This is a genomic window from Martelella sp. FLE1502, from assembly GCF_053484255.1.
This window is the reverse complement of the sequence record NZ_JBAKFQ010000006.1, coordinates 1-57,121: the sequence shown is the minus strand read 5'-3', so window position 1 is coordinate 57,121 and position 57,121 is coordinate 1. Positions and strand designations below refer to the sequence as shown.

Annotated in this window: 51 protein-coding genes and 1 pseudogene (1 of these 52 cut by a window edge); 20 read left to right on the top strand and 32 right to left on the bottom strand. The window is 63.1% G+C overall.

The features are described 5' to 3' along the window. Nucleotides 1–1,541, top strand: the 3' portion of a protein-coding gene (locus V6767_RS07320) for an FGGY-family carbohydrate kinase (protein WP_448472857.1). 34 nt of this gene lie to the left of the window's left edge; the window shows 1,541 of its 1,575 coding nt (coding positions 35–1,575); the start codon falls outside the window, past its left edge; the stop codon is at nucleotides 1,539–1,541. A 139-nt stretch (nucleotides 1,542–1,680) separates the two neighbouring features. Then, entirely contained in the window at nucleotides 1,681–3,081 is a 1,401-nt protein-coding gene (ahcY, locus tag V6767_RS07315; protein ID WP_448472856.1) for an adenosylhomocysteinase, read from the top strand. Between the two features lie 226 nt (nucleotides 3,082–3,307). Here the strand turns inward: ahcY and V6767_RS07310 are convergent, their stop codons facing one another. Then, nucleotides 3,308–3,949 (bottom strand): L,D-transpeptidase, encoded by a 642-nt coding sequence (locus V6767_RS07310; protein ID WP_448472855.1) that lies wholly within the window; start codon nucleotides 3,947–3,949, stop codon nucleotides 3,308–3,310. Nucleotides 3,950–4,111: 162 nt separating this feature from the next. On the opposite strand from V6767_RS07310, the gene V6767_RS07305 reads away from it, so the two are divergent. After that, a complete protein-coding gene (locus V6767_RS07305) occupies nucleotides 4,112–4,615 on the top strand; it encodes an MmcB family DNA repair protein (protein WP_448472854.1) in 504 nt (167 codons plus the stop codon). On the opposite strand, the gene V6767_RS07300 is transcribed toward V6767_RS07305, so the two are convergent. The 11 genes from V6767_RS07300 to gyrB form a co-directional block, all read right to left on the bottom strand. Next, entirely contained in the window at nucleotides 4,612–5,955 is a 1,344-nt protein-coding gene (locus V6767_RS07300) for a bifunctional folylpolyglutamate synthase/dihydrofolate synthase (RefSeq protein ID WP_448472853.1), read from the bottom strand. The two genes, V6767_RS07305 and V6767_RS07300, sit on opposite strands and share 4 nt — an antisense overlap. Nucleotides 5,956–6,078: 123 nt before the next feature. Continuing rightward, a complete protein-coding gene (accD, locus tag V6767_RS07295; protein ID WP_448472852.1) occupies nucleotides 6,079–7,026 on the bottom strand; it encodes an acetyl-CoA carboxylase, carboxyltransferase subunit beta in 948 nt (315 codons plus the stop codon). Nucleotides 7,027–7,068: 42 nt separating this feature from the next. Continuing rightward, on the bottom strand, nucleotides 7,069–7,908 hold the full coding sequence (gene trpA, locus V6767_RS07290) for a tryptophan synthase subunit alpha (RefSeq protein WP_448472851.1): 840 nt from the start codon (nucleotides 7,906–7,908) through the stop codon (nucleotides 7,069–7,071). A 10-nt stretch (nucleotides 7,909–7,918) separates the two neighbouring features. Next, a complete protein-coding gene (locus tag V6767_RS07285; RefSeq protein WP_448472850.1) occupies nucleotides 7,919–8,275 on the bottom strand; it encodes a hypothetical protein in 357 nt (118 codons plus the stop codon). Beyond that, a complete protein-coding gene (locus V6767_RS07280) occupies nucleotides 8,268–8,570 on the bottom strand; it encodes a hypothetical protein (RefSeq protein WP_448472849.1) in 303 nt (100 codons plus the stop codon). The genes V6767_RS07285 and V6767_RS07280 overlap by 8 nt, the downstream gene beginning before the upstream one ends. Nucleotides 8,571–8,634: 64 nt before the next feature. After that, entirely contained in the window at nucleotides 8,635–8,916 is a 282-nt protein-coding gene (locus V6767_RS07275; RefSeq protein ID WP_448472848.1) for a hypothetical protein, read from the bottom strand. Nucleotides 8,917–8,920: 4 nt separating this feature from the next. Then, nucleotides 8,921–10,141: a tryptophan synthase subunit beta gene (trpB, locus tag V6767_RS07270; protein ID WP_448472847.1), complete on the bottom strand. Its 1,221-nt coding sequence runs from the start codon at nucleotides 10,139–10,141 to the stop codon at nucleotides 8,921–8,923. Between the two features lie 12 nt (nucleotides 10,142–10,153). Further along, on the bottom strand, nucleotides 10,154–10,810 hold the full coding sequence (locus tag V6767_RS07265; RefSeq protein WP_448472846.1) for a phosphoribosylanthranilate isomerase: 657 nt from the start codon (nucleotides 10,808–10,810) through the stop codon (nucleotides 10,154–10,156). A gap of 38 nt (nucleotides 10,811–10,848) precedes the next feature. After that, the gene (locus V6767_RS07260; RefSeq protein ID WP_448472845.1) at nucleotides 10,849–11,574 is read right to left on the bottom strand and encodes a M48 family metallopeptidase; all 726 of its coding nucleotides are present in this window, start codon (nucleotides 11,572–11,574) and stop codon (nucleotides 10,849–10,851) included. Nucleotides 11,575–11,708: 134 nt separating this feature from the next. Beyond that, nucleotides 11,709–12,125: a DUF2852 domain-containing protein gene (locus V6767_RS07255; RefSeq protein WP_448430034.1), complete on the bottom strand. Its 417-nt coding sequence runs from the start codon at nucleotides 12,123–12,125 to the stop codon at nucleotides 11,709–11,711. A 430-nt stretch (nucleotides 12,126–12,555) separates the two neighbouring features. Beyond that, nucleotides 12,556–14,991, bottom strand: coding sequence for a DNA topoisomerase (ATP-hydrolyzing) subunit B (gene gyrB, locus V6767_RS07250; protein WP_448463676.1), 2,436 nt, complete (start codon nucleotides 14,989–14,991; stop codon nucleotides 12,556–12,558). A 470-nt stretch (nucleotides 14,992–15,461) separates the two neighbouring features. On the opposite strand from gyrB, the gene osmF reads away from it, so the two are divergent. The 4 genes from osmF to V6767_RS07230 all read left to right on the top strand — a co-directional run bounded on the left by osmF (nucleotide 15,462) and on the right by V6767_RS07230 (nucleotide 19,476). Beyond that, nucleotides 15,462–16,379 carry a glycine betaine ABC transporter substrate-binding protein OsmF gene (gene osmF, locus V6767_RS07245; RefSeq protein ID WP_448472844.1) on the top strand — a complete coding sequence of 306 codons (918 nt, stop codon included), beginning with the start codon at nucleotides 15,462–15,464 and terminating at the stop codon, nucleotides 16,377–16,379. A 234-nt stretch (nucleotides 16,380–16,613) separates the two neighbouring features. Then, a complete protein-coding gene (locus V6767_RS07240) occupies nucleotides 16,614–17,804 on the top strand; it encodes an ABC transporter permease (protein WP_448472843.1) in 1,191 nt (396 codons plus the stop codon). Beyond that, entirely contained in the window at nucleotides 17,801–18,739 is a 939-nt protein-coding gene (locus V6767_RS07235) for an ABC transporter ATP-binding protein (RefSeq protein ID WP_448472842.1), read from the top strand. The genes V6767_RS07240 and V6767_RS07235 overlap by 4 nt, the downstream gene beginning before the upstream one ends. An 8-nt stretch (nucleotides 18,740–18,747) precedes the next feature. Next, nucleotides 18,748–19,476 carry an ABC transporter permease gene (locus V6767_RS07230; protein WP_448472982.1) on the top strand — a complete coding sequence of 243 codons (729 nt, stop codon included), beginning with the start codon at nucleotides 18,748–18,750 and terminating at the stop codon, nucleotides 19,474–19,476. 246 nt (nucleotides 19,477–19,722) lie between these two features. On the opposite strand, the gene V6767_RS07225 is transcribed toward V6767_RS07230, so the two are convergent. After that, on the bottom strand, nucleotides 19,723–20,499 hold the full coding sequence (locus V6767_RS07225; RefSeq protein WP_448472841.1) for a pyrroline-5-carboxylate reductase: 777 nt from the start codon (nucleotides 20,497–20,499) through the stop codon (nucleotides 19,723–19,725). A 255-nt stretch (nucleotides 20,500–20,754) separates the two neighbouring features. On the opposite strand from V6767_RS07225, the gene V6767_RS07220 reads away from it, so the two are divergent. Then, complete coding sequence (locus V6767_RS07220; RefSeq protein WP_448472840.1) at nucleotides 20,755–22,335, top strand: GMC family oxidoreductase; 1,581 nt, start codon at nucleotides 20,755–20,757, stop codon at nucleotides 22,333–22,335. Between the two features lie 276 nt (nucleotides 22,336–22,611). After that, complete coding sequence (locus tag V6767_RS07215; protein ID WP_448472839.1) at nucleotides 22,612–23,613, top strand: LacI family DNA-binding transcriptional regulator; 1,002 nt, start codon at nucleotides 22,612–22,614, stop codon at nucleotides 23,611–23,613. A gap of 259 nt (nucleotides 23,614–23,872) precedes the next feature. Here V6767_RS07215 and ispG read toward each other — a convergent pair whose 3' ends face one another. From ispG to V6767_RS07195, 4 genes are all read right to left on the bottom strand, one after another. Continuing rightward, entirely contained in the window at nucleotides 23,873–25,129 is a 1,257-nt protein-coding gene (gene ispG, locus V6767_RS07210; RefSeq protein WP_448472838.1) for a flavodoxin-dependent (E)-4-hydroxy-3-methylbut-2-enyl-diphosphate synthase, read from the bottom strand. A 53-nt stretch (nucleotides 25,130–25,182) separates the two neighbouring features. Continuing rightward, entirely contained in the window at nucleotides 25,183–26,361 is a 1,179-nt protein-coding gene (locus tag V6767_RS07205) for an MFS transporter (protein ID WP_448472837.1), read from the bottom strand. Further along, entirely contained in the window at nucleotides 26,358–27,143 is a 786-nt protein-coding gene (locus V6767_RS07200) for a DeoR/GlpR family DNA-binding transcription regulator (protein ID WP_448472836.1), read from the bottom strand. The genes V6767_RS07205 and V6767_RS07200 overlap by 4 nt, the downstream gene beginning before the upstream one ends. Before the next feature lie 225 nt (nucleotides 27,144–27,368). Next, entirely contained in the window at nucleotides 27,369–27,851 is a 483-nt protein-coding gene (locus V6767_RS07195; RefSeq protein WP_448472835.1) for a MarR family winged helix-turn-helix transcriptional regulator, read from the bottom strand. Between the two features lie 78 nt (nucleotides 27,852–27,929). Here V6767_RS07195 and V6767_RS07190 point away from each other — a divergent pair, with 78 nt between their 5' ends. Beyond that, entirely contained in the window at nucleotides 27,930–28,811 is an 882-nt protein-coding gene (locus tag V6767_RS07190) for an EamA family transporter (protein WP_448472834.1), read from the top strand. A 205-nt stretch (nucleotides 28,812–29,016) separates the two neighbouring features. Here V6767_RS07190 and pyc read toward each other — a convergent pair whose 3' ends face one another. From pyc to V6767_RS07175, 3 genes are all read right to left on the bottom strand, one after another. After that, nucleotides 29,017–32,478 (bottom strand): pyruvate carboxylase, encoded by a 3,462-nt coding sequence (pyc, locus tag V6767_RS07185; protein WP_448472833.1) that lies wholly within the window; start codon nucleotides 32,476–32,478, stop codon nucleotides 29,017–29,019. A 159-nt stretch (nucleotides 32,479–32,637) separates the two neighbouring features. After that, nucleotides 32,638–33,906, bottom strand: coding sequence for an MFS transporter (locus V6767_RS07180; protein WP_448472832.1), 1,269 nt, complete (start codon nucleotides 33,904–33,906; stop codon nucleotides 32,638–32,640). A gap of 76 nt (nucleotides 33,907–33,982) precedes the next feature. Beyond that, complete coding sequence (locus tag V6767_RS07175; RefSeq protein WP_448472831.1) at nucleotides 33,983–34,522, bottom strand: gluconokinase; 540 nt, start codon at nucleotides 34,520–34,522, stop codon at nucleotides 33,983–33,985. Between the two features lie 191 nt (nucleotides 34,523–34,713). Here V6767_RS07175 and V6767_RS07170 point away from each other — a divergent pair, with 191 nt between their 5' ends. Next, nucleotides 34,714–35,289: an ActR/PrrA/RegA family redox response regulator transcription factor gene (locus V6767_RS07170; protein ID WP_448472830.1), complete on the top strand. Its 576-nt coding sequence runs from the start codon at nucleotides 34,714–34,716 to the stop codon at nucleotides 35,287–35,289. 27 nt (nucleotides 35,290–35,316) lie between these two features. Here V6767_RS07170 and V6767_RS07165 read toward each other — a convergent pair whose 3' ends face one another. After that, the gene (locus tag V6767_RS07165) at nucleotides 35,317–36,447 is read right to left on the bottom strand and encodes an NADH:flavin oxidoreductase (protein WP_448472829.1); all 1,131 of its coding nucleotides are present in this window, start codon (nucleotides 36,445–36,447) and stop codon (nucleotides 35,317–35,319) included. Nucleotides 36,448–36,557: 110 nt separating this feature from the next. On the opposite strand from V6767_RS07165, the gene V6767_RS07160 reads away from it, so the two are divergent. Further along, nucleotides 36,558–36,932, top strand: a complete 375-nt coding sequence (locus tag V6767_RS07160; protein ID WP_330166030.1) for a winged helix-turn-helix transcriptional regulator — start codon at nucleotides 36,558–36,560, stop codon at nucleotides 36,930–36,932. Nucleotides 36,933–37,022: 90 nt separating this feature from the next. Here the strand turns inward: V6767_RS07160 and V6767_RS07155 are convergent, their stop codons facing one another. Beyond that, nucleotides 37,023–37,718 carry a DUF1013 domain-containing protein gene (locus tag V6767_RS07155; RefSeq protein WP_448472828.1) on the bottom strand — a complete coding sequence of 232 codons (696 nt, stop codon included), beginning with the start codon at nucleotides 37,716–37,718 and terminating at the stop codon, nucleotides 37,023–37,025. Between the two features lie 302 nt (nucleotides 37,719–38,020). Between V6767_RS07155 and acs the strand changes: the two genes are divergently transcribed. After that, on the top strand, nucleotides 38,021–39,979 hold the full coding sequence (gene acs, locus V6767_RS07150) for an acetate--CoA ligase (protein ID WP_448472827.1): 1,959 nt from the start codon (nucleotides 38,021–38,023) through the stop codon (nucleotides 39,977–39,979). 82 nt (nucleotides 39,980–40,061) lie between these two features. Here the strand turns inward: acs and V6767_RS07145 are convergent, their stop codons facing one another. The 10 genes from V6767_RS07145 to V6767_RS07100 form a co-directional block, all read right to left on the bottom strand. Beyond that, nucleotides 40,062–40,814 (bottom strand): 3-ketoacyl-ACP reductase, encoded by a 753-nt coding sequence (locus V6767_RS07145; protein WP_448472826.1) that lies wholly within the window; start codon nucleotides 40,812–40,814, stop codon nucleotides 40,062–40,064. Then, nucleotides 40,811–42,295 (bottom strand): GMC oxidoreductase, encoded by a 1,485-nt coding sequence (locus V6767_RS07140; protein WP_448472825.1) that lies wholly within the window; start codon nucleotides 42,293–42,295, stop codon nucleotides 40,811–40,813. Before V6767_RS07140 ends, V6767_RS07145 begins: the two co-directional genes overlap by 4 nt. Before the next feature lie 2 nt (nucleotides 42,296–42,297). Beyond that, the gene (locus tag V6767_RS07135) at nucleotides 42,298–43,407 is read right to left on the bottom strand and encodes an ABC transporter ATP-binding protein (protein WP_448472824.1); all 1,110 of its coding nucleotides are present in this window, start codon (nucleotides 43,405–43,407) and stop codon (nucleotides 42,298–42,300) included. Nucleotides 43,408–43,412: 5 nt separating this feature from the next. Then, on the bottom strand, nucleotides 43,413–44,294 hold the full coding sequence (locus V6767_RS07130; RefSeq protein WP_018065269.1) for a carbohydrate ABC transporter permease: 882 nt from the start codon (nucleotides 44,292–44,294) through the stop codon (nucleotides 43,413–43,415). After that, on the bottom strand, nucleotides 44,291–45,193 hold the full coding sequence (locus tag V6767_RS07125) for a carbohydrate ABC transporter permease (protein WP_230721490.1): 903 nt from the start codon (nucleotides 45,191–45,193) through the stop codon (nucleotides 44,291–44,293). The genes V6767_RS07130 and V6767_RS07125 overlap by 4 nt, the downstream gene beginning before the upstream one ends. A 274-nt stretch (nucleotides 45,194–45,467) precedes the next feature. Then, entirely contained in the window at nucleotides 45,468–46,724 is a 1,257-nt protein-coding gene (locus V6767_RS07120; protein WP_448472823.1) for an ABC transporter substrate-binding protein, read from the bottom strand. A 99-nt stretch (nucleotides 46,725–46,823) separates the two neighbouring features. Beyond that, nucleotides 46,824–48,341: an aldehyde dehydrogenase family protein gene (locus V6767_RS07115; RefSeq protein ID WP_448472822.1), complete on the bottom strand. Its 1,518-nt coding sequence runs from the start codon at nucleotides 48,339–48,341 to the stop codon at nucleotides 46,824–46,826. Nucleotides 48,342–48,343: 2 nt separating this feature from the next. Next, complete coding sequence (locus tag V6767_RS07110; protein WP_448472821.1) at nucleotides 48,344–49,111, bottom strand: enoyl-CoA hydratase/isomerase family protein; 768 nt, start codon at nucleotides 49,109–49,111, stop codon at nucleotides 48,344–48,346. Nucleotides 49,112–49,352: 241 nt separating this feature from the next. Further along, nucleotides 49,353–50,927 carry an acyl CoA:acetate/3-ketoacid CoA transferase gene (locus V6767_RS07105; protein ID WP_448472820.1) on the bottom strand — a complete coding sequence of 525 codons (1,575 nt, stop codon included), beginning with the start codon at nucleotides 50,925–50,927 and terminating at the stop codon, nucleotides 49,353–49,355. A gap of 2 nt (nucleotides 50,928–50,929) precedes the next feature. Then, nucleotides 50,930–51,931: a Gfo/Idh/MocA family protein gene (locus V6767_RS07100; RefSeq protein ID WP_448472819.1), complete on the bottom strand. Its 1,002-nt coding sequence runs from the start codon at nucleotides 51,929–51,931 to the stop codon at nucleotides 50,930–50,932. Between the two features lie 337 nt (nucleotides 51,932–52,268). Here V6767_RS07100 and V6767_RS07095 point away from each other — a divergent pair, with 337 nt between their 5' ends. From V6767_RS07095 to V6767_RS07065, 7 genes and pseudogenes are all read left to right on the top strand, one after another. After that, nucleotides 52,269–53,012: a glycosyltransferase family 2 protein gene (locus V6767_RS07095; protein ID WP_448472818.1), complete on the top strand. Its 744-nt coding sequence runs from the start codon at nucleotides 52,269–52,271 to the stop codon at nucleotides 53,010–53,012. After that, nucleotides 53,012–53,638 carry a phosphodiesterase gene (locus tag V6767_RS07090; RefSeq protein WP_448472817.1) on the top strand — a complete coding sequence of 209 codons (627 nt, stop codon included), beginning with the start codon at nucleotides 53,012–53,014 and terminating at the stop codon, nucleotides 53,636–53,638. Before V6767_RS07095 ends, V6767_RS07090 begins: the two co-directional genes overlap by 1 nt. Nucleotides 53,639–53,640: 2 nt before the next feature. Continuing rightward, a complete protein-coding gene (locus V6767_RS07085; RefSeq protein WP_448430113.1) occupies nucleotides 53,641–54,291 on the top strand; it encodes an HAD family hydrolase in 651 nt (216 codons plus the stop codon). Beyond that, nucleotides 54,288–55,028, top strand: coding sequence for a glycosyltransferase family 2 protein (locus V6767_RS07080; RefSeq protein WP_448472816.1), 741 nt, complete (start codon nucleotides 54,288–54,290; stop codon nucleotides 55,026–55,028). Before V6767_RS07085 ends, V6767_RS07080 begins: the two co-directional genes overlap by 4 nt. Beyond that, nucleotides 55,025–55,363 carry a hypothetical protein gene (locus V6767_RS07075; protein ID WP_448472815.1) on the top strand — a complete coding sequence of 113 codons (339 nt, stop codon included), beginning with the start codon at nucleotides 55,025–55,027 and terminating at the stop codon, nucleotides 55,361–55,363. Before V6767_RS07080 ends, V6767_RS07075 begins: the two co-directional genes overlap by 4 nt. A gap of 154 nt (nucleotides 55,364–55,517) precedes the next feature. Then, entirely contained in the window at nucleotides 55,518–56,510 is a 993-nt protein-coding gene (locus V6767_RS07070; RefSeq protein ID WP_448472814.1) for a WavE lipopolysaccharide synthesis family protein, read from the top strand. A gap of 291 nt (nucleotides 56,511–56,801) precedes the next feature. Then, nucleotides 56,802–57,121, top strand: a pseudogene (locus tag V6767_RS07065) (transposase); the annotation flags it as partial.

The window sequence follows — 57,121 nt, the reverse complement described above, 5'->3', positions numbered from 1 at the left end:
CGGCAAGCGTCAGGGCCGCCGTGTTCGACGCTGCCGGCGCGATGCTTGCCCGCGCGGCCACTCCGCTGCGCCTGAAGCGCCCGGCGCCTCGGCGCGGCGAATATTCTTCCGAAGACATCTGGCAGGCCACGGCGGAGGCCGTGAAGGCGGCCCGCGCGGCAGCCGATATCGCGCCGGAGCGGATCGCGGGCCTTGCCTTTGGCGCCACCTGCTCGCTTGTGCTTCGGGACCGGAACGGCAACCCGCTTGTGCTTTCCGAGGACGAGACCGGCGCATTCGACACCATTGCCTGGTTCGATCACCGCGCCGCTGCCGAAGCGGCTGAGCTCAGCGGTTTCGACCATGAGGCCGTGCTTCATTCCGGCGGTTCGGTCTCGCCGGAAATGCAGGTGCCGAAGCTCGCATGGCTGAAGCGCAACCGGCCGGAGCTGTGGGACCGGGCCGGCGGCATCTTCGATCTCGCCGACTATCTCACCTTCCGCGCCACCGGCAGCGATCGTCGCTCGCTCTCCACGCTTTCGGCCAAATGGTTCTATCGCGGCGACCACGTCCTTCCCTGGCCGCTCGGTCTTCTGGAAAAGGCCGATCTCACCGATCTGCGCGACAAGGCGGCAATCCCGGACGTCATTCTGGTGCCGGGCGATGCCGCGGGCCGGCTGACGGCGGCGGCGGCGCGTGATCTCGGTCTGGATGGCGAAGTGGTGGTCGCAGCCGGCCTGATCGACGCCTATGCCGGCGCGCTCGGCGCGCTGCCGCCGCCGGACCTGAAAACCGATGGCGAGCTGGCACTCATTGGCGGCACGTCGAGCTGCATCGTCGGCTATGAAAGCCGGCCCGTCTTCGCGCCAAGCCTTTGGGGACCCTATTTTTCCGCGCTCTATCCCGCGCGTTGGTTGTTCGAGGCGGGCCAGTCGGCCACCGGTGGCCTGCTCAACCACCTGCTGGAGGTCCACAGCGCGGGCGGCACCGCCACCGAGGAACAGCACGGAAGGGTGATTGCCCGGATCGAGGAAATGCTGCAAAAGCGCGGCCCGGGCTTTGCCGACGGGCTCGATATCCTGCCGGATTTTCACGGCAGCCGCTCTCCCTTTGCCGACGCCTCGATGACCGGCATGGTGGCGGGGCTGACGCTCGACGGCAGTTTCGACGGGCTCTGCCGGCTCTATTGGCGCGCTTCGGTGGCGATCGCCCTGTCGCTCCGCCAAATCCTTGCCCTTTTGTCCGATAACAGCATCGCCGCAACGCGCCTGCATCTCGCCGGCGGCCACCGGCGCAACCCGCTGCTCACCCGACTTTACGCCGATGCCACCGGCCTGCCGGTTCTGGTCTCGCCAACCGAGGACGTCGTCCTGCTGGGTTCTGCCATCCACGCCGCAACCGCCGCCGGCCTCGCCCCCGATCTCGGAGCGGCCGCGCGCGCCATGCAGGCGAGGCCGGCGGAAATCGCACCCGATCCCACGCTGGCGGATTACTATGCCCGCCAGTATCGCCGGCTGGAAATCCTGCAGGCTTGTCGCGACGAGCTCAAGGCCCTCGCATAAACGGCGACAGAAAGACATAAACAAACCTTTATGTCTTTCTTGCCAGCTTTCGCCAAGGCTGATAGGTACGGAACAGATGAACAGGCAAATTGCGGGTGCCGGTTGCGCTCGTCCTGCCGAACTGTTTCCGGAGTTTCAGATGAGCACCACAAACGACTATCTCGTCGCCGATATCGCGCTGGCCGATTATGGCCGCAAGGAAATCGACATTGCCGAAACCGAAATGCCGGGCCTGATGGCCGCGCGCGCCGAATTCGGCGACAGCCAGCCGCTGAAGGGCGCGCGCATTTCCGGCTCGCTGCACATGACGATCCAGACCGCCGTGCTGATCGAGACGCTGACGGCGCTCGGCGCCGAGGTCCGCTGGGCCTCCTGCAATATCTTCTCGACCCAGGACCATGCCGCCGCCGCGATCGCCGCCGCCGGCATTCCGGTCTATGCCGTCAAGGGCGAGACGCTTGCCGAGTACTGGTCCTATACCGACCAGATCTTCCAGTGGGCCGATGGCGGCCAGTCGAACATGATCCTCGATGATGGCGGCGACGCCACCATGTATATCCTGATCGGCGCGCGCGCCGAGGCCGGCGAGGACGTGCTGTCCAAGCCAGGCTCCGAGGAAGAGGAAGTGCTGTTCGCGCAGATCAGGAAGCGCATGGAAGCCTCGCCCGGCTTCTTCACCAAACAGCGCGAGGCGCTTCTCGGCGTTACCGAGGAAACCACCACCGGCGTCAACCGGCTCTACCAGCTTGCCAAGAAAGGCCAGCTTCCCTTCCCGGCGATCAACGTCAACGACTCGGTCACCAAGTCGAAATTCGACAACAAGTATGGCTGCAAGGAATCGCTGGTTGATGGTATCCGCCGCGCCACCGACGTGATGATGGCCGGCAAGGTCGCTGTCGTCTGCGGCTATGGCGATGTCGGCAAAGGCTCCGCCGCCTCGCTTTCGGGCGCCGGCGCACGGGTGAAGGTGACGGAAGCCGACCCGATCTGCGCCTTGCAGGCGGCGATGGACGGCTATGAGGTCGTGCTTCTGGAAGACGTGGTCGCGAGTGCCGATATCTTCGTCACCACCACCGGCAACAAGGACATCATCCGCATCGAGCATATGCGCGAGATGAAGGATATGGCGATCATCGGCAATATCGGCCATTTCGATAACGAGATCCAGATTTCCTCGCTGCGCAACTACACCTGGACCAATGTGAAGCCCCAGGTCGACATGATTTCCTTCCCCGATGGCAAGCGCATTCTGCTGCTTTCGGAAGGCCGTCTGCTGAACCTCGGCAACGCCACCGGCCACCCTTCCTTCGTGATGTCGGCGTCGTTCACCAACCAGGTGCTGGCCCAGATGGAAATCTTCCAGAACCACGACAAGTACGAGAACACGGTCCACGTCCTGCCGAAGCATCTCGACGAAAAGGTCGCGCGCCTCCATCTCGACAAGCTCGGCGCCAAGCTGACGGTGCTTTCGGAAGAACAGGCCGCCTATATCGGCGTCACCCCGGAAGGCCCGTTCAAGCCGGAACATTATCGTTACTGAGGCCATTTGCGGGACCACCGTCAGACGGCGGCTTGCGAACGTCACAAAAAAGGAAAGGCGGCCCCGCTTGGGAGCCGCCTTTTTTTAATCAGAATCTCGATTTTCTCGGGTCACCCTCGGGTCGAGCCCGAGCATGACTCATGAGAGCGTGGCGTAGCGCGAAGGACACGAGAGCGTCGGGAATGTGGCGCCGAGCGCGTTTGCCGTCGGCGCCCTTCCAGCCCACTCAGCCTTCGAGCACAACAACCTTGGTGCGCTTGTCGGGGTCGACGCGGGCGTAGAGGTCGATGATGTCCTGGTTGATCATGCGGATGCAGCCCGACGACACGGCCTGGCCGATCGAGGTCCAGTCCGGGTTGCCGTGGATGCGGAACAGCGTGTCATTGCCGTTCCTGTAAAGATAAAGCGCGCGGGCGCCGAGCGGGTTCATGATGCCGGCATCCATGCCGCCGGCATATTCCTTCAGCTCCGGCTGGCGCTTGATCATGGCCTGCGGCGGATACCAGGTCGGCCATTCGGCGCGGCGGCCGATATAGGCCTCGCCCGACCAGCGGAAACCGTCGCGGCCGACGCCGATGCCGTAGCGCACGGCCTTGCCGTCTTCCAGCACCAGATAAAGCAGCCGCTCCTTGGTATCGACGATGATCGTGCCAGGGGCTTCATCCGTTTCGTAATTGATGATCTGGCGGCGATACTTGTCGTCGACCTGCGTGATCGGCACACGCGGCAGGTCCACGCCATTGTCATTCGTGGCCGCATAGGCGGAAATCGGCGCCATCGTCGTCGACGAACTGTTGGTGGTGGTGCAGCCGGCGGCGGCGAGCAGGCTCGTCAGCGAGAGTGCCAGAAAAAGGGATCGAATGTGCATGGACGGTCTCACGGCGTGGAACAAAAGGTGATAATGGTCAATTGATAGAAGCTTATGGTTAACATTTGATTGCAACACAAGCTCTGGCGTGGATCGGAGGTTTGGATCGCGCCCCGAGGGCGCGGAGCTGTTGTGAAAATGCATCGCATGAAAGGAAGTTCCATGGCGATTGTCGATCTGCATGGAAAAAACCCGACGGCGGACGGCCGCCAGTCGGACCGCGCCATCATGGTCCGCCGCGGCGTCCAGCAGCTGTTAAAGCATATGCGCATTTCCGCGATCGCCGAGATGACGCTTCGAAGCGGACGCCGGGCCGATCTGATCTGTCTTTCGGAAAAGGGCGAGATCTGGATCATCGAGATCAAGACCTCGATCGAGGATTTCCGCGTCGACCGGAAATGGCCGGAATATCGCGATTTTTGCGACCGGCTGTTCTTCGCCACCCATGCCGATGTGCCGCTCGACATCTTCCCCGAGGAGTGCGGCCTGCTGCTCGCCGACCGTTACGGCGCCGAGATGATCCGCCCCGCCCCCGAACACAAGCTTGCAGCGGCAAGGCGCAAGGTGCTGACGCTTGCCTTCGCCCGCAACGCCGCCGACCGGCTGACCTTCGCCGAGCTGGCGCTGGAGAAGCTCGAAGCTGAGGGCGTGGACGTTCGGATTTAAAGCGGCGGCGTGCCGTTTTCGGCGAGCGCATTGCCGGCGAAATAGAGCGAGCCGCCGATCAGGATGCGCGGCGGCGGCTGATCGGCGCGCGCGCGCATGCAGATCGCGGCCAGCGCCTCGCCGATCGAGGAGACCGGCTCGGCCGAAAGGCCGGCATCGGCCGCCGATGAAGCCAGCGCGACCGGATCGATGAACGCCTCGGTGCCCTTGATCGGGGCGCAGTAGACATAGGTTGCAAGCCCCGCGAAATGTTCGAAGAAGCCGAACGGGTCCTTGGTGTTGATCATGCCGATCACCAGATAGAGCGGACGCGGATCGCGTTCCTCGAACCCCGCCAGCGCCTCGGCGATCACCTCGCCGGCGCCGGGGTTGTGGCCGCCGTCAAGCCAGATTTCGGAGCCCGCGGGCGTCGCCGTCACCAGATCGCCTTTCGTCAGCCGCTGCAGACGCGCCGGCCAGAACACCGCGCTCATGGCGGTTTCGACGGCCTTGTCGTCCAGCGGGAAACCGGCGGCCTTGACCGCCGAGATCGCGGCGGCGGCATTGGCATATTGATGCCGGCCCGGGAGCGCCGGCAGCGGCAGGTCCATCAGCCCGTCGCCATCCTGATAGACCAGCCGGCCATGCTCCTCATGGGCGGAGAAATCCTGGCCATAGACATGCAGCGGACAGCCAAGACGGTCGGCGCTGGCGATCAGCACCTCTTCCGCCGCCTCATATTCCTGCTGGCCGATCACCACCGGCACGCCGGGCTTCATGATGCCCGCCTTCTCGGCCGCGATCAGCTCCACCCGGTCGCCGAGATAGGCCTGATGATCGAGCGAAATCGGCATGACCACGGAAACGGCCGGCTTGTCGATGATATTGGTGGCGTCGTAGCGTCCGCCCAGCCCAACTTCCAGGATCACCACATCGGCCGGAATTTCGGCAAACAGCACGAAGGCCGCCGCCGTCAGCATTTCGAACACGGTGGCTTTCGCGCCCTCATTCGCTGCTTCGACCCGACGCAGCGTCTCCGCCAGCAGCGTGTCGTCGACATAGCCGCTCGCCCCGCCCGGCCCACCGATACGGAACCGCTCGTGCCAGCGCACCAGATGCGGCGAGGAATGGACATGGACGGAAAGGCCGGATGCCTCCAAGAGCGCGCGGCAGAAAGCGGTGGTCGAGCCCTTGCCGTTGGTGCCGGCGATATGGATCACCGGCGGCAGGGAAAGATGCGGATTGCCTAGCTTTTCGAGAAGCACCCGGATGCGATCCAGCGACAGATCGAAGCCCTTGGGATGCAGCTGCATCAGGTGCTCGATCACGCGCTCGGCGGCGCCGAATGAGGGGTTATCCATGATTGATCCGATTCTGCGGGCCTATCCCGCCCGTGGCGTTCGCGCGCCCTTATCATCCGCCGGAGGTGGCCGATTGGGAAGACCGCCGCCGCCTTGGGCCGCACGGGGTCTTCTCCGCCTTTCTCAGCCCTGCTGCGCCGGTGCTTCCTCTGCCGGAAGCGCCGGTGCGGCTTCCGCCTGCGAAGCATGCGGCCCCTCCAGAAGCCCGTGCGGCGGCGTTGCCGGCGCGCCGGTCATGATCTTCAAAAGCCGGGCCAGCGTTTCGGGCAGGTCATGGCGCTTGACCACCATGTCGACCATCCCATGCTCCAGCAGATATTCTGCGGTCTGGAACCCGTCAGGCAACTGTTCGCGGATGGTCTGCTCGATCACGCGGCGGCCGGCAAAGCCGATCTCGGCGCCGGGTTCGGCGATATGCAGGTCACCGAGCATGGCGTAGGAGGCGGAAACGCCGCCGGTGGTCGGGTTGGTCAGCACCACCACATAGGGCAGGCCGGCATCGCGCATCATCTCGATCATCACGGTCACGCGCGGCATCTGCATTAGCGACAGGATGCCCTCCTGCATGCGCGCGCCGCCGGAGGCCGGGAAGATCACCAGCGGGCATTTTTCATCGAGCGCGCGCTGGAAGGCCTGGATGATCGCCTCGCCGGCGGCCATGCCGAGCGAGCCGCCCATGAACTTGAATTCCTGCACCACGGCAACGAGCTTCAGCCCCTCGAGCGTGCCCAGACCGGCGAGGATCGTGTCTTCCTGATCGGTCTTCGCCCGGTTTTCCTTCAGCCGGTCGAGATATTTCTTGGAGTCGCGGAATTTCAGCGGGTCCTGCGCCACCTTGGGCTGCGGCAGGTCCTCATAGGCGCCGTTATCGAACAGATCGGCGAGGCGGGCACGCGCGGGCATCTTCATGTGATAGCCGGAAGACGGGATCACCCACTTGTTTTCTTCCAGATCGGTATGAAACACCATGGCCCCGGTTTCGGGGCATTTGATCCACAGATTCTCGGGCACCTCGCGGCGGCCGAACATGGAGTTGATCCGCGGCCGCACGTAATTGGTAATCCAGTTCACCACATGAACCTCCTGAATTTCTTTGCCTGCCGTGTGCCAGATTTACTCGGCGGCTGCAAGGCGCGCGTCCCTGACGCCGCTTGAAAGGCCCTTCACGAAAGTCGAAACCGCGTCGACCGTGTCCTTGCCGGCCTTGCCGTCGGCCGTCAGGCTGCCGGCGATCTGGTTCACCAGCGCCGTGCCGACCACCACGCCATCGGCGGCAGCCCCGATCAGGCGGGCATGCTCGGCGGTCTTGACGCCGAAGCCGACGCAGACCGGCAGATCGGTATGCGCCTTGATGCGCGAGACCGCCTCGCCGACCTTTGACGGATCGGGCAGCGCCGAGCCGGTGATCCCGTTCATCGAGACATAATAGACGAAGCCGGACGTGTTTTTCAAAACCGCCGGCAGACGCTTGCCGTCCGTGGTCGGCGTCGCCAGCCGGATGAAGTTCAGTCCTGCTGCAAGCGCCGGAATGCAGAGCTCGTTGTCCATTTCCGGCGGCAGGTCGACGATGATCAGCCCGTCAATGCCGGAATCCAGCGCATCGGCAATGAACTTCTCCACGCCATAGATGTAGATCGGGTTGTAGTAGCCCATCATCACGATCGGCGTATCGGCATCGCTCTTGCGGAATTCCCGCGCCAACTCAAGGGTCTTCGCCAGCGTCTGGCCGCCCTTCAGCGCCCGCAAGCCTGCCATCTGGATCGACGGGCCATCGGCCATCGGATCGGAAAACGGCATGCCGAGCTCGATCACGTCCGCGCCCGCCTTCGGCAGCGCCTTCATGATCTCAAGCGAGGTATCGAAATCCGGATCGCCGCCCATGAAATAGGTGATCAGCGCCGGCCGGCCCTCAGCCTTCAGCGCGGCAAAGCGTTTTTCCATACGTTCGGTCATAAGGGCATTCCTAGTTCAATGAGAGTAAATTCTGGATTTTGTCCTGGAAGGTGATCCACGCGCCCAAGAGCGCCATAGCTGAAATAACAGCTGTGACTATAAAACCTTTGGAAGCTAGGTGATTTATCTTTTCCTCAATGCGAATGACGCGATCGCGGATATCACGGGCATCTTTCCTCGTCTCGGTTAGGCTGCGATCTATGTTTTCGACATTGGCTTCTAGTTTTGCAACACGCCCTTCCATGTCTGATCCTCCGCCTGAACCCGAGCCGGCCAGTTTCAGTTGTTCAACTTCTCGCTTGAGCTCATCAAAGTCTGCCTTGCCACCCCTAATAGCCGAGAAAGCCGATTTACTTGGCTCACGCATCAGACTTGTCCATATCCTTCAAGATATTTTTGAGAAGGTCCTTGAGTTGATCCCTGTTGTCTTCAAGGTTCCGCAGAACGGCATCAATTTCCTCAGTTGGCTTTCTTCCGGAGGCAATCGCTAGCAGCACGGCAAACAACCTCATATCTGTACTCGTCTGGTTTACCAAAAGGCCGATCAATCGGATTTGGCTCTCAGGAGACAAGCTGAAGTCCTTGTCGACATTTCCTTGCTCCACGGTTTCCCAAAGCGAATCGAGGACATCATCCAGCTTCATGTCGGAATCAATATTCATTCTCAACTCCACGCTTTCACTGGCGCCAGCCAAAAAGTCGCCGGCATAGGCCGCCTAAAGCATCCTACTCCGTTTCTCCGTCCGACCACGCGCTGATCGCGGTCACCAGCGACTTGTGGACGGACTTCATGTTCATCACGAGGCTGTCGATCTCGGCGGAGGCATTGCCGCCCGCGGCGAGCGCGTTCAGCGCGGAGACCAGTTCGATGTTGAACAGGTTCTGATGCGCCAGCGCCTTAATCACAGCGGCGCGCACCTCGTTGTCGCCGCTGTCCTCCTCCTCGATGATCTCGAACAGCGCTTCCGCCAATTCCGACATTTCCTCGATCATCTCCCCCCTGCTCATATGCTTACATCTCCATGCCGAGAATCTTGCCCACCGTATGCACGTCCTTGTCGCCGCGGCCGGAAAGATTGGCGAGGATGATCTCGTCCTTGCCCATCTTCGGTGCGCGCTTCATGATTTCGGCAATCGCGTGGCTCGCTTCAAGCGCGGGGATGATGCCCTCAAGCCTTGTCATGAGCTGGAAAGCTTCCAGCGCCTCGTCATCCATGATCGGCACATAGTTCACGCGGCCGATATCGTTCAGCCAGGAATGTTCCGGCCCGATGCCGGGATAATCGAGGCCGGCGGAGACCGAATGACCTTCCTTGATCTGGCCGTCGCCATCCTGCAGCAGATAGGTGCGGTTGCCGTGAAGCACGCCGGGCGCGCCGGCGGTGATCGAGGCGCAATGCTCCTCGCCCGAAAGCCCCTTGCCGCCCGCCTCGACACCGACGATCTTGACGCCCGGATCATCGAGGAAGGGGTGGAAGATGCCGATCGCGTTCGAGCCGCCGCCGACGGCTGCGATGACGAGATCCGGCAGCCGGCCCTCGGCCTCCATGATCTGCTCGCGCGCTTCCGTGCCGATCACCGCCTGGAAATCGCGCACCATTTCCGGATAAGGGTGCGGGCCTGCCGCCGTGCCGATCAGGTAATAGGTGTCCTCGACATTGGTGACCCAGTCACGCAACGCCTCGTTCATCGCGTCCTTCAGCGTGCCGTGGCCGGCCGTCACCGGCTTCACCCCGGCGCCCAAAAGCTGCATGCGGAACACGTTCGGCGCCTGCCGCTCGACATCGGTGGCACCCATATAGACCACGCAGGGCAGGCCGAAGCGGGCGGCGACGGTGGCGGACGCCACGCCGTGCTGGCCGGCGCCGGTCTCGGCGATGATCCGCGTCTTGCCCATGCGCTTGGCAAGCAGGATCTGGCCGATGCAGTTGTTGATCTTGTGCGAACCGGTGTGGTTCAGTTCCTCGCGCTTGAAATAGATCTTCGCGCCGCCAAGGTGTTCGGTCAGGCGTTCGGCGTAATAGATCGGGCTCGGCCGGCCGATATAATGCTTGCCGAGCGATTTCAGCTCCGCCTGGAATTCCGGATCGGTCTTCGCCTTTTCCCACTCGGCCTCAAGGTCGAGGATCAGCGGCATCAGCGTCTCGGCGACGAAACGGCCGCCGAAAATGCCGAACAGACCGGTCTCGTCGGGTCCGGATTTGAAGGAATTCAGCTTCGGGGTCTCGTTCACGGTCATTCTCCATCAGGCCGTTGCATGGGCAGCGTCAACGGCATCAAAAAAGGCATCAATCCGGGCGGCATCCTTCACGCCGGGCGCGCTTTCCACGCCCGAGGAAACATCAAGCCCCTGCGCCCCGGTTTCATGAAGCGCGGCGGCGACATTTTCCGCCGAAAGACCGCCCGACAGAAAATAAGGGATAGTCGGGCGCCAGCCGGCAAGCAAGCGCCAATCGAAGGTCACGCCATTTCCACCCGGAAGCGTGGCGTTGGCCGGCGGCTTTGCGTCAAAAAGCAGGTGATCTGCGACACCCATATATTCATCGACCCGGGCAAGGTCCTCAGGCGCGCGCAGCGAAAACGCCTTGATCACCGGCAGGCCGAACAGCGCCTTGATGGTCACCACCCGGTCGGGCGTCTCGTGGCCGTGGAGCTGCAGCATGTCGGGCCGGGCAGCGTAGACGATCTCTTCCAGCAGCTCGTTGTCGGCATCGACCGAAACGGCGACGGTTTTGGCGCGACCACGGACATGGTTGATCAGGCCGCCCGCGACATCTGGCTCGACATAGCGCGGGCTCTTCTCAAAGAAGATGAAACCGACATGGCTAGCGCCGCGACGGATGACGTGATCAATCGTGTCTTCGCTGCTGAGCCCGCAGATCTTGATGGCCGGACGTTTCATGGTCTGTCCTTAACATATCGCGAAAAACTTCGCGAGTTCTATACGGTGGGAGGATCGAAGCGGATCGCATGGAGGAAAGACCCTTCGGCCTTCAGCCAGCGGCGCGCCTCCGGGGTTCTCGGGCACAGTTTTTCGCAGAGCGCCCAGAAGCGCGGGCCGTGGTTCATTTCGCTGAGATGGGCCACCTCGTGCGCGGCGAGATAATCCACGACAAACAGCGGCGCCATCGCGATCCGCCAGGAAAAATTGAGATTGCCGGCCGAAGAACACGAACCCCAGCGCGATTTCGTGTCCTTGAAGCTGATCGCAGCGAAACGCTTGCCGCTTGCCTCCGCGTGGTGTCGCACCCGTTCGGTGATCTCACGCTTCGCCTCCTTCTTCAAATAGTCGCTGGCGCGCCGGCCAATGCTGGCGGCGGGGCCGGAGACCATGAGAACCGGCGCACCGTCCTCCATGCGGGCCTCGGTCAGCCCGCGCAGATTGCCGCTGTGGCGGATGGTGTGGGCGACGCCAAAAACCGGGAGCGACGCCCCGTCGCCGATTGTCGTGTCGCGACCCTCGAACCGTCCGATCCTGTCGATCAGCCAGTCGTGATGGCGGCGCAGGAAGCCATCGACCTGATGGCGCGCCAGCCCCGGCGGCACGGTCAGGCTCACCGCATGCCCGCCCGGCTCGATCTTCAGCGTCATCCGCCGCGCGCGCGCATTGGTTTTGACGTTGAGCGGCAGCACCCTTCCGCCGATGTCGATTGTCCTGGCGTTCATTCCGTGTCTCTTCGGCCCCTTCGGCCTTCCTATACCGGGTTCCGACCCCGACAGGCCACAAAAAAGGCACCGCCCGGGGGATATGGGCGATGCCGAAAGGGTGGCTGCCGCGCCAGAAGGCGCGGCGCATTGCGTCAGTCCTGCGATGTGCCGCCGAAATTACCGCCGCGCTCGCGCATAAAACGGTCGAATTCCTCGCGGTCGCGAGCCTTTCTCAGCTCGTCGGTGTAGCGGTCGAATTCGGCGCGCATTTCATCGAGCTTGCGGCGCTCGGCCTCGATCCGCTCCATCTCGCTGCGACGCCATTCATCGAAGGCGGCATTGCCGGTGGAGGCCATCGGCTCGGCGGCCTGGCGCATGTTGCGCTTGCAGGAACCGAACGCCCGTTCGGCGGAACGCTTCCATTCGCCGCGCGACATGTTCAGACGATCGCCCCAGATAATATAGGCAAGCATCACCAGTCCAAGCGGCCAGAACACGACAAAACCGATCACCATCAGGGCAATCGTAAGTGGCGTCCACGCCGGACGCAGTAACGCAGTCTCGTTCATCTCGGTTTTTCCTCGTTTCGTCTCGGCGATCGACCGCCGATATTTCCGATATGGAAATGGCGGCATGCCGCTTCAAGAGAAAATCGGCACGAATCGAACGAATTTGGGAGAAACGGTACGGTATCGCGGAACGACCTTCCCGTTGAAGGGCGTCGTCGTGGAGTGAGTTCAAGGCGACATGGGATTGCTGAAAGGGGAGGTCTCCCGTGTTGCCGTGAACCCCGGCTAAAGGCCGGGTTGACGCCCGAGGGAGCGGAGATCGGCCCGAGACTGGGCCGGAGCGGGGTGCAAGAAGCCACCACGGAGATGGAGGACCTGACGTGCCTTCCAGACCTCTGTCATGCCGGCCTTGAGCCGGCATGAAGGGCCACGCGACCGGCGCGGCGGATACCTTCTACCCGGAAAAGGCGGCGAACGCGCCGCCCCGTCCTCAGATATCCAGATTCGCCACCGAGAGCGCGTTGTCCTGGATGAAGTCGCGGCGGGGTTCCACCTCGTCGCCCATCAGGCGCGAGAACAGGCCGTCGGCGCTGGTGGCGTCGTTGACCTTGACCTGCAGCAGCGAGCGGACATTGGGGTCCATCGTGGTTTCCCAGAGCTGCTCGGCGTTCATCTCGCCAAGGCCCTTGTAGCGCTGCATGGTGAGCCCCTTGCGGCCGGCCTCGAACACGGCTTCCAGCATGGCGCGCGGGCCGTAGATCGTGAGATCGCCATTCTTGCGCTTCAGGAGCGGCGGCTTCTCGTAGACCTCGAACAGACGCTTCTGGAGCTGGTCGATATAGCGGGCGTCGGCCGAGCCGATCAGGCCCATGTCGATATTGGCGACTTCCTTGACGCCGCGCACGGTGCGCTCGAAGCGCAGGCCGCCATCCTCGCGCACGAAGCCTTCCCAGCCGCGTTCGGTTTCTTCCGCGATCATGTCGAGCCGGGCGGCGATATCGGCGGCAAGCCTTGTCGCCTCAGCCGGGTCGGTGACCCGCTCGGCATTGAGCGCACCGGCAATCGCCGCCTGCTCCACCACCGCGCGGTCATAGCGCGAATGGATGCCTTCCATCAGGTTGCGCATGCGGATCGCGTCGACGATCGCCTGTCTGAGGTCCGGTCCGGCGCGCACCTCGCCGGAGCCGAGCTCCAACGATGCATCCTCGAGCCCCTGGTCGATCAGGTAATCCTCGAGCGCCTGTTCGTTCTTCAGATACTGCACCGACTTGCCGCGCGTGACCTTATAGAGCGGCGGCTGGGCAATATAGAGATGGCCGCGCTCGATCAGCTCCGGCATCTGCCGGAAGAAAAAGGTGAGCAACAGGGTGCGGATATGCGCGCCGTCGACGTCAGCATCGGTCATGATGATGATCTTGTGGTAGCGCAGCTTGTCCGGATTGTACTCGTCCTTGCCGATGCCGGTGCCAAGCGCGGTGATCAGCGTGCCGATTTCCTGGCTCGACAGCATCTTGTCGAAACGGGCGCGTTCGACGTTCAGGATCTTGCCCCGAAGCGGCAGGATCGCCTGGGTCTCGCGCGAGCGGCCCTGCTTGGCCGAACCGCCGGCGGAATCGCCCTCCACCAGCACCAGTTCGGATTTGGCGGGATCGCGGTTGGAGCAATCGGCGAGCTTGCCGGGCAGCGAGGCGATATCGAGTGCGCCCTTGCGCCGCGTCAGTTCGCGCGCGCGCCGCGCCGCCTCGCGGGCGGTCGCGGCCTCGGCGATCTTGGTGACGAGAATGCGGGCCTCGTTGGGGTGCTCCTCCAGCCACTGGCCAAGCGCATCATTGACGCAGCTTTCGACCACTGGACGCACCTCGGAGGAGACCAGCTTGTCCTTGGTCTGCGACGAGAATTTCGGGTCCGGCACCTTCACCGAAAGCACCGCCGTCAGCCCCTCGCGGCAGTCTTCGCCCGACAGCGTAACCTTTTCGCGCTTCAGAATGCCGGACGTGTCGGCGTAGGACACCATCTGGCGCGTCAGCGCGCCGCGGAAACCGGCCATATGGGTGCCGCCGTCGCGCTGGGGAATGTTGTTGGTGAAGCAGAGCACATTTTCGTGGTAGCTGTCGTTCCACCACATCGCCACCTCGACGGTGATCCCGTCCTTCTCGGTGGAGATCGCGATCGGTTCGCTCACCAGCGGCTTCTTGGCGCGGTCGAGATAGGCAACGAAGGCCGCCAGCCCGCCATCGTAGTGCATTTCCTTGGAGACCGGCTCGGCATGGCGGTTGTCGGTCAGAAGAATGCGCACGCCGGAATTCAGGAACGCCAGTTCGTGCAGGCGCTTTTCCAGCGTGTCATAGTCGAACTCCACCATGGTGAAGGTTTCGGAGCTCGGCATGAAGGTCAGTTCCGTGCCCGTCTCATCGCCGGCATCGCCGATCACTTCCAGCGGCTTGTCGGCCACGCCGTGAGTGAACGAAATCTCGTGCAGCTTGCCATTGCGCTTGATCTTCAGCTTCAGCCAGACCGAGAGCGCATTGACCACCGAAACGCCCACGCCATGCAGGCCGCCGGACACCTTGTAGGAATTCTGGTCGAACTTGCCGCCGGCATGGAGCTGGGTCATGATCACTTCGGCCGCCGAAATGCCCTCGCCGGTGTGAATGTCGGTCGGAATCCCGCGGCCATTGTCGGTCACCGAGACCGAGCCGTCCGGATTGAGCGTTACCGTGACCAGGTCGGCATGGCCGGCCAGCGCCTCGTCGATCGCGTTATCGACCACCTCATAGACCATGTGGTGCAGCCCGGAGCCGTCATCGGTATCGCCGATATACATGCCCGGCCGCTTGCGCACGGCATCCAGCCCCTTGAGAACCTTGATCGAATCAGCGCCGTATTCGGCGGGAACGCCGACGGCAATTTCTGGGGTTTCGCTCATAAACAGGTCTTTCCAAACGTGTTGGAGTGTGGGCGCAAAACATTGGCGCCGAATCACTGCCGTTTTCAGGCACCGATCCTAGGGGAAAAGCCCTTTTCACTCAAATCGATGGGGCCTCTTTTACAGTCAAATTGGGGATAAGCCCAGCCCGTTTCAATGGCGCGCGCGCGCAAGTGTGGCGGGACGCAAAAATCGCCGATCCCGAAACGAGATATTTCCGGCGGACGGGGGCGCGGCCAGATAATTCTTGTGTATGCTATCGTTATGAACCGGCGACGCACTATCTGAAAGTGGGGTCGCCATTCACCATCGCCCCCGGACAATGCCGGGCGGTGGCGAAGCGGCAGCTTCCTTGCCGGTCGCCAAAGATGCGGCCGGACGAATTTTCGCGGCTGCGCCACTTGCGGGGTGAGACCCCAAGGCGCGGCAACCGGCCCGGGACGGGCCGTTCCTAGAGAGAGGGAACCGATATGAAACGACTTCTCACCTTGACCGGCGCACTGGCGATCGCCGCCTTTACCGCCGTCCAGTCCGCCTCCGCAGACCCCGTGGTCGTCTCTTCCAAGATCGATACCGAGGGTGGCGTGCTGGGCAACATCATCCTCCAGACGCTTCAGGCCAACGACATCCCGACGGAAAACAAGATCCAGCTCGGCGCCACGCCGATCGTGCGTCAGGCGATCACCGAAGGCCAGATCGACATCTATCCGGAATATACCGGCAATGCCGCCTTCTTCTACAACAAGGCCGACCTGCCGGTCTGGAAGAATGCCAAGGAAGGCTACGAAGAAGCCAAGAAGCTCGACTACGACGCCGAGAAGATCGTGTGGCTGACGCCGGCCAACGCCAACAACACCTGGGCAATTGCGATCCGCCAGGAAATCGCCGAGGACAACAATCTGACCGACCTTTCCGAACTCGGCAAATACATCGCCGATGGCGGCGACATCAAGCTCGCGGCTTCCTCCGAATTCGTGACCTCGCCGTCGGCGCTGCCGGCCTTCGAAAAGGCCTATGACTTCCACCTTGATTCCGACCAGCTGATCACGCTTTCCGGCGGCGATACGGCGGCAACGATCGCCGCCGCCGCCAAGCAGACCTCCGGCGCCAACGCCGCCATGGTCTACGGCACCGATGGCGGCATCGCGCCGTCCGGCCTGAAGGTGATGGACGACGACAAGGGCGTGCAGCCGGTCTACCTGCCGACCCCGATCATCCGCGAGGCGCGCCTTGAGGAATATCCGCAGATCGCCGAGATCCTGAAGCCGGTCTTCGAGGCGCTCGACCTTGAAACCCTGCAGGACCTCAACGGCCGCGTCCAGGTCGGCGGCGAACCGGCCGATGCGGTTGCCAAGGAGTTCCTGACGCTGAACGGGTTCGTGAAGTAAAGACAGAACCATCCGCAAAGCCCCCCAATAATCTCCCCCCTTGAGGGGGAGATGTCGCGAAAGCGACAGAGAGGGGTAAAGGGCGTAAGCCCTAAAAGCCGCAGTCTCCGAGTAGGAGGAGAAGGTTCACCCCTCTCTGCCCCTGTCGGGGCATCTCTCCCTCAAGGGGAGAGATTGTTTGGAGCAAGATCGTCCGCCCCGACGGAACACCGACCGACAGCCGAAAGGCAGAACATGTCAGCCATCACCGAGACAGAGACGAGCGCGGCCGGAAGGCTCGACAAGCTTGGCGTCATCGTTGCGGCGATCGCGCTTGCCGGTCTGTTTCTGCAGCCCTTCTCGCTGTCGCGGGCCAACCGCATCGTTTCCGCCGAGGGCGTCATGCTCTGGGCGGCGATGCCGATGGCGCAGGCGATCGCGCTGATCGCCTTTCTTATGGCTGTGGTTGTCGTCATTCTGCTGAAAACCCCGGTGAACCTCCGGCTGGCCGCAGCGGTGGCCGCGATTGCGGTGCTGGCGCTGATGGTCGGGCGCGCCGGCTACTACCTGATGCCGGACGACAATCCCTATGCCCGCGTTTCGCCCGGTGGCGGGTTTTGGATCATGCTTTTCGCGTTTTCGATCGCGATGGCCGATGCGATCGTGCGCAAACAGCTCTCGCCGCTTGCCAGGATCATCTTTCTGCTCGCGGCGATTGCCGCGATCGGGGCGCTGCTTTGGTCGGGGGCATGGAACGAGCTTTCGATCATCAAGGAATATGAAAACCGCGCCGACGCCTTCTGGCGCGAGGGCCGCATTCACGTGGCGCTCGCCTTCGGATCGCTCGCGGCAGCCACGGTTATCGGCATTCCCATCGGCATATTGTGCTTTCGAACGCCGCCGGTGCGCGCCAGCATTCTGAACGCCCTGAACGTGTTGCAGACCATTCCCTCGATTGCGCTGTTCGGGCTTCTGATCGCGCCGCTGGCCTGGATCGGCCGCACCGTGCCGGGGGCCGCAGCGCTCGGCATTGCAGGCATCGGCTTTGCGCCGGCGATCGTGGCGCTGTTTGCCTATTCGCTGCTGCCGGTGGTCTCCAACACGGTCGCCGGCCTCGACAGCGTGCCGCGTGACGCCCGCGACGCCGCGCGCGGCATGGGCATGACCGGCCCGCAACTGCTGTTCCAGATCGAGCTGCCGCTCGCCTTTCCGGTGATCCTCACCGGCATCCGCATCGTGCTGGTGCAGAATATCGGGCTCGCCGTGATCGCCGGCCTGATCGGCGGAGGCGGCTTCGGCACCTTCGTATTCCAGGGCATCGGCCAAACCGCGACCGACCTCGTGCTGCTCGGCGCGCTGCCGGTGGTCGGCATGGCCTTTGCCGCAGCCATCATCCTCGACGCCCTCGTTGAAGTCAGCCAGAAGAAAAGGGTCCGCCGCCCATGATTGAGATCGATGCCGTCACCAAGGTCTATGGCGAGGCGCGGGCCGTGGACAATGTCTCGCTCACCGTCGAGCGCGGCGAACTCGCGGCCATCGTCGGGACCTCCGGCTCCGGCAAGACCACGCTGATGCGAATGATCAACCGGCTCGTGGAACCCACCTCCGGCACGATCCGGATCGATGGCCGCGACAATCGCGACCTGCCGGCCTATGAGCTGAGACGCGGCATCGGCTACGCGATCCAGGGCCACGGCCTGTTTCCGCATCGCTCGGTCGCCGAAAACATCGCCACCGTGCCGAAACTGCTCGGCTGGGACCGCAAGAAGCGCGACGACCGCGTCGACGAGTTGCTGACCCTCTTCAACCTCGAGCCCGAGCTTTATCGCGACCGCATGCCGCAGGAGCTTTCCGGCGGCCAGAAGCAGCGCATCGGCGTGGCCCGGGCGCTTGCCGCCGAGCCGGCGCTGCTTTTGATGGACGAACCCTTCGGCGCGCTCGACCCGATCATCCGCGCCAAGGCGCAGGAGGACCTGCTCAAGATCCAGCGCCAGTTCTCGACCACCGTGGTGCTGGTCACCCACGACATGGACGAGGCGATCCTGCTCGGCCACCGGATCGGCGTGATGCATGAGGGCAAGCTGCTGCAATATGCGCCGCCCGCCGAAATCATCGCCCACCCGGCCTCCGATTTCGTCAATGAACTGCTCGGCACCGGCGACAAGGCCTTCCGCATGCTGTCGCTGACGGCGGCGTCAAAAATGGTGGAGGAAGGGCCGGCCGAAGGTCCCCCCATCGCCGACACCGCGAGCCTCAGGGACGCGCTGGCGCAGATCCTCTGGTCCGGACGCGATGCCGTGCCGGTCGAACGCGACGGCGTCATCATCGGCCGCATTACTCGCGAAAGGCTGTTGCAGCGGGCGGAAGGTCCGGCTTCATGAAGCTTGCCATGCTCACAAGGCTGGCGCTTCTGGCGCTGCTCGTGACCTTCATCGTCACGCCCGAGACCTTCGCGCCGGTGTTCGCGCCGTTCACGCAGAACAACGCGCCGGCGATCTACACTCAATCCAGCATATTGTCGCTGACGCTCAGCCACCTTGCGCTGGTGGGGCTCGCAACGCTCGCCGCGACGCTGTTTTCGGTCAGCCTCGCCATCATCGTCACCCGGCCCTTCGGCGTCGAGTTCCTGCCGCTGTCGCGCTCGATCGCCAATATCGGCCAGACCTTTCCGCCGGTCGCCGTGCTGGCGCTGGCCGTGCCGATCTTCGGATTCGGGCCGATCCCGACGCTGATCGCACTGTTTCTCTACGGCCTGCTGCCGATCTTCGAAAACGCGCTGACGGGGCTCACCAACCTGCCGGGCAATGTCTCGGAGGCAGCGCGCGGCGCCGGCATGACGGGATGGCAGCGGCTGGCGCAGGTGGAATTTCCGCTGGCCTTCCCCGTAATCCTCGCCGGCATAAGGCTTTCGGTGGTGATCTCGCTGGCAACGGCCACGATCGGCTCGACGGTGGCGGCCAAGACGCTGGGCGAGGTCATCATCGCCGGGCTGTTGTCCAACAACACCGCCTTCGTGCTGCAGGGCGGGCTCGTGGTCGGCGTGCTGGCGCTTCTGATCCACGACGGCCTTGTCATGGTCGAACGCGCCATGGCGCGGCGGACAGGGCGACAGGCGTGAGGGAAGAGAAGCCTGCGCTGCCGACAAAGCGATAGGCCTTGACCATCATTTGTCATCGGCCCATCGTTCTTGTGTCATGATCGGGTTTGGCCCGAGCATCCAGTCGGTTTAAGTCGCTGAATTTGCAAGGGTTTACAATCAGCCCTTGCCGGGCGGCCTGGATCCTCGGGTCAAGCCCGAGGATGACCCGGAATGTGGGAGACGTTTGTCAGCAAACTGGAATCCTGCGCCGCGCCGCTCTGTTATTCAGGTTTTCGCGTCCTCGAACCGCTGCCAGATGCCGTCCATCGCCTTCGACAGCGCGCGGTACGCCCCGTCCTCCTTCAGATGCGCCAGCACCTGTTCATTGGTGCCGCCGCGGGTGGCGGATTCCTTGGTGAGCTCGCCGAAGGAATGCTCCGGAGCGTTCTTCGCGGTGGCGGCAAGCGCATAAAACACCGCGCCGGAAAATTCCCGCGCCTTGTCGGCCGGCACATTCTTCGCCGCCAGCCAGTCGACGATTGTTTCGTAATAGGCAAACGCGCCGGCGAGCGTCGCCGTGGCGACGCAGAGCGCCTGATATTCCTCTGCCGTTTCAACCGCGACCGGCGTGCCGAGCGGCTCGAACAGGTCCACCACCTCCTGATGCACCGGATGGATCGGCGTCGGACCGCCATGAAAGGCGACGGCGGGCAGCGGCGTGACCAGCGTGACCTTCTGCGCCGGCGCCGTCAGTTTCTCGATCTGCTCCACGCCATAGGTCGCCATGAACGAGACGACATGATGCGCCGGGCCGAATGTCAGACCTTCGAGAATGCCCACGGCATCCTGCGGGCGCAGCGCGAGGCAGACCATCTCCGCCCCGTCAATGACATCCTGATTGCTGCCCGCGACGGTGACGTTGTCGAACCTTTCGGCAAGATCGCGCGCGATCGCCTCATTGCGCGGCGAAACCAGGATCGCGGGCTTCTCACCCTCGACCGTGGAAAGGCCGATGACCACGGCCCGGGTGATTTCGCCGGTTCCGATAAACCCGATCGTCATGGCGGTCTCCTTTGCTGTTTGCCCCGCAGCATAGAAAGCGCGCGCCGGTTTGAAAACGCCCGAAAGGAAAAGAAAAGCGCCGAAAAGCGGCGGCGGTTCGATCTTTTGAGAAGCCTCATCAGCCGATTCCCCCTTAGCGGCGCAGAGCTGGCACGCAGGGCGAACCTTGAGAACAACATACGTCGACCTCGCGACGGAGAATTTATTTGGAACGTTCCTAAACTTGTGCTAAATCGCTCCCGGGAGGATCATTGCATGGTCTATGATTTCATCATTATCGGCGGCGGTTCGGCCGGGTGCGTGCTGGCGGCGCGGCTTTCCGAGAATCCGGAAGTAAAAGTGCTGCTGCTGGAAGCAGGCGGCGGGGACCGGCATCCGTTCTATACGCTGCCGGCCGGATTCGCCAAGATGACGAAGGGCATTGGCAGCTGGGGCTGGCACACCGTGCCGCAGCGACACATGAACGACATGTCGATCCACTTCACCCAGGCCAAGGTGATCGGCGGCGGCTCGACCATCAACGCCCAGATCTATACCCGCGGCAACCGGCTCGACTACGACGAATGGCGGCAGATGGGCTGCGCCGGCTGGGGCTATGAGGATGTACTGCCCTTCTTCAAGAAGGCCGAGGACAACGACACCTTCGACAACGACTATCACGGCAAGGGCGGGCCGCTTGGCGTTTCGAAGCCTTCGGCACCACTGCCGATCTGCGAGGCCTATTTCCGCGCGGCCGGCGAACTCGGCATTCCCTTCAACGCCGACATGACCGGGGAGAAGCAGGACGGCGTCGGCTACTACCAGCTTACGCAGAAACATGCGCGACGCTCCTCCGCCTCAAAAGCCTATCTCGGCCCGGCGCGCCATCGCAAAAACCTCACCATCCGCACCGGCGTCGACACCCGCCGCATCCGGATCGAGAACGGCCGGGCGACCGGGGTGGAGCTTGCGGGCGGCGAGGTGCTGACGGCGGGCCGCGAGTTGCTCTTGTCATCAGGCGCGATCGGCTCTCCTCGGCTGCTGATGCTCTCCGGCATCGGCCCGGCCGCTCATCTGCGCGCGGCCGGCATCGAGACGGTCTTCAACCATCCGGAGGTCGGCGAGAACCTGCAGGATCATCTGGATCTCTTCACCATTCTCGAATGCGCCGGCGATTTCACCTATGACAAATATGCCCAACCGTTCTGGTCGGCGGTGGCCGGCCTGCAATATCTGCTGACCCGCAAGGGCCCGGTCGCCTCCAGCCTGTTTGAGACCGGCGGCTTCTGGTACGCGGAACAGGACGCGCGCTCGCCGGATATCCAGTTTCATCTGGGCCTCGGCTCCGGCATCGAGGCGGGCGTGGAGAAGATGGTCAATCCCGGCGTCACGCTGAACTCCGCCTATCTGCGCCCGCGTTCGCGCGGTTCGGTGCGGTTGAAATCGGCCAATCCCGCCGATGCGCCGCTGATCGACCCGAATTACTGGGCCGACCCTCATGACCGCGAGATGTCGATCCGGGGCCTGAAGCTGGCGCAGGAGATCATGCATCAGGATGCGCTCAAACCCTTCATCAAGCGTGAAATGCTGCCGGGCCCCGAGGTGAAGACGGATGACGACTATTTCGCCTATGCCTGCCGCCACGCCAAGACCGACCACCACCCCGCCGGCACCTGCCGCATGGGCAGTGACGATCGCGCCGTGGTCGATCCCGCGCTGAAATTCAACGGCATCGCCGGCCTGCGCGTGGTCGACGCCTCGATCATGCCGACGCTGATTTCCTCCAACACCAACGCCGCCGCGATCATGATCGGCGAAAAGGCCGCCGACATGATTGCGCGCGCGCATGGGTTGTGATCCCGGACGCCGGTGTTCGCGTCTGGAAATGAAAGGTTTACCCGTCTGGCATAGACTGCCGCCAACCGGAGGCCTCGCAGCCGCCAATCTCCCCCCTTGAGGGGGAGATGTCGCGAAAGCGACAGAGAGGGGTAAAGGGCATAAGCCGCAAGCGCCGTGCTCTCGGATAGGGTTCACCCCTCTCTGCCCCTGTCGGGGCATCTCTCCCTCAAGGGGAGAGATTGTTGGGTGCAAACCTTCGAGGCGGGGTATAGACAAAACAAAAGGGAACAGGAAGTGGCGAAACGACCGACGATCATCGATGTGGCCCGTCATGCGGGGGTTTCGAAATCGACGGTCTCGCTCGTGCTGCAGAATTCGCCGCTGGTGAAGAAGGCGACACGGACGCGCGTCGAACAATCGATGCAGGCGCTGAACTACGTCTATAACCGCACGGCCGCGAACCTGCGCGGAGCCGAAGCCGGGCTGATCGGCCTCGTCATCAACGACCTGCGCAACCCGTTCTTCGCAGAATTCGCGGCAAGCGCCCAGATGACCTTCGCCGAACACGGCTTTGCCACCGTCATCGCCAATACCGACGAGGACGTTACAATCCAGGCGCAGGTGATCGCCTCGATGGTGGAGCACGGCGTCTCGGCGCTGATCATCTCGCCGGCCTATGGCGATGAGGGCGCGGTGTTCGAGCGGATCGGCCGCGCCGGGCTGCCGGCGCTGCAGGTGCTGCGCATGGCGTCTCCCGATACCGCTCGTTTTCCCTTCGCCTCGCTCGATTACGAGGCCGGCAGCCTTGAGGCCGCGCGCCATCTCGTCGAGAGCGGCGCGCAGAAGATCGCCTTCGTCGGCGGCCTGCCGGACCGGGCGGTGACCCAGGAGCGCATGGCCGGCTACCGCGCGGTTCTCGGCGATCGCGATCCGGTGACACTGCTCGGCCGCCCGACCCGCGCCTTCGGCCGCGAGGCCGCGCTGAAACTTTCCGCCGACCGTCAGGGGATCGACGCCGTGCTCTGTTTCAACGATCTGGTGGCGCTTGGCATGATGGCCGGCTTTGCCGAGGCCGGGATCGCGGTCGGCCGCGATATCGCGCTGATCGGCTTCGACGATATCGAGGAATGCGCGCTGGCCTTCCCCAAGCTCTCCTCCGTCCACTGCGACATCGGCGCCTTCGGCCGCGATGCGGCGGCGACCATGCTCGCCTGGCTGGAAACCGGCGACCGCCCGCCGGAACGGCATCTGTCGCCGGTAACGCTGATGGTGCGGGAGACGAGTGGGGGAAGGTAAGGTTGAGCGAGCGGCCAGGCCCCAACAATCTCCCCCCTTGAGGGGGAGATGTCGCGAAAGCGACAGAGAGGGGTATGGGGCAGAAGCCGCAAGCGCTGTGCTCTCGGATAGGGTTCACCCCTCTCTGCCCCTGTCGGGGCATCTCTCCTTCAAGGGGAGAGATTATGGCTGAGAGGTTTTCCGTTACAGGACAGGAATGCGCACCCGATATGGGCCTGATGCCGGACGTACCAGCGTCCAAACAGCGGAGCCGCTTCCCCTATTCCGCAGCCTGCTTGCCCGCACCGAAACGCTGCTCGATATAATCCGCCACCATTGCCTCGAAATCGGCGGCGATGTTGGGGCCGCGTAGCGTCTTGGCCTTCTTGCCGTCCACGAAGACGGGGGCGGCGGGCGTTTCGCCAGTGCCGGGCAGCGAGATGCCGATATCGGCGTGCTTGCTCTCGCCCGGGCCGTTGACGATGCAGCCCATCACCGCGACGTTCAGCGCTTCCACGCCCGGGTACTTCTCGCGCCAGACCGGCATGTTCTTGCGGATGTCGGACTGGATCTTGGAGGCGAGTTCCTGGAACACCGTCGAGGTGGTGCGCCCGCAGCCGGGACAGGCGGCGACCACCGGCACGAACTGGCGGAAACCCATGACCTGCAGCAGCTCCTGCGCCACCTGCACCTCGCGGGTGCGGTCGCCGCCGGGCTCCGGCGTCAGCGACACGCGGATGGTGTCGCCAATGCCGTGCTGCAGCACATAGCCCATGGAGGCGGAAGACGCGACAATGCCCTTGGTGCCCATGCCGGCCTCAGTGAGGCCGAGATGAAGGGCGTGGTCGGAGCGCTCGGCGATCATCGAATAGACCGCGATCAGATCCTGCACCTGGGAGACCTTGGCCGACAGGATGATGCGGTTCCTCGGCAGGCCGATCTCCTCGGCAAGCTCGGCGGAGAGCAGCGCCGACTGCACGATCGCCTCACGGGTGACATCGCGCGCCGAAAGCGGGGAGCCCGCGGCGGCATTCTCATCCATCAGCCGGGTCAGCAGTTCCTGATCGAGCGAGCCCCAGTTGACGCCGATCCGGACCGGCTTGTCGTAGCGGATCGCCATCTCGACGATCTCGGCGAACTGCTTGTCGCGCTTGTCCTTGAAACCGACATTACCGGGGTTGATGCGGTATTTGGCCAGCGCCTCGGCGCAGGCCGGGTGATCGGCCAGAAGTTTGTGGCCGATATAGTGGAAATCGCCGACGAGCGGCACGTCAAGGCCGAGATGCTCCAGCCGGTCGCGGATCTTTGGCACGGCGGCCGCCGCCTCATCGCGGTCGACGGTGATGCGCACCAGTTCTGAACCGGCCTTGGAAAGGGCCGCCACCTGGGCCACGGTCGCGTCGATATCGGCGGTGTCGGTGTTGGTCATCGATTGCACCACCACCGGCGCGCCGCCGCCGACGATCACGCCGCCGACATCGACGGCCACCGAAGCGCGGCGCGGCAGCGGATCGTAATTCGGACGGGCGAGCGACATGGTCTTCTCCGGATATTCCATTGCCCTTCAGGTGGTACAATGCCGCGCGCTTGTCAACTCTCGCGCTCACGCTCGGCATAGCGCGCCATCGGGGCCATGAAGAACACGATGACATGCAGCAATGACAGGCCGGTGAAGATCGGCGCGAAGCCGATATGCTCGGCGATGAAGCCGATCAGCGACGGCGCTGCCAGAATGCCGGAATAGCCGAGCATTGTGGTGACCGAAAGGCCGATGCCGGGCTGCAGCCCCGGCAGGTTGCCCGCCGCCGAGAATGCCACCGGCACCAGATTGGAAATCCCCGCGCCCGTGATCGCAAAACCGATGATAACTACGGCCAGGTTGGGCGCAAGCCCGACGCACAGAAGACCGGCCACCGAGGCGGCGGAGCAGAAGCGCACCGTGTTGACCGGGCCGAAACGGTCGCGCACATGGTCGCCGGCAAAGCGCATGATCGTCATGGCGAGCTGGAAGGCGGCATAGCCGAAACCGGAGGCGAACAGGGTGATGCCGAGCTCGTCGCGCAGATAGACCGCGCTCCAGTCCAGCACCGCGCCTTCCGGGATCATCGAAAACAGCGCCATGATGCCGATCAGCCAGGGCAGCGGCGTCATCGGCAGACGCACCTTCTGCCGGCGCACGCTTTCCTCCGGCGCATCGCCAAGAATCCTCGGAAAGGCAAAGGCAAGCATGCCGGCCCCGATGACGGTGACGGCCAGCGCGTGTCCGAGCGGGCCGATAGCGGAGATCAGCAGACCGCCGAGGCCCGCGCCGGTCAGTCCGCCAAGGCTCCAGAACGCATGGCAGGACGACATGATCGCCCGGCCTTCGGCCTTTTCGACAGCTACGGCATTGCCGTTCATCGCCACATCCATCGCGGCCATCAGGCCGCCGAACACGAACAGCGCCAGCACAGCCAGCGGGATCGTGCCGGCCAGGCTGACGAGCAGCAGCATCGGGGTGAAGATCGCCGCGACGGCCTTGACGACGCGAGCAGAGCCGAATTTCGCGATCATCACGCCGGTGAACGGCATCGCCAGCATCGACCCGACGCCGAAAGTCAGGATCATCAGGCCGAGACCGCTTTCGGAGAGGCCGAGCCTTTCGGCGAAGACCGGAATTTTCGGCGCCCAGGAGCCCATCACGAAGCCGTTCATCAGGAACAGCAGCGAGGTCGCAAGCCGCGGCTTCGACATGTAGCGCGGGCGCGGCGCAATGGTGGAAATGGTCATCTGGCGGCTGTTCCGTCTGTCGTTTCGATCAGGTTCACGCCGGCCTGCAGCAGCGCGGCGCGGCTTTCGGGCGCGATGCCGGGCCCGAGGACAAGCCCGTCCAGCGCTTCCAGCGCGATAACGCTGCAGGGCGCGCGGGTTTCAAGCTTGTCGGCGGTCACCGCGGTGATCACCCGGCGCGCATGGAGCGCGACCTCGCGCTTGAACAACGCGTCGTCATAGTGAAAGCAGGTCAGCCCCGCCTCGATATCGAGGCCGCAGGCGCCGATCAGACAGAGATCGAAGTGGAAGCGCTCGAGCTCGGCGATCGCCTTGGCCCCGATCGCGCCGCCGACCTCGGGATGGATCATGCCGCCGATCATGATCACCGTCTGGCTTTCGCGTCCATCGAAGACGGTCGCGATCGCCGGCGCATTGGTGACCACCGTCACCGCACGATCTTCGGGGAGCGCGCGGGCGGCGGCGATATTGGTGCTGGAAGCGTCGAAAAACACCGTCATGCCGTCTTCGATCTGGGAGGACAGGATCCGCCCGAGCATCTCCTTCTCGCCCGCATCGCGGCTCTTGCGGTGGCCGAGCGTGCCGCGCGCCGGCGCAATCGGCAGGGCCCCGCCGTAGACCCGCTCGCATAAGCCTCGGGCAGCGAGATCGCGCAGATCGCGCCGGATCGTGTCTTCCGAAACCTTGAATTCCGCCGCGAGATCAGCGGCCAGCACCCGCCCCGAAGCCTTGAGGCGTCCGAGGATGATGTCCTGCCGCTCGCGAATGAGATAGTCGTTCATGGATCAATCCAAATCGTGCATAAACGTGCATAATACGGATTAAATGTGCGCGCAAGGATAAACAGAACGTCGGACTACTGACAAAGAACTAGGTTTTGACCAACTTGGGACATTGGTCCCTCGTTCTTGAGTCATGCTCGGGTCAAGCCCGAGGATGACCCGGAATGTGGGAGGCGTTTGTCGGCAAACCGAGAAAGCGATCGGTTTTACCTAAAGCAGAAAGCCTCACTCAAACGCGGCCAGCCACCGCGCCAGGAGGGTGTCGAGGGCCGCGCGCTCGGCCGGGTCGAGGGCCGCGATCAGCTTGTGCTGATTTTCAACATGAGCGGTCACGGCTTGGTCGATCAGAGAGAAACCCTTGTCGGTGAGCGCCACGGAGAAGCCGCGACCGTCTTCCGGGTTTCGGCGGCGGGCGATGAAGCCGGCCGCCTCCAGCCTGTCGAGGCGGTTGGTCATGGTGCCGGAGGTTACCATCGTCCGGTCCATCAGCGCCGAGGGCGAAAGCGCATAGGGCGGGCCGGAACGCCGGAGCGTCGCCAGCACGTCGAAGCTGGCGGCGTTCAGGCCGTAGCGGGCGAAAACCGCTTCCAGATTGCGCGCGAGATGTACCTGCAGCCGCTTCAGCCGGCCCATGACGCCCATCGGCATGGCGTCGAGGTCCGGGCGCTCGGCCTGCCACTCGGCCAGAATACTGTCGACATGATCCATGGCCAAAGCCTGTCGGAAAAATAGCTTGACGTCAAACTAATTCGATATAGTTTGACGTCAAGATAAATGGAGGCAGTCATGCCGAAACCGTCCGATTTCCTGCTGACCGCGCTGGCGCCGGCCATCTGGGGCACGACCTATATCGTCACCACCCAGTTGTTGCCGGATGGCTATCCGCTGACCGTCAGCCTGTTGCGCGCTTTGCCGGCAGGTCTCATCTTGCTCTTGCTTGTCCGGCAATGGCCGAAGACCGAATGGCTGCCAAAGCTCTTCGTCCTCGGCTTTTTGAACTTCACCCTGTTCTGGAGCCTGCTGTTCGTGGCCGCCTACCGGCTTCCGGGCGGTGTGGCGGCGACGCTCGGGGCAACGCAGCCGCTGATCGTGCTGTTTCTGGCCCGGGGTCTCATCGGCGCGCCGATCCGACCGCGCGCCGTCGTCGCAGCGCTCGGCGGGCTTGTCGGCGTGGCCCTGCTGCTTCTGTCATCGACGATCACGCTCGATCCGCTCGGCATTGCCGCCGCTTTCGGCGGCGCCCTGTCGATGGCGCTCGGCACCGTGCTCACCCGCCGATGGCAGTTCCCGGTCGCGCCGCTGACGCTGACCGCCTGGCAATTGACCACGGGCGGTCTCCTGCTGCTGCCGCTGGCGCTTGCCGTCGAGCCCGGCTTTCCGATGCCAGACGGCAGGGCCGTTGCAGGTCTCGTCTGGCTGGGCCTCGTCGGCGCGGCGCTGACCTATTTCTTCTGGTTTCGCGGCATCGCCCGCATCGGACCGGGACCGGCGGCCCTGCTCGGCTTCCTGAGCCCGCTCAGCGCCGTTCTGCTCGGCTGGATAATCCTCGGACAGGCGCTGTCGCCGCTGCAGGTTGCCGGCGCCGTTCTGGTTCTCGCCAGCTTGTGGATCGGCCGTTCCGCCAGCCGCGCCGCCGCCCCCGCAAACAAAAAGATCCCGGCCGAATGACCGGGATCTCGGGCTGCTGACCAAGCCGCGAATTTCAGAGTTTCTGATCCCGGATGCTTCCGCCCAGAGGGGTCATGCTCGGGCTTGACCCGAGCATCCATGCAGCACAAACCATTGATCAGAATGGTAATTTTCGAGACTGTGCGGTCCGGCCTGGATCCTCGGGTCAAGCCCGAGGATGACACAGGATAGGCAGGCGGGTTCACTACCCCTCGTAAACCACCAGCAAATCCTTGGCGTCGATCTGGTCGCCGGCCTTGACGTGGACTTCCTTGATGACGCCGTCGCGGTCGGCGTGGAGGGCGGTTTCCATCTTCATCGCCTCGATCGAGACAAGAACGTCGCCGACGGAGACCTGCTGGCCGGCGGAGACGCCGACGGTGGAGATCACGCCCGGCATCGGCGCGCCGACCTGGTTGGCGTTGGTGGGATCGACCTTCTGGTTGACGCCCGCGCCCGCGCCGTGCGCCCGGTCCGGCACCTTGATCGAGCGCGGTGCGCCGTTCAGCTCGAAGAACACGGTGACCATGCCCTTTTCGTCGGCGCTGGTGATCGCCTGGTTCTGGATCACCAGCGTCTTGCCGCGCTCCAGATCGGCGAACAGCTCGTCGCCCTCGTCAAGCCCGTAGAAATAGGCGGGCGTCGGCAGAACCGAGACCGGGCCATAGGTCTCGCTCGCCATGGCGTAGTCGACGAAGACCTTCGGGTACATCAGGTAGGAGGCCAGTTCGAAATCATCGATCTCGCGGCCGATCTTTTCCTCCGCTTCCTTGCGCAGGGCGTCGAGATCGGCGTCCTCCAGCAGCGAGCCGGGGCGCACGGTATAGGGCTTTTCGTTCTTCAGAGCCTTCTTCTGCAAGCCTTCCGGCCAGCCGGCCGGCGGCTGACCGAGGTCGCCCTTCAGCATGGAGATAACCGATTCCGGGAAGGAGATGTCCTTCGCCGGGTTCTCGACATCGGGAACGGAAAGGTCCTGGCTCACCATCATCAGCGCCATGTCGCCGACCACCTTGGAGGACGGCGTCACCTTGACGATGTCGCCGAACATCTGGTTGGCGTCGGCATAGGCCTGCGCCACCTCGTGCCAGCGGGATTCAAGGCCGAGCGAACGCGCCTGCTCCTTGAGATTGGTAAACTGGCCGCCCGGCATTTCATGCAGATAGACTTCCGATGCCGGGCCCTTGAGGTCGCTTTCAAACGCGGCGTACTGGTGGCGCACCGCCTCCCAGTAGAAGGAAATGCGGCGGATATAGCCGGTGTCGAGGCCCGGATCGCGCTCATGGCCCTTCAGCGCCTCGACGATGGAGCCGAGGCAGGGCTGCGAGGTATTGCCGGAAAACGCGTCCATGGCCGCATCGACGGCATCGACGCCGGCATCGATCGCCGACAGCACGGTGGCGGCCGAAATGCCGGAGGTGTCGTGGGTGTGGAAGTGGATCGGCAGCTCTGTGGCATCGCGCAGCGCCGTGAACAGCTGCTTTGCCGCCGCCGGCTTCAGCAGCCCGGCCATGTCCTTGACGGCAATGATGTGTGCGCCGGCCGCTTCCAGTTCCTTTGCCAGGTTGGTGTAGTATTTCAGGTCATATTGCGGCCGCTTGGCGTTCATGATGTCGCCGGTGTAGCAAATCGCCGCCTCGCAGAGCTTGCCTTCCTCGGCGACCGCATCCATCGACACGCGCATGTTTTCCACCCAGTTCAGGCAGTCAAACACGCGGAACAGGTCGATGCCGCCCTTCGCCGCCTGGCGGACGAAATATTTCACCACATTGTCGGGATAATTGGTGTAACCGACGCCGTTCGCCCCTCTGAGCAGCATCTGCAGCAGCAGGTTGGGCGCTGCCTCGCGCACCAGCGCGAGACGCTCCCACGGGTCCTCGGTCAGGAAGCGCATGGAGACGTCGAAGGTCGCGCCGCCCCAGCATTCCAGCGACAACAGCTCCGGCAGCGCGCGGGCATAGGTGCCGGCGATCGCGGCAATGTCGTGGGTGCGCATGCGGGTGGCGAGCAGCGACTGGTGGCCGTCGCGCATGGTGGTGTCGGTCATCAGCACGCGCTTTTCGTGGCGCATCCACTTGGCGAATTTCTCCGGTCCCATCTCGTCGAGAAGCTGCTTGGTGCCGGGCTTAGGGTCGCCCTCGATATAGGGCACCACCGGCTTGGCGATATCCTCGGCGGGCTTCGGCCTTCCCTTGGCTTCCGGATGGCCGTTGACGGTGACATCGGCGAGATAGGTCAGAAGCTTGGTGGCGCGGTCGGCGCGCTTGACCTGGTCGAACAGCTCCGGCGTTTCGTCGATGAAACGCGTGGTGTAGCTGTAATCCATGAACTGCGGATGGGTGATGATCGCTTCGAGGAAGGTCAGGTTGGTCGCCACCCCGCGAATGCGGAATTCCCGGAGCGCACGGTCCATGCGGCGCGCGGCCTCCTGCGGCGTCGGCGCCCAGGCGGTGACCTTTTCCAGAAGCGGATCATAGTAGCGGGTGATCACCGCGCCGGAATAGGCGGTGCCGCCATCAAGACGGATGCCGAAGCCGGTTGCGCCCCGATAGGCGGTGATCCGGCCGTAATCGGGAATGAAATTATGCTCCGGGTCCTCAGTGGTGATCCGGCACTGCAGCGCATGGCCGCGCAGCTTGATCTCCTCCTGCGGCGGAACGCCGGATGACGCTTCATCGCCGATCTTGAAGCCATCCAGGATGTGAATCTGCGCCTTGACGATGTCGATGCCGGTGACGACCTCGGTCACGGTATGCTCGACCTGGATGCGCGGATTGACCTCGATGAAGTAGAATTTGCCGGTATCGGCATCCATCAGATATTCGATCGTGCCGGCGCCGATGTAATTGGTGGCCCGGCCGATCTTCAGCGAATATTCGGCAAGCTCCTTGCGCTGCTCTTCGGAGAGATAGGGCGCCGGCGCGCGCTCCACGACCTTCTGGTTGCGGCGCTGGATCGAGCAGTCGCGCTCGAACAGATGCACGACATTGCCGTGGGTGTCGCCGAGAATCTGGCTTTCAACGTGGCGGGCGCGCTCGACCAGCTTTTCGAGATAGACCTCGTCCTTGCCGAAGGCGGCCTTGGCCTCGCGCTTGGCCTCCGTCACCTCGCGGGCAAGGTCTTCCTTGGCGCGGATCACCCGCATGCCGCGTCCGCCGCCGCCCCAGGACGCCTTCAGCATCACCGGATAGCCGACCTCCTCGGCCATCCGCGCCACCTCATCCATGTCGTCGGGCAGCGGATCGGTGGCGGGCACGACCGGCACGCCGACCTCGATCGCCAGGTTACGCGCGGCGACCTTGTTGCCGAGCCGGCGCATGGTCTCGGCCTTGGGGCCGATGAAGGTCAGGCCCGCGGCCTCGCAGGCATCGACGAATTCGGGGCTTTCGGAGAGCAGGCCGTAGCCCGGATGGATCGCATCGGCGCCGGAGAGCTTGGCGACCCGGATCACCTCCTCGATCGAAAGATAGCTTTCGATCGGGCCCATGTCGTGGTCGAGATGCGGCCCGCGGCCGACCTGATAGCTCTCATCCGCCTTGAAGCGGTGGAGCGCCAGCTTGTCTTCTTCCGCCCAGATTGCAACTGTCTTGATATCCAGTTCGTTTGCAGCGCGAAAAACGCGAATGGCGATTTCGGAACGGTTGGCGACAAGAATTTTTGAGATCGGCAAGGGAGGGCCTCCAGGGGACATCTGCGGGAAAATCGCGATACTGAATTCATACCCAAACTCCGGCACGAGCGCAAACCCGACCGTGCATTCCCTGCAAGTGGAATTGACGATCTGACAGGTTCCCGCGCTACGCGTCCCCGGCGGGTGCCCGGAGCCCGTTTACGCGCGGCCGGTTCTGCCGGAGGGCAGAACGTTGGACAGGAAGATCGCCACCGTCGCAAGACCCGCGAACAGCGCCAGCAGGAAGCCGGGCGCCAGCATGAACCCGGTTTGCTGGATGATGAAGGTCGCCGTCAGCGGCGTCAGCCCGCCGACGATCGCAAAGCCGATATTGTAGACAAAGGCAACGCCGGTATAGCGCACATCCGTCGGGAAAATCGCCGTCAGCAGCACCGGCCCCACGCCCCAGGCGAAGGCCGCGATCAGCGAGATCACGATCATCGCGGGCAGCAGTTCGGAAACGCCCTGATGCATCCAGACATAGGCCGGGATCGCCGCCACGGCCAGGATCAACGAGGCGATGAAGGCGGGGACCTTGATGCCGACGAAATCCGAGATCAGGCCGGCCACCGGCATCGGCAGCGAAAACAGCACGATGCCGATAAGAACGGCGGTCGCCACCTGATCGGGATCGTATTTCAGGAAATCGGTCAGATAGGAATTCATGTAGAGATAGAGCAGCGGCACGGTGGCGGCCCCAAGACCGGTGATGAACAGGCCGAGCCAGACGGCGCGGGCATTGTCGCGGAACAGCGCGGCGAGCGGCACCTTGTGGGCATGGGCTTCCATTTCGGCGAAGGCCGGGCTTTCGGAAAGCCGTGCCCGCAGGAAGAAGCCCGCGATCGCCACCAGCCCGCCGACAAAGAAGCCGATGCGCCAGCCATAGGACAGCACCGCGGTCTCCGACATCAGATGCGTGATCGCCCACTGCACGGCCTGGGCGGCCAGCATGCCGACATTGATGATCATGAACAGGAAGCCGCAGGCGAGCCCGCGTCGCTTCGGCATGGTTTCGGTGATCAGTGTCATCGCGCCGGGGATCTCACCGCCGAGGCAAAGCCCCTGCACCATGCGCAGCACCACGAGCAGCACGGTCGCGGCAATGCCCCAGCTGGCATAGCCGGGCATGAAGGCGATCAGGAATGTCGCGCCCGCCATGCCGGCGATCGAGACCCGGAGCATGGCCTTGCGGCCGTGCCTGTCGCCGAAATGGGAAAACAGGATGCCGCCGAGCGGGCGCACGAGATAGCCGACGGCAAAGATCGCGAAGGCTGCCAGCAGCCGTGCGGCGGGTGCCTCATCCGGAAAGAAGGTCTTACCGATCTGCGAGGCGAAGGAGGCATAGATCACGAAGTCATAGAATTCGAGCCCGCCGCCCATGCTCCCCAGATAGAGTGCGCGTCTGCGCTCGCTCGCCGTCACCGTCATTCCGTTCCTCCGCGCTTGCCACTGAGCGACGTTCGCCGATGCCTGCCGGAAAGGCAAGGCGGAAAACGCGTGGCCCTCAGTCGAATGCGCTCGCAAGGCCCGCAAGCGCGGCATCGACGATCGCCTCCAGCGATTGATCGATGTCGACGACAACCACGCCGGGCTCTCCATCCGGCCGCTCCAGCGTCGCAAGCTGGCTTTGGAGCAGCGAAACCGGCATGAAATGGCCGGTGCGATGGCCCATGCGGGCGCTCAGCAAGGCCTCGCTGCCGTCCAGGAACACGAAGGCCAGCGGGCCGCCGGCGGCTTGGCGCAGCCGGTCGCGATAGGCCTTCTTCAGCGCCGAACAGGTAACGACGACGCCCTCCTTTCGATGGCCCGCGATCTCCGCGCCGATCAGCGCCAGCCAGGGCCAGCGGTCCTCATCCTGAAGCGGAATGCCGCGCGACATCTTTTCGACATTGGCTGCGGGATGAAGGTCGTCGCCTTCGATGAAAGCATGGCCCGCACGCTCGGCAAGACGCCGCGCAATGGAGGATTTGCCCGAGCCGCTGACGCCCATGACGATGATGGCGTCGGGGAGTGCGCCCGGCTTTGCGATGTCATGACCGTTCATTCTGTTCCCGCTCCGCACGTATGAGGCCATGGTCTAGAATGGTTCGTGCCGGAATGGAAGCACAGGGCCGTTTCACCGGTCCGGTCTTTACACCCCCGCCGCTCCGGTGACGGTTTTGTGACGCGCAAGGGGTTTACCCCCGCCTTCCCCGAAGGCATAAGGGTTGAGGCATTACTTTCAGGCCCAATGAAATGAACGCATTGCAGACCCCCGACCCGAATGATGACCTCGCCGGCCTCGGCGACGACCGCAGCCTTCTGCTTGTCGATGACGACGCGCCGTTCCTGCGCCGGCTGGCGCGCGCCATGGAAGCGCGCGGCTTCGATATCGAGACGGCCGGCTCGGTTGCCGAAGGGATCGCGCTTGCCAAGGCGCGGCCGCCGGCCTTCGCCGTGGTGGATCTGAGGCTTGAGGACGGCAGCGGGCTCGACGTGGTCTCCGCCATCCGCGAGGCGCGGGCCGATACCCGGATCGTGATGCTGACCGGCTACGGCAATCTCGCCACCGCCGTGACGGCGGTGAAGCTCGGCGCGCTCGATTATCTCGCCAAGCCCGCCGATGCCGACGATATCGTCCACGCGCTGACCCAGCAGCCCGGCGAAAAGACCGACCTTCCGGAAAATCCGATGTCGGCGGACCGGGTGCGCTGGGAGCACATCCAGCGGGTCTACGAGATGTGCGACCGCAACGTCTCCGAAACCGCCCGCCGCCTCAACATGCACCGCCGCACCCTGCAACGCATCCTCGCCAAACGCGCGCCGCGCTGACACGGCGCGCGCATGTTCATGTCGGCTCTAGACCAGCGCGCCGAGCGTTTCACGTGAAAACGCGGAGAGCGTTTCGGTCTCGCCGCCCTCGATCTTCTTCACCCATTCCGGATCGGCGATCAGGGCGCGGCCGACGGCGATCAGGTCGAACTCGTCGCGTTCCATGCGGCGGGTGAGCCGGTCGAGATCGGGCGTTCTGGCATTGGCCTCGGCGCCGCCGAACCAGCCGAGGAAATCGGCGCCGTTGAGGCCGACCGAGCCGACCGAAATCGTCGGAACGCCGGTGAGCTTCTTGGCCCAGCCCGCGAAATTCAGGCCTTCCTCGCCGTCGATCTCCGGAAATTCCGGTTCCCAGAAGCGGCGCTGCGAGCAATGCAGCATGTCGGCGCCGGCATCCACCAGCGGCTGCAGCCATTCGGCCATCTCGTCGGGCGTGGTGGCGATGCGGGCATTGTAGTCCTGCTGCTTCCACTGGCTGAGGCGGATGATCACCGGCATGTCGTCGGAAACCGCCTCGCGCACGGCCTTGACCACTTCCGCGCCGAACCGGGCGCGCTCGGTGATGGTCTCGCCGCCCCAGCGGTCGTCGCGCAGGTTGAGGCCCTGCCAGAAGAACTGGTCGATCAGATAGCCATGCGCGCCGTGGATCTCGACGACGTCGAAGCCGAGCCGCTCGGCGTCCGCAGCAGCCTTGCCGAAGGCGGCGATGGTATCGGCGATGTCTTCCTCGCTCATGGCGTGGCCGCGCTTTTCACCCGGCTTGACGAAGCCCGACGGGCTTTCGGTCTCGTCCGGGTTCGGCGGATAATCGGCGGAGGCAATTGTGTTGGCCACGTGCCAAATCTGGGGCCCCATCTTGCCGCCGGCGGCATGGACGGTGTCGATCACGTTTTTCCAGCCCGCAAGCGATTTTTCGCCGTGGAAATCCGGAATGCCTGGAAGGTTCTTGGAGTTGGGGCGGTCGACGACCGTGCCTTCGGAGAGGATCAGGCCGACATCGCCCTCGGCGCGGCGGCGGTAATAGTCGGCGACGTTCTGGCCGGGTACGCCTTCCGGCGAAAAGCCGCGCGTCATCGGCGCCATCACGATCCGGTTCTTCAATTCGAGCGATTTGAGTTTGAAGGGCCGGAACAGGGCCTCATTGGCGGAGTTTGACATTTCGGATTTCCTTTGCAGCCTTGGGAGGACTTGTGCCGACATAGGTATAAATTATGGACTTAGTGTCAATAAGGCATTATCATTTGCCTAGGTATATATGAGGTGACCCCGTGACGCATGATCCGTCCCACTGCCCGAAATTCCAGGTGGATTGCATCAACCGGAAGATACTCGACCAGATTTCCGGCAAATGGTCGATCATGGTGCTGACCATGCTCGGCTACGGCCCGCACCGGTTCAACGCGATCAAGAAGCAGCTCGAGGGCATCAGCCAGAAAGCGCTGACCGACACGCTGCGCAAGCTCGAGCGCAATGGCGTCGTCAATCGCAAGGTGCTGCCGACGTCGCCCGTGGGCGTGGAGTATGAGCTGACGGCGCTCGGTCAGTCGCTGCGCGCCCATGTCATCGCGCTTTACACCTGGACCGAGGAAAACGGCGACGAAATCACCCGCGCCCAGGCCGCGTTTGATGAACGCGCGGCCTGAACGACCAGCGCTCGTAAACCGCCCAAAAGCAAAAGGGGGCTCGCGCCCCCTCGATCGTTCCGCGGTGATGCGGCCGCAGCCGTAAACGCCTTAACGGTCGTCGTCGTTCTCGTCGTCATCCTTGACCGAATTGCCGAGCGAGGCGAAGCGGGAGAAGACTTCGTCGGCCGACATGCCCTTGTCGTCGCCCGAACCCAGGTTCTCGGTATCCTGAGCGGAGGCGAGCGTCGCATTGTCCATCTCGTCGGCGGACGGCAGGGGCCGGTCCTTGGCGGACTTGCTGACTTCGAGGTCGAGATCGATCTGGCTGCAAAGCCCAAGCGTCACCGGGTCCATCGGCACGAGATTGGCCGCGTTCCAGTGGGTCCGGTTGCGGATTTGCTCGATCGTCGACTTGGTGGTGCCGACCAGGCGGGAGATCTGCGCATCCTTCAGTTCCGGATGGTTGCGCACCAGCCAGAGGATCGCGTTCGGACGGTCCTGACGCTTGGAAACCGGCGTGTAGCGCGGGCCCTTGCGCTTGGATTCCGGCACCCGCACCTTCGGTTCGGAAAGCTTCAGCTTGTGGTTCGGGTTCTTTTCCGCGCGCTCGATCTCGTCGCGGGAAAGCTGGCCGGTGGAGATCGGGTCGAGGCCCTTGATGCCCTGCGCGGATTCGCCGTCGGCGATCGCCTTTACTTCCAGCGGATGCAGAGCACACAATTCGGCGATCTGGTCGAACGACAAGGCCGTGTTGTCCACGAGCCATACGGCAGTCGCCTTGGGCATGAGCAGCTTTTGCGCCATTGGATATAGTCCTTCTATCGTCCGCGCCGGTGTCGCGGTCCGTGGGTCTTTGCCACTATTTCCGGGAAAACATGGGGCTCCATATAAAGCCAAAGCCAGCCGAATGCAATTCGCGAGACGACAATTGACCAATGTCTTATTGAACTCGCCAAATCAGGCTGTATGAATGGGAATCAATGGAGGAGCCCGGTTTTTTGAGCCTTTCCGCCTTTCTTTGAAACGCGAAAACGCTCCATCTATTGATTGTGTCGCAATTCCGCCCGGTTAAGCGGTTCTCGTGGAATTGCCGTTAGGAGGAAACGATGTCGTCAAAAACCTATCCCGTGCCGAAATCGGCCAGCGCGCGCGCAAAGATCGACGCTGCGAAATATGACAAGTGGTACAAGGAAAGCGTGGAGGAGCCGGAGATTTTCTGGGACCGTCACGGCCGCCGGATCGACTGGTTCAAGCCTTATACCAAGGTCAAGAACACATCCTTCAAGGGCCGGGTCTCGATCAAGTGGTTCGAGGACGGCCAGACCAACGTCTCCTACAACTGCATCGACCGCCACCTGAAGACCCGCGGCGAGGAAACCGCGATCATCTGGGAAGGCGACAACCCCTATATCGACAAGAAGATCACCTATAACCAGCTTTACGATCAGGTTTGTCGCATGGCGAACGTGATGAAGAAGCACGGCGTCAAGAAGGGCGACCGGGTGACGATCTACATGCCGATGGTGCCGGAAGCAGCCTATGCGATGCTCGCCTGCGCGCGCATCGGCGCGATCCACTCGGTGGTGTTCGCCGGCTTCTCGCCGGAGGCGCTCGCCGGGCGCATCGTCGATTGTGAATCGACCTTCGTGATCACCTGTGACCAGGGCGTGCGCGGCGGCAAGCCGATCCAGCTCAAGGAAAATGTCGACCTCGCCATCGATATCGCCGCCAAGCAGTATGTCATGGTCAACCATGTGCTGTGCATCCGCCGCACCGGCGGCAAGGTCGGCTGGGCGCGCGGCCGCGACCTCTGGCATCACGAGGAGATCAAGACCGTCAAGGGCGATTGCCCGCCGGTCAAGATGAAGGCGGAGGACCCGCTGTTCATTCTCTATACGTCGGGCTCCACCGGCAAGCCCAAGGGCGTGCTGCACACCACCGGCGGCTATCTCGTCTGGACGTCGATGACCCACGAATATGTGTTCGACTATCGCGAGGGCGAGATTTTCTGGTGCGCGGCCGATGTCGGCTGGGTCACCGGTCATTCCTACATCGTGTACGGCCCGCTCGCCAACGGCGCGACCACGCTGATGTTCGAGGGCGTGCCGACATTCCCGGATGCCGGCCGCTTCTGGGAGGTGGTCGACAAGCATCAGGTCAATATCCTCTACACCGCCCCGACCGCGATCCGCGCGCTGATGGGCGCCGGCGACGATCTGGTGAAGAAGTCGTCGCGCGAGAGCCTGCGCCTGCTCGGGTCGGTTGGCGAGCCGATCAACCCCGAGGCCTGGGAATGGTATTACCGGGTGGTCGGCGAGGAGCGCTGCCCGATCGTCGATACCTGGTGGCAGACCGAGACCGGCGGCATGATGATCACGCCGTTCCCGGGCGCGACCGCGCTGAAGCCGGGTTCGGCCACCACGCCGTTCTTCGGTATCCAGCCGCAGCTTGTCGATAATGAAGGCCAGGTTTTGGAGGGTACGGCCGACGGCAATCTCTGCATCATCGATAGCTGGCCGGGGCAGGCGCGTTCGGTCTATGGCGACCACAACCGCTTCATCCAGACCTATTTCTCCACCTATAAGGGGAAGTATTTCACCGGCGACGGCTGCCGGCGCGACGAGGACGGCTATTACTGGATCACCGGCCGCGTCGACGACGTGCTCAACGTCTCCGGCCACCGGCTCGGCACGGCGGAAATCGAAAGCGCGCTGGTCTCGCATCACTATGTGTCGGAGGCGGCCGTTGTCGGTTATCCGCATCCGGTCAAGGGGCAGGGGATCTACTGCTATGTCAGCCTGATGAGCGATCACGAAGGCGACGAGGCGCTGCGTCAGGAGCTGATCAAGTGGGTCCGCTCCGAAATCGGCCCGATCGCCACGCCCGACAAGATCCAGTTCGCCCCCGGCCTGCCCAAGACTCGCTCCGGCAAGATCATGCGCCGCATCCTGCGCAAGATCGCCGAGGACGATTTCGGCGCGCTCGGCGACACCTCGACGCTTGCCGATCCCGGCGTGGTCGACGACCTGATCGAAAACCGCCAGAACAAGTCCAAGGCAGCGTAAGGCGAAAGCCCTGTCTCTGACAAGGCTGAACGTCTTCGGGGCGGAGGTCGTAAACTCTTTGCTATCGGAAAGGGTTCAGGCCTCACAGCCTTGAAATCGAAAGCCCGCCATCGGCCGCGATCACAGAGCCGGTGGCGAAGGCGAGGTCGCCGCGCGCCAGCGGCAGCACGGCCGCGGCGACGTCCTCCGGCGTGCCCCAGCGGGCGGCCGGCACGAGGCCGGCTTCGATGCGGGCGGTGTACTTCTCCTTCACGCCCGCCGTCATGCCGGTTTCGATGATGCCGGGGCGGATGTCGAAAACGCCGATATTTTCCGGGGCCAGCCGGGCCGCGAACAGTCTTGCGGCCATGGCGGCAGCGGATTTGGAGATGCAGTATTCGGCGCGCTCGATCGAGACCATTTCCGCGCTGACCGAGGTGATGAAGATGATCGAGCGGTAGCCCCGATCATGGCCGAGCATGCGCTTTGCCGCTTCCTGGGCCAGGAAGAACGCGCCTTTCAGGTTCACATCCATCACGAAATCGAAGTTTTCCGCCGACAGGTCGAGCATGTCGCCGCGGATCGGCGCGCCGACGCCGGCATTGGAGACAAAGGTGGTGAGCGGGCCGAGATCGTCCTCCACCCGGTCCAGAAGGGTCGGGATCGCGGCGATGTCGCGCACGTCGTGGCGATAGTAGCGGGCCTTGGGGCCAAGGGCCGCGAGCGCATCCTGAACGACCGGGCTGTCGGGATCGGCCTCGGCGGCGATTGCGACCGCATAGCCTGCACCGGCAAGCGCCCTGGCGATGCCAAGCCCGATGCCCTGCTGGCCGCCGGTGATCAGCGCGGTTTTCATCGTGCAAGCTCCCGTTTGATGGCGTCTCCAGCCTTCAGCGCCAGCGCCGCGACCGTCAGCGACGGATTGACGGCAGCGGATGTCGGCAGCGCCGATGCATCGGTGACATAGAGGTTGTGATGGTCGAAACTGCGGCAATCGGGATCGAGCACGACGGTTGCCGGGTCATCGCCGAGTCGCGCCGTGCCGCACTGGTGCGAGGGCACGCGGCCATCGAACAGGCGCGACAGCACGACGGGAAAGCCCGCGCGCCGCAGCGCCTGCTTCATCCGCTTCACCAGTCGGTTATGCGCCTCCATGTTGGAGCGCCGCCAGAGCAGCTGGATGTCGTTGCCGTTCAGCACCACCCGGCTTTCCGGGTTCGGCAGGTCCTCCGAGATCGCGTAGAAATCGACCGAATGGCGCGAGAGGTGCGTCGCGAGCGCCATCGGCATGGAGGGCGTGGTCGCCTTCAGGATTTTCGGCACCACCCGGCCGAGCAACTGCACATTGCCTAGCGGCGGACCGTTGTCGCCGTCGGCGAGATACCAGTCATTGATCGCGAAGGTCTTCTGGTAGACCGCGTCATTATGAAAGCGCGGATCATAGGCGATCATCGCCGTGGCGTTGTGGTTCATGAAATGGCGGCCGACCGCGCCGGAGGAATTGGCAAGCCCGGACTTCAGAAGAAGCGCGGCGGACTGCACCGCGCCGGCGGCGAGCGCCACGATCTCCGGCGTCACCGTGATGGTTTCGCCAGCCTGCTGATAGGTGACGCTGGCGATCCGGCGGCCATCGGGGGCGGCCGTCATATGGGTCACGCGGGCGCCCGTCTCCATCCGTACATTGTTATGAGACAATGCGGCGGCCAGCGCGCAGGTCTCGGCATCCATCTTGCCGGAGCGGGTATCAGGATAACCGTCCCAGCCATCATTGCCATGCGACAGCCAGCGATCGAGATCGACGCCGAGCGGCAGCGCCGCCGGATGAAGCCCGGCCTTCTCCAGCCGTCGCCGGACAGCGGCAAGCGCCGGCTCGTCCGGCACGGCGGGGTAGGGGTATGGCCCGGCATGGGGCGGTTCGGTCGGGTCCTCGGTGAAATCACCGCGCACCTGATAGAGCGCCTCGGCCGCATCGTAATACGGCGCGAGCGTTTCATAGGGGAACGGCCAGGCCGGCGAGACGCCGCCCAGGTGTTCCATCGCCTGGAAATCCTGCCGGCGATAGCGGTAGAGCACGGCGCCATAGAGCTTGGTGTTGCCGCCGACATTGTAATAATTGCCGGGCGAGAACGGTTTGCCGTCCGCATCCAGCCAGGTCTCATTCGAGCGGAAGGCGCTGTTTCTGTAGATCCGGTCAGGATCGCGCGCCAGCGCGTCGTCGGGGATCTGCTGCCCGCGTTCCAGGATCAGGATTTCGGCCCCGGTAGGGGCGAGGCTCGCGGCGAGCGTTGCCCCGCCCATGCCGGAACCGATGATGACCACATCAGGCGTGCGGCGCATGTCTATCTGAGCCGCTCTTCGGTTTTGGGGTCGAAGGCGACGGCCTTGTCCATGTTTACGGCGAAGGGGAACACGTCGCCCGGTTTGACCTCGACATCGGCGCGGAACCGGGCCGTGACCTCCTTGCCGCCCATTTCGGCGACCGCGAAGGTGTCTGAGCCGGCGGGCTCGGTCACCTCGACCCTGGCCTTGATGATATGCACGGCATCCGAAGAACGGTCAGCCCCCAGCTCGTCGGTGATCGCCTCCGGTCGGATGCCGAGAATGATGTCGCGTCCGCCATGATCGGTCATCGAACCATCGGGGAAGGGCAGTTCGGCGGTGCTGCCATCGGTGAGCGGGAATTTCGCCACCGCCCGTCCGCCTTCGACCGTGACCTTCGCCGGAAACAGGTTCATCGAGGGCGAGCCCATGAAGCCGGCGACGAACATGTTGGCGGGGTTGTCGTAGATTTCCTTCGGCGTGCCGAGCTGCTGCACATGGCCGCCGAACATCACCGCAATCCGGGTCGACAGCGTCAGCGCCTCGATCTGGTCATGGGTGACGTAGACGATGGTGGTGCCGAGCTTCTGGTGCAGCTTCTTGATCTCGGTGCGCATGTCGACGCGGAGTTTCGCGTCGAGGTTGGAGAGCGGCTCGTCGAACAGGAACACGTCGGGATCGCGCACCAGCGCCCGGCCCATGGCGACGCGCTGGCGCTGGCCGCCGGAAAGCTGGCCGGGCTTGCGCTTCAGGAGATGCTTGATCTGCAGGAGGTCGGCGACGCTGTCGATCGCCTTTTCGCGTTTCTCCTTCGGCACACCATGCATTTCGAGGCCGAAGGAGATGTTTTCGGCGACATTCATGTTCGGATAGAGCGCGTAGGACTGGAACACCATGGCGATGTTGCGTTCCGCCGGGCGCACGCCGTTCATCGAGCGGCCATTGATCACGATATCGCCGGAGGAGACCGGCTCGAGGCCCGCGATCATGTTCAAAAGCGTGGACTTGCCGCAGCCCGACGGGCCGACCAGCACGAGGAATTCGCCCTCCTCGACCTCGATATCGGTCTGGTGGAGGACAGTCAGGGAACCGAAGCTCTTGGTGACCTTGTCAATTTTCAGAAAACCCATGGACCTTAACCCTTAACGCTGCCGGCCATCAGGCCGCGTACGAAATAGCGCCCGGCGACGATATAGACGAGCAATGTCGGCATCGCCGCCATGATCGCGCCGGCGAAGTGGACATTGTATTCCTTCACGCCGGTCGACGACTGGACGAGATTGTTGAGCGCCACCGTCATCGGCTGGCTGTTGAAATCGGAGAACGAGGCGCCGAACAGGAAGTCGTTCCAGATGTTCGTGAACTGCCAGATGATGCAGACCACCGCGATCGGTCCCGATGAGGGCAGCAGGATGCGGCGGAAGATGGTGAAGAAGCCGGCGCCATCGATCATCGCCGCGCGCACCAGCTCGCTCGGGAACTGGGCGTAATAGTTGCGGAAATAGAGCGTCGAGAAGCCGATGCCGTAGACCAGATGCACGAAGATCAGCCCCGGCACGGAGCCCGCAAGTCCTATAATGCCGAGAATGCGCGCCATCGGGATCAGCACGATCTGGAACGGAATGAAGCAGGCGAAGAGCAGCAGGCCGAAGATGATATTGTGCCCGCGGAACTGCCACTTGGTCAGCACATAGCCGTTCAGCGCGCCGAGCACGGTGGAGATTGCCACGGCGGGAACCACCATCTGGATCGAGTTCCAGAAATAGGGCTTGAGGCCTGTCGCCTGCACGCCGATCTGGGCGGTCGACCATGCGCTTTTCCACGGCTCGAAGGTCAGCGCCTCGGGCAGGTTCATCATCCCGCCGGCCTGGATTTCGCGCAGCGGCTTGAGCGAATTCACCACCATCACGTAGAGCGGCAGCAGGTAATAGAGGCAGAAGATCAGGAGCACGGTGTAGATGAAGAACCGCGCCGTGCGGCCCGTCGAGACAACTTGAGTGGAAGCGTTGCTGCTCATTGCTTCTTCTCCCTCAGTTCCGACCAGAGATAGGGCACCATGATGGCAGCAACCGACATCAGCATGATCACGGCGGAGGCCGCGCCGATGCCCATCTGGTTGCGGGTGAAGGTGTAGGAATACATGAAGGTTGCGGGAAGCTCCGTGGCGCGCCCCGGCCCGCCGCCGGTCAGCGCAATGACGAGGTCGTAGGATTTGATCGCCATATGGGCGAGCACCACGATCGCCGACATGAAGGCCGGGCGAAGCTGCGGGATCACGATCCGGCGATAGAGCGAGAAGTTCGACGCGCCGTCGATCTGGGCGGCCTTCAGCACCTCGCCGTCAATGCCGCGCAGGCCGGCGAGGAACATCGCCATGACGAAGCCGGAGGTCTGCCAGACGGCTGCGATCACGATGGTGTAGATCGCCATCTGGTTGGACTTGATCCAGTTGAACTGGAAGCTGGTCCAGCCCCAGGAATGCATCACCGCCTCAAGCCCGATGCCGGGATCGAGGAACCATTTCCAGGCCGTGCCGGTGACGATGAAGGACAGCGCCATCGGATAGAGGTAGATCGAGCGGATGAAGCCTTCCGCACGGATCTTCTGGTCGAGGAAGATCGCCAGCATCAGCCCGATCGCGCAGCAGAAGATGATGTAGAGCGAGCCGAAGATCGCGACGTTCTTGATCGCGATCGTCCAGGCCCTGAGCCGGAACAGGTTGATGTAGTTCTTCCAGCCGACGAGATCGAAACTCGGCAGGATGCGGCTGTCGGTAAAGGAGAGATAGACGGTGAAGGCGATGAAGCCGTAGACGAAGATCAGCACCATCGCGAGCGACGGACTGAGCACGATCTTCGGCAGGGCATCGCGTAGAAAATCCCCCGCTCTCCCGCTTCTTTGCGCGGACGAAGCCATTCAAACCCTCCGGATTGGCGGCCTTGCCGCCGGTGTTATTCGAGGCGGTGCGGTGTGCACCAATCAATCTCTCCCCTTGAGGGAGAGATGTCGCGAAAGCGACAGAGAGGGGTGAAACCTCTCTGCGAATTCAGAACGAGCGGCTGGCGCTGCACCCCTCTCTGCCCTGCCGGGCATTTCCCCCTCAAGGGGGGAGATCGGCGTGGGGCGGGATCATCGAGCCCAGCCAGTTCAAGCTGTCCGGGCGGGCTATCGCCGCGCCCGGACAAGCCGCTTACTGCGCGATCTGAACCGCGGTGACCAGCTCTTCCGTTGCCGTTTCGGAATCATACTCGCCATTGAACTGGGCGGTGATCACGTCGTACATCGCGTTCTTGACCGAGGCCGGGTTGGCGTGGCCGTGGGCCATGGAGCCGAAAAGGTTGCCCGACGACGAGGCCGCCGCCAGATCCTTCATGCCCTGCTTGCCGCAGGCGTCGAAATCGGCGTCGGAAACATCCGTGCGTGCCGGAACCGAACCCTTGACGACGTTGAAGGCCGACTGGAATTCCGGCGACATGATCGCCTTGGCGAGCGCCACCTGCTGTGCCGTCGGCTCGTCGCCCTGGTTGAAGAAGGCGAACTGGTCGGAGTTGAAGGTGACCTGATCCTGCGTGCCGGGGAAGCGGAAGCACAGGAAATCCTCGCCCGGGGTCAGGCCGGCTTTCAGGAATTCGCCCTTGGCCCAGTCTCCCATGAACTGGAAGGCGGCCTCGTCGTTGATGACCATGGCGGAAGCGAGGTTCCAGTCGCGGCCGGAGAAGTTGTCGTCGACATAGCCGCGCAGAACGGTCATGCGGTCGAACACTTCCTTCATCGTGTCGGAGCCGAGGGCTTCGGGATCGAGATCGATCATCGAGGCCTGGTAGAATTCCGGTCCGCCGGTTGCCATCACGACGGCGTCGAAGATGGTGGCATCCTGCCAGGGCTGGCCGCCATGGGCGATCGCCACCTTGCCGGAGGCCTTGACCTTGTCGAGGGCGGCGACCAGCTCGTCCCAGGTCTGGGGCTGTTCGATGCCAAGCTCGTCGAGGATCGACTTGTTGGCCCAGACCCAGTTGGTGGAGTGGACGTTCACGGGGGCTGCGACCCAGTTGCCGTCATATTTCGAGAATTTCTGCAGCGCTTCCGGAACGACAGCGTCCCAGTTTTCCTCAGCCGCGATGTCGTTGAGGTTGGCAAGCGCGCCTTCCTCGGCCCAGTCGGTGATGTCGAAGCCGAGCATCTGCACGGCTGCCGGCGGGTTGCCGGCGGTCACGCGGGCGCGCAGCACGGTCATGGCCTGTTCGCCGCCGCCGCCTGCCACCGGCATGTCTTGCCAGCCGATGCCCTGATCCTGCAGGTTTTCCTTCAGCACGTTGAGCGCCGAGGCTTCGCCGCCGGACGTCCACCAGTGCAGGACTTCCACGTCCTCCGCCTTCACGGACGTCGCCGAAGCCGAGGCCGCGACGATCGCGATAACGGCTGCACTTTTCGCAAAATTCAAACGCATAGTGTCCTCCTGTCTGCGTTTTTGGTCCCGCCGGGGGAGCATTGCTCCACGGGGCCCGGCAGGCATTTCCTCCTCATGTTCCCCTTGGAAGGGAACAGTTCATTCCACCCAGGGCGCGCGCGAGCGACCGATGCGCATCGTCACGGTTTTCACCTCCAGGTATTCCTCAAGCCCGTAGCGACCCAGCTCGCGGCCGAGGCCCGATTGCTTGACGCCGCCAAACGGCAGCTCGGAATATCCATCCATCCAGGTATTGGTCCACACTGTGCCGGCCTGAACGCGGCGGGCGAAGGCGAGGCAGGTCGAAACATCCCTGCTCCAGACGCCGGCCGACAGCCCGTAGCTCGCGTCATTGGCCAGTGCGATTGCCTCCTCAATCGATTTAAAGGTCAGGACCGACAGCACCGGTCCGAAGACCTCCTCCCGTGCGATCGCCATGCCTGAACTGATATTTGTTACAACTGTAGGCCCATAGAAACGGCCTGACAACCCCGGGATTTCAAGCGCTCCGCCGCCGAGCGGAATCTCCGCTCCTGCCTCGCGCGCGGCCTCCACATAGCTATCGATCTTTGCAAAATGCGCCTCGGAAATGATAGCCCCTACTTTAGTCTTAGGGTCGAGCGGATCGCCGAAGGCGACCTTCCGCGAGAGCGCCACCACCTTTTCCGTCAACGCCTCGGCAACGTCCTCATGGACGATGATGCGCGAGCCGGAATTGCAGCATTCGCCGGCGTTGAAATAGACGCCGAAGACGATCGCGTCGGCGGCATCGTCGAGATCGCAATCGGGGAACACGACCTGCGGATTCTTGCCGCCGAGTTCGAGGGAGACCTTTTTCAGCGTGCCGGCGCTGGCCCTCACGATCGCCTTGCCGACGCCGGTGGAACCGGTGAACGAGACCATGTCGACATGTTCGCTCTCGCACATGGTCGTGCCCACCGGATCGCCATAGCCGAGAACGATGTTGACGACGCCGTCGGGAATCCCGGCCTCGATCAGCAGTTCGCCGAGGATCATGGTCGAGGACGGCGTCATCTCGGAGGGTTTGATCACGGCGGTGCAGCCGGCGGCCAGCGCATAGGGCAGTTTCTGCGACACGATCAGGAACGGGAAGTTCCACGGCGTGATCAGCGCGGCGACGCCGACCGGCTCCTTCAGCACCACGCCCAGCATGTCGTCGCCAAGCGTGTTGTGGCTGTCGCCGGAAAGCGTGCGGGCAAGGGCTGCGGCATGGCGCCAGAGGTCGGCGGCGCCGGCAATCTCGTCGCAGGCCTGGCTGATCGGCTTGCCGCTCTCCAGCGTGTCGCGCAGCGCGATCTTGTCCAGATCGCGCTCGATCAGGTCGGCGACCCTGAGCAGCACGCTCGCGCGATCCTTGCCGGTAAGACGCGACCAGCGGCCGTCGTCGAAGGCTGTGCGGGCGGCCATGATCGCGGCCTCGGTCTCGGCAACGCCGCCCTTTGCGGCGTTCGTCACCTTCACGAGATGGGCGGGCGACTGGCGTTCGAAGGTCGCGCCATCGGCGGAAGTCTGCCACGCGCCGTCAATCAGATGTCTTGCCTGAAAGACGGGCTCCTGAAGCGGGCTGCCAGCGGGGATGATGGTAAGATCGGTCATGCCTATCTGCCCTTGAATGCGGGTTTGCGTTTGGCGCGGAAGGATGCCACGCCCTCGGCCTTGTCGGCGGAGGCGGCGATCATGCCGCTGCCGAGCGTTTCGATCATGGCGGCGGTATCTTCACCGTAGCCGGCATGAAGCATGTATTTGGCGATTTCGGTCGCATAAGCCGACGAAGCGAGCGCGCCATCGGCGATGTCGAAGGCGGCGGCGCGCGCGTCTTCGGCGATCTCGGCGGCAAAGCCGAGCGCAACCGCGCGCTCCGCGTCGAGCCGGCGTCCGAACAGCGCCATCTCCTTGATCACCGGCTCCGGCAGCAACCGCGCCAGCCGCTGCGTGCCCGACCATCCCGGCACCATGCCGATCTTCGGCTCGGGCATCGCAATCGTGGCATTGGGCGTCATCACCCGGATATCGCAGGCCGCCGCAAGCTCCAACCCGCCGCCCAGCGTATGGCCGGAGAGCGCGGCAATCGTCGGCTTCGACAGTCGCGCCAATCGGTCGAACCGGCGATGGCCGTCGCGCACCCAGTGGCGGGCGAATTCGGCCGGCGGCAGATCGCCCCAGGCCTGAATGTCCGCGCCGGCGCAGAACGCGCGGTCACCCTCGGCGGTGAGGATGACGAAGCGGATCCCAGGGTCGGCGTCGATGGCATCGAGATGGGCGTCGAGCGCCGCCAGCATATCCGGCGTGAAGGCGTTGAGCTTTGACGGATTGTCGAGCCGGAGCTCGGCAATGGCGTCGTGGCGGATGAGATGAAGGGCGCTCATGAGGTCGATTCCGATATTGTTTCTTCGGTGCGTGCCAGGCCCACCCACCAATCTCCCCCCTTGAGGGGGAGATGTCGCGAAAGCGACAGAGAGGGGTAGCGGCATGAGCCGCTTGCTCCGAATGTGTTGAAAGGGTTCACCCCTCTCTGCCCCTGTCGGGGCATCTCCCCCTCAAGGGGGGAGATTGTTTGGAGGTGGCCCGGCTTCGCTTCCCAGACAGGCCGATTTTCCGCAGCCACCGTCACAACACCAGCCCCATCGGCTTTTCGCCAAGCAGCGACAGCGGCATCGTGGTCGCATTCTTGGCCACCCGCACCCGGCCGCCGGAGGCTGCGACGATGTCGCGTTCGGGGTCGATGCCGGGCATGATTTCGGTGGCGACGAGGCCGTCATCGGTGATCCGCATCACGCAGCGTTCGGTGACATAGAGTACGTCCTGACCGGTTTCACGGGCGCGGCGGCCGGAGAAGGTGACGTGCTCGACCTCGTCGACCATCTTGGAGAATTTGCCGGGCTTTTCGACTTTCAGACCGTCGGCGGAGAGGACAAGCGTCGCCGCGGCCTCGAAAAGCCCGGCAAAAACGATCTTGCGGGCATTGGCGGTGATATCGACGAAACCGCCGCAGCCGGCGGTGAGATACGGTTTCTTGCCGAGCTTGGAGACGTTGACATTGCCCTCGCGGTCGACCTCGAGGAAGGACAGGAAGGTCACGTCGAAACCGCCGCCCTGGAAATAGGTGAACTGGTTTGGGGACGGCATGAAGGCATCGGCGTTGGAGGCGCAGCCGAAGGCGAAGCCCGTCAGAGGCACGCCGCCGACGGCGCCCTGCTCGATCGCCCAGGTCACCTTGCGGGCATGGCCTTCCTCCAGCAGGATTCGCGGCACCAGTGCGCAGATGCCGAAGCCGAGATTGGCGGTCTCGCCGGCGGCAAGCTCCATCGCGGCGCGGCGGGCAATGACCTTTTCGACGCCGTGTTCGGCAAGCTCGAAATCCTCCAGCGGATGGATGATCTCGCCGGAGATCGCAGGATCATAGAGGGTTTCGGTGGTCTGGTACTGGCCGGGGTCAACCACAATGAAATCGATGAGATGGCCGGGCACCCGCACATCATGCGGGCGCAGCGTGCCCGCCGCCGTGACGCGCTTGACCTGGGCAATTACGACGCCGCGATTGTTGCGCGCGGCGATCGCCTGATCGAGCCCGCCGAGATAGGCGCCCTCGTGCTCATAGGTGAGATTGCCGTGCTCATCGGCCGTGGTCGCGCGCAGGATGGTGACGTCGGGCGCGAAATTCTTGAAGTGAAGCCAGGTATCGCCGGCAAAGTCGACGCGGGAGACGATCGGGCTTTCCGCAGCGCGATCATTCATGGCGCAGCCCTGCCGTTCGGGGTCGACGAAGGTGTCGAGGCCGACCTTTGTCAGCACGCCGGGACGTTTGGCCGCCACATCGCGCTGCATGTCGAACAGGATGCCGGACGGCACGTTATAGGCCGCGATCCGGTTTTCGACGACCATCTTCCAGATTTCCGGCATCCGCAGCGACGAGGCGCCGCTCGGATAGGAGCCGGCAATCACGGTGTCGAGCAGGCCGTCCTGCGCGATATGGTCGATGCCCTTGATGCCGTACATGTCGCCGGCGGCGATCGGGTGGATGGTGGTGAGCTTGCGCGGATGGCCGGTCGCGGCAAAACGCGCGCCGAGCGCTTCCAGCACCTTGTCCGGGCAGCCGAGGCCGGAGGACGAGGAGACCGAGACGACGGCGTTGTCGGCGATGTGGCTGACGGCGGCCTCGGCGGTGACGATCTTGCCCGGCATGCTCAATATCCTTCGTAATTGACGTCGACGGCCCGGCCTTCCAGTGCCGACTGCCGTACGGCCATGGCGACGGCAAGCGATTTCACGCCGTCGATCCCGTCCGCCGCTGGCCGGCCTTCGCCGGCAACGGCGCGGTTGAAGGCCGCGATCGCGTATTCATAGAGGCCTTCGCTTTCGTAAGGCACGTTGGTTTCGCCCTCTTCCGTCACCAGCGTGAGCGTTCCGGTCGGGCGTTGTGTCATGACGTTGCGGGCGAAGATCGAGCCCTTGCTGCCATGGACTTCGAGGCCGGAGCCGGCAAACGGATGGGTGAAGCTCTCATGGCTCTGGACCATGACGCCGGACGGCATGGTCCAGACCGACATCACGCTGTCCTCGACGCCCTTGCCGAGGCCGGAACTGACGGCCTGGGCCACGACCCGCCGCGGGTCCTCATCAAGGTAGAAGCGGACGGTGTCGGCGTCATGCACGGTGATATCGGGGATCACGCCGCCGCCGGCCGCCGGATTGTCGATGCGCCAGCCGCGCAGGTGCTCCGGCAGCATGACGGCGTGGAAGACCCGCATCGACAGCACCTTGCCGATACGGCCTTCGGCGATCAGCGCCTTTGCGGCGCGATGGGCGCCGGCGCAGCGCAGATGATGGTTGGTGGCAAACACAACATCGGCCTTGCGCGCGGCCTCGACCATCGCCCTTGCGTCCGCAACGCTCATCGCCAGCGGCTTTTCGCACAGAACATGCTTGCCGGCGGCAATGGCTGCCAGCGCCTGGTCGCGATGCTTTTCATTGGTGGTCGAGATATAGACCGCGTCGATCTCCGGACGCGACAGAAGGGCGGAAAGCTCCGTGTCGGCATTGGGGATGCCATGGGAGGCGGCATAGGCTTCGGCGCGCGCGCAGCTGGACGAAAGCACCGCGTTGATGCTGTTGCCTTCATGCGCCCTGATCGCGCCGATCATATACTCGGCCGCGATCGTGCTGGCGCCGATAAGCCCCCACTGCATGCCCTGCCTCCCATTTTTTGGCACGTTCCAATTTTTCCGATTTCTATGCCATCGGTTGCGCCACGTCAATCCGTGCCCGGAAATTTAGTATAGTTTGGGATAATCGGGCGACGAAGCCATGCATGGTTGCCCGCGGCTTTCGCATGGACTACCTAAAATGTGGGGGAAGCCATGTTCTTGGGTCACAAGACCGCGCGGTAACGCAATCACTGTTCATATTGTGCGACTACGGGTAAGCTTTGTTGAGAACATGGATTGAGCTGATCTGGTATGATCAGGAACATGCTTTTGTGGCGGCAGGGGCATAGGCGGCAACGAAGCCGGCAGGGATGATTGAGTGCTGAATATTGTGATACCGATGGCCGGTCGCGGCAGCCGTTTTGCCGATGCGGGCTATAGCGACCCGAAGCCGCTTATTCCGGTGCATGGCAAGCCGATGATCCAGGTGGTCGTCGAAAATCTGACGCCGGCCGTCGATCATCGTTTCATCTTCATCTGCCAGTCCGCTCACATTCGCGATTACGGGCTTGAGGAAAAGCTGAAGGCGCTTGCCGGCAATGTCGAGATCATTGGCATCGATCATATCACCGAAGGCCAGGCCTCGACCGTTATGCTTGCCGAACATCTGATCGACAATGACGACCCGGTGATGACCGCCAATTCGGACCAGTATATCGACATCGACATCAATGATTATCTCCGCTTCATGGATGACGGCGGCTATGACGGGATGATCATGACGATGAAGGCGGACGACCCGAAATGGTCGTTCGTGCGCGAGGAAAACGGGCAGGTGGTCGAGACCGCCGAAAAGCGCGTGATTTCGAACGACGCCACCGTCGGCGTCTACAATTTCAAGACCGGACGCGATCTGGTGGCAGCGACGAAGGCGATGATCGGCGACGACGAACGCGTCAATGGCGAGTTCTACATCTGTCCGGCCTATAATTACCTGATCCGCGACGGGCGCAGGATCGGCCATTATTCGATCGGCAACGAGGCCGACGGCATGTACGGCCTCGGCATACCCTCAGACCTCGATCTGTTTCTCGCCCACCCGGTTTCGGAAAAGGTGCGCTGATGGAGGTTCTGTCGCACAGGGGGCTTTGGGAAAGTGCAGCGGAAAAGAACGTCATGACGGCGTTTGCCCGCTCCTTCGATCGCGGCTTCGGCACCGAAACGGATTTGCGCGACCATGCGGGCGAAATTGTCATCGCCCATGACATGCCGACAGGGAACGAGCCGCGGCTTTCGGACGTTCTGGATGTCATGGCCGGCCGGAATCTGATGCTGGCGCTGAATATCAAGGCGGACGGGTTGAGCGGCAAGGTCAAGGAGATACTGGCGGCCTATGGCCACACGAATTATTTCGTGTTCGACATGTCGCTTCCCGATCTGGTGCGGCAATTGGCTGACGGGTTGACCGCATTCACGGGTTTGAGCGATCTTCAGCCCAATGCGCCGTTGCTGGAGCAATGCGACGGGGTCTGGCTCGACTGCTTCCGTTCCGACTGGTTCGGTCCGGGCCTCATCGAGGGGTTGATTGGCCAGGGAAAGCGGGTCTGCGTGGTGTCGAGCGACCTGCACCGGCGCGATACGGCGCTGCAGTGGTCGATCATAAAATCGGCCAAATGCATCGATAGCAGCCGGCTCTATTTGTGCACCGACGCGCCCGAGGCGGCGCGGGATTATTTTTCGGGAGAGTGAAGATGGCGATCAAGGCAGTCATTTTCGACATGGACGGCGTGCTGATCGAGGCCAAGGAATGGCACTATGACGCGCTCAACCGGGCGCTCGGTCTGTTCGGCTTCACCATTGAGCGCCACGAGCACCGCACCGTCTATGACGGCCTGCCGACGCGCACCAAGCTGCAACGTCTGAGCGTGGAGAAGAAACTTCCGCCCTATCTTCATGACTTCCTCAATGAGATGAAGCAGCGCTACACGATGGAGATCATCTATGAGCGCTGCCGGCCGCGCTTCGACCACGAATACGCGCTGTCGCGTCTGAGGATGGAAGGCTACCATCTGGCGGTGGCCTCGAATTCCATGCGCGATACCGTGACGCTGATGATGGAAAAGGCGAGCCTTGCGCCCTATCTCGATTTCAAGCTGTCCAACCAGGACGTCACCAAGAGCAAGCCGGACCCGGAAATCTATCTGAAGGCGATCGAGCGGATGGGGCTTTCCCCCAAGGAATGCCTGATCGTCGAGGATAATCCCAACGGCATCAAGGCCGCGACCGCCTCCGGCGCGCATGTGATGGTCGTGAAGGAAGTGGACGAAGTCAATTATGCCGGGATCAAGGCGCGAATCGCCGAGATCGATCAGGCAGCCAAGTCAGTGGGGTCGGCGGCATGAAGATCGTTGTGCTGATGGGCGGTGAAAACCTCGACATCAAGAGCGAGCTCTATCCGCTCTACATGACCGAGTTCAACGAGGAACTGGTTCTGGAGCGCCAGATCGCCGGCCTCCAGAAGCTTTTCCCGCGTGAGATCATCTTCTGCGTCAGGTCCGCCGATATCCGCAAGTTCAATGTCGATGACGTGATCCGCCAGACCACCGATAACGGTCTCTGCGTCGAGGTCGCCGGGCCGACGGCGGGCTCGGTCTGCACCGCGCTTCTGGCAGCTGAACATATCGACGAGAACGAGGAGATCGTGCTGGTCGCCGCCGACGAACTGGTCGAGGCCGATCTTGACGGTATCGTCAAAGCCTTCCGCGAGCGCGACTGCGATGCCGGCGTGCTGGCCTTCCGCTCGGTGCATCCGCGCTATTCCTTCGCATTGCTCGGTGAGGACGGCGATGTCTGCGAGGTCGCCGAAAAGCGGCCGATCAGCAAGCATGCGCTGGTGAGCTTCTATTATTTCCGCAGCGGCAAGGATTTCGTGCGCGCGGCGCTCAACGTCGTGCGCAAGGATCGCAAGATCAACAACGCTTTCTATATCAGCCAGACCATCAACGAGATGATCCTGCGTCACGCCAAGGTCGGCATCGAGTTCATCAGCAATGACAGGTTTCATCCGTTGAAGACGGAGATGCAGCTTGCGCAGTACATCTCCCAGCTCAACGACCACAAGGAAGGGCTGCTGCATTGAAGACCGCGCGGCTCGACGACATGGTGAAGGGCTGGTTCATCGGCAATTTCGATCCCAGCCTTGCAAAGACCGAGGATGTGGAGGTCGCGGTCAAGCGTTATGATCGCGGCGACAGCGAGGCCATGCATTTTCACAAGGTCGCCACTGAATACACCGTCGTGGTGCAGGGGCGGATCCGGATGAACGGTATCGAGTATGGCGCCGGCGACATCATCGTGATGGAGCCGGGAGAGGCGACCGATTTCGAATGTCTGGAGAATGACAGTATCAATGTCGTGGTGAAGCTTCCGGGCGCAACGGACGACAAATATATGGGAATGGCCCGGCAGGATTGAAGTGTATCGGGACTGAAAGTCCGGCGAACTGCGCAGGATATAGTTCTCGGGTGCTCCGTAACGGCGTTATATTTCGTAGCTCTACATCCGTTTGGGTTACGTGTAGTGTATGAGCTTATCAAGCGGGGGCACGCTGATCGTAGGGTGTGAGAAGATGGACAAAGGCGAAATCACATTTCTGTTTCAGGGCGTGGTGGACAAGTCTTTTCTGCGCGGCAGCTTCGCTGCGGTCAGACGCTTTTTTCCCTCCTCCAGGATCATTCTGTCGACCTGGGTCGGGACCGATACCGCAGGCCTCGACTGCGATGAAGTGGTGCTGTGCGAGGATCCGGGCTTTTTCTACTATTCCCCGCGCGCCGGCGAGAAGCCCAATAATGTCAATCGCCAGATCGTCGGCACCCGCGCCGGGCTGGAAAAGGTCGATACCCGTTTCTGCTTCCGCATGCGCACCGATTTCAGGCTGACGGGCGACGGATTCCTGCGGTTTTTCGATGCCTATCCGGACAGCGTCGATGCCTATCAGGTGTTTTCGCACAAGCTGCTGGCGGCCTGCTATTTTTCGCGCAATCCGCGCTCGCGGGTGAGCTTTCCGTTCCACCCCTCGGACCTCGCCTTCTTCGGCTACACCGACGACATCCGCAAGATGTTCGACGTGCCGCTGATGACCGAGGAGGAGGCGAACTGGGATACGGGCGGCCAGCGCTACAACCGCTACACGCCCGAGCAGCATATTTTCGTCAATGCGCTGCGCCGCGATGGCCGGCATGTGCCATGCGCCTATTATAAGGACGCCAATCCGCAGGCGATCCTCGAAACCGAGAAATATTTCGCCTCGAATTTCGTCTTCCTCACCTTCGACCAGTTCGACCTGATGCCCTCCAAGCCGACCTTCGTGATGAAGGTGCATCCGAACTCGTTCATGACCTGCTACACCCATAATGAGTGGATCGGGCTCTACCGCAAGCATGTAGACGCCAGCACGCCGGTGCCTGCGGAAGACCCCGAGCGCGAGCGGATTGAAAAGTTCTACAAGCCCTACAAGATCTGTCGTCTGATCGGCAACGTCATCTCGCTGCCGTTCAAGAGCAAGGTCCGCCGCCGGGCAATCCGCACCGGCGTGCTGGAGTTTTTCCTGCTGCCTAGATAGTCCAGACCAGCGTATTCTTACTCTTCCGATTTGGCAAAGGTGCTGATCTGCTCTGGCGATAGAATGCTCGCGAATCTGGTAGCGGATGAGAAATGTTTGGACGATGTCATGGAATCGGGAGCGCCGTTAGGCCTAAAATCAAAAAAAGTCAAGAGACCTCTTGAAAAAGATAAGTTTCGGACATATTCATAATAATGAGACGCGGTTAGAGGTGGTTCGGAAAATCTGCACAGCGAGGATAAGTGGAATTTCTGCCTGAGATCGGCTTAGATGCCGGGAACAGGAGATACCATGACGAGACGACCGCGCCGGAACCATAGCCCGGCTTTCAAGGCGAAGGTGGCGCTTTCCGCCATCCGAGGTGAGCAGACGCTGGTGGAATTGTCCCAGCAGTTCGATGTGCACGCGAACCAGATCAAACAGTGGAAAGATCAGCTCCTTGAGGGGGCGACCGGCGTTTTCGGCGATGAAGCCAAGGCGGAACCGGCAGGCCCGACCGTGGACGTCAAAACGCTACATGCCAAGATCGGCGAACTGACACTGGAGAACGATTTTTTAGCCGGAGCGCTCGGCAAGGCGGGATTGCTGAGCGGAAAGAAATGATCGACCGC

Excerpts from the sequence above, each read along its gene's own strand:
- ispG (WP_448472838.1), bottom strand. The coding sequence starts at position 25,129 with ATGTCGCTCGCCCGTCCGAATTACGATCCGCTGCCGCGCCGCGCTTCG.
- V6767_RS07240 (WP_448472843.1), top strand. The coding sequence starts at position 16,614 with ATGTCAGCCATCACCGAGACAGAGACGAGCGCGGCCGGAAGGCTCGAC.
- V6767_RS07145 (WP_448472826.1), bottom strand. The coding sequence starts at position 40,814 with ATGAAAACCGCGCTGATCACCGGCGGCCAGCAGGGCATCGGGCTTGGC.
- V6767_RS07195 (WP_448472835.1), bottom strand. The coding sequence starts at position 27,851 with ATGGATCATGTCGACAGTATTCTGGCCGAGTGGCAGGCCGAGCGCCCG.
- V6767_RS07120 (WP_448472823.1), bottom strand. The coding sequence starts at position 46,724 with ATGCGTTTGAATTTTGCGAAAAGTGCAGCCGTTATCGCGATCGTCGCG.
- V6767_RS07180 (WP_448472832.1), bottom strand. The coding sequence starts at position 33,906 with ATGACGGTGACGGCGAGCGAGCGCAGACGCGCACTCTATCTGGGGAGC.
- V6767_RS07070 (WP_448472814.1), top strand. The coding sequence starts at position 55,518 with ATGGACAAAGGCGAAATCACATTTCTGTTTCAGGGCGTGGTGGACAAG.
- V6767_RS07165 (WP_448472829.1), bottom strand. The coding sequence starts at position 36,447 with ATGTCAAACTCCGCCAATGAGGCCCTGTTCCGGCCCTTCAAACTCAAA.
- V6767_RS07230 (WP_448472982.1), top strand. The coding sequence starts at position 18,748 with ATGCTCACAAGGCTGGCGCTTCTGGCGCTGCTCGTGACCTTCATCGTC.
- V6767_RS07300 (WP_448472853.1), bottom strand. The coding sequence starts at position 5,955 with ATGGATAACCCCTCATTCGGCGCCGCCGAGCGCGTGATCGAGCACCTG.
- V6767_RS07200 (WP_448472836.1), bottom strand. The coding sequence starts at position 27,143 with ATGAACGACTATCTCATTCGCGAGCGGCAGGACATCATCCTCGGACGC.
- V6767_RS07205 (WP_448472837.1), bottom strand. The coding sequence starts at position 26,361 with ATGACCATTTCCACCATTGCGCCGCGCCCGCGCTACATGTCGAAGCCG.
- V6767_RS07285 (WP_448472850.1), bottom strand. The coding sequence starts at position 8,275 with ATGCGTGAGCCAAGTAAATCGGCTTTCTCGGCTATTAGGGGTGGCAAG.
- V6767_RS07080 (WP_448472816.1), top strand. The coding sequence starts at position 54,288 with ATGAAGATCGTTGTGCTGATGGGCGGTGAAAACCTCGACATCAAGAGC.
- V6767_RS07110 (WP_448472821.1), bottom strand. The coding sequence starts at position 49,111 with ATGAGCGCCCTTCATCTCATCCGCCACGACGCCATTGCCGAGCTCCGG.
- V6767_RS07085 (WP_448430113.1), top strand. The coding sequence starts at position 53,641 with ATGGCGATCAAGGCAGTCATTTTCGACATGGACGGCGTGCTGATCGAG.
- V6767_RS07235 (WP_448472842.1), top strand. The coding sequence starts at position 17,801 with ATGATTGAGATCGATGCCGTCACCAAGGTCTATGGCGAGGCGCGGGCC.
- gyrB (WP_448463676.1), bottom strand. The coding sequence starts at position 14,991 with ATGAGCGAAACCCCAGAAATTGCCGTCGGCGTTCCCGCCGAATACGGC.
- V6767_RS07140 (WP_448472825.1), bottom strand. The coding sequence starts at position 42,295 with ATGCGCCGCACGCCTGATGTGGTCATCATCGGTTCCGGCATGGGCGGG.
- V6767_RS07190 (WP_448472834.1), top strand. The coding sequence starts at position 27,930 with ATGCCGAAACCGTCCGATTTCCTGCTGACCGCGCTGGCGCCGGCCATC.
- V6767_RS07310 (WP_448472855.1), bottom strand. The coding sequence starts at position 3,949 with ATGCACATTCGATCCCTTTTTCTGGCACTCTCGCTGACGAGCCTGCTC.
- V6767_RS07265 (WP_448472846.1), bottom strand. The coding sequence starts at position 10,810 with ATGAAACGTCCGGCCATCAAGATCTGCGGGCTCAGCAGCGAAGACACG.
- V6767_RS07305 (WP_448472854.1), top strand. The coding sequence starts at position 4,112 with ATGGCGATTGTCGATCTGCATGGAAAAAACCCGACGGCGGACGGCCGC.
- V6767_RS07255 (WP_448430034.1), bottom strand. The coding sequence starts at position 12,125 with ATGAACGAGACTGCGTTACTGCGTCCGGCGTGGACGCCACTTACGATT.
- V6767_RS07135 (WP_448472824.1), bottom strand. The coding sequence starts at position 43,407 with ATGGGTTTTCTGAAAATTGACAAGGTCACCAAGAGCTTCGGTTCCCTG.
- V6767_RS07260 (WP_448472845.1), bottom strand. The coding sequence starts at position 11,574 with ATGAACGCCAGGACAATCGACATCGGCGGAAGGGTGCTGCCGCTCAAC.
- V6767_RS07175 (WP_448472831.1), bottom strand. The coding sequence starts at position 34,522 with ATGAACGGTCATGACATCGCAAAGCCGGGCGCACTCCCCGACGCCATC.
- V6767_RS07115 (WP_448472822.1), bottom strand. The coding sequence starts at position 48,341 with ATGACCGATCTTACCATCATCCCCGCTGGCAGCCCGCTTCAGGAGCCC.
- V6767_RS07125 (WP_230721490.1), bottom strand. The coding sequence starts at position 45,193 with ATGGCTTCGTCCGCGCAAAGAAGCGGGAGAGCGGGGGATTTTCTACGC.
- V6767_RS07105 (WP_448472820.1), bottom strand. The coding sequence starts at position 50,927 with ATGCCGGGCAAGATCGTCACCGCCGAGGCCGCCGTCAGCCACATCGCC.
- V6767_RS07100 (WP_448472819.1), bottom strand. The coding sequence starts at position 51,931 with ATGCAGTGGGGGCTTATCGGCGCCAGCACGATCGCGGCCGAGTATATG.
- V6767_RS07220 (WP_448472840.1), top strand. The coding sequence starts at position 20,755 with ATGGTCTATGATTTCATCATTATCGGCGGCGGTTCGGCCGGGTGCGTG.
- V6767_RS07275 (WP_448472848.1), bottom strand. The coding sequence starts at position 8,916 with ATGAGCAGGGGGGAGATGATCGAGGAAATGTCGGAATTGGCGGAAGCG.
- V6767_RS07225 (WP_448472841.1), bottom strand. The coding sequence starts at position 20,499 with ATGACGATCGGGTTTATCGGAACCGGCGAAATCACCCGGGCCGTGGTC.
- V6767_RS07090 (WP_448472817.1), top strand. The coding sequence starts at position 53,012 with ATGGAGGTTCTGTCGCACAGGGGGCTTTGGGAAAGTGCAGCGGAAAAG.
- V6767_RS07170 (WP_448472830.1), top strand. The coding sequence starts at position 34,714 with ATGAACGCATTGCAGACCCCCGACCCGAATGATGACCTCGCCGGCCTC.
- V6767_RS07280 (WP_448472849.1), bottom strand. The coding sequence starts at position 8,570 with ATGAATATTGATTCCGACATGAAGCTGGATGATGTCCTCGATTCGCTT.
- V6767_RS07155 (WP_448472828.1), bottom strand. The coding sequence starts at position 37,718 with ATGGCGCAAAAGCTGCTCATGCCCAAGGCGACTGCCGTATGGCTCGTG.
- osmF (WP_448472844.1), top strand. The coding sequence starts at position 15,462 with ATGAAACGACTTCTCACCTTGACCGGCGCACTGGCGATCGCCGCCTTT.
- V6767_RS07130 (WP_018065269.1), bottom strand. The coding sequence starts at position 44,294 with ATGAGCAGCAACGCTTCCACTCAAGTTGTCTCGACGGGCCGCACGGCG.
- acs (WP_448472827.1), top strand. The coding sequence starts at position 38,021 with ATGTCGTCAAAAACCTATCCCGTGCCGAAATCGGCCAGCGCGCGCGCA.
- ahcY (WP_448472856.1), top strand. The coding sequence starts at position 1,681 with ATGAGCACCACAAACGACTATCTCGTCGCCGATATCGCGCTGGCCGAT.
- trpA (WP_448472851.1), bottom strand. The coding sequence starts at position 7,908 with ATGACCGAACGTATGGAAAAACGCTTTGCCGCGCTGAAGGCTGAGGGC.